At 40.5% G+C, this 52,444-nt stretch carries 51 protein-coding genes, 1 tRNA gene, 1 other RNA gene and 2 pseudogenes; 5 read left to right on the plus strand and 50 right to left on the minus strand.

The genetic code is table 11. From position 1 onward, the window contains the following. The 7 genes and pseudogenes from HMPREF2987_RS05550 to HMPREF2987_RS05580 all read right to left on the minus strand — a co-directional run. Positions 1 to 343 (minus strand): annotated as a pseudogene (locus HMPREF2987_RS05550) (tagatose-bisphosphate aldolase); the annotation flags it as partial. Between the two features lie 13 nt (positions 344 to 356). After that, the gene (locus HMPREF2987_RS05555; protein WP_075229686.1) at positions 357 to 1,520 is read right to left on the minus strand and encodes an SIS domain-containing protein; all 1,164 of its coding nucleotides are present in this window, start codon (positions 1,518 to 1,520) and stop codon (positions 357 to 359) included. A 118-nt stretch (positions 1,521 to 1,638) separates the two neighbouring features. Next, positions 1,639 to 2,043: a PTS sugar transporter subunit IIA gene (locus HMPREF2987_RS05560; RefSeq protein WP_075229687.1), complete on the minus strand. Its 405-nt coding sequence runs from the start codon at positions 2,041 to 2,043 to the stop codon at positions 1,639 to 1,641. Positions 2,044 to 2,046: 3 nt separating this feature from the next. Continuing rightward, on the minus strand, positions 2,047 to 2,868 hold the full coding sequence (locus HMPREF2987_RS05565; RefSeq protein ID WP_075229688.1) for a PTS system mannose/fructose/sorbose family transporter subunit IID: 822 nt from the start codon (positions 2,866 to 2,868) through the stop codon (positions 2,047 to 2,049). Continuing rightward, on the minus strand, positions 2,855 to 3,760 hold the full coding sequence (locus HMPREF2987_RS05570) for a PTS mannose/fructose/sorbose/N-acetylgalactosamine transporter subunit IIC (protein WP_075229689.1): 906 nt from the start codon (positions 3,758 to 3,760) through the stop codon (positions 2,855 to 2,857). The genes HMPREF2987_RS05565 and HMPREF2987_RS05570 overlap by 14 nt, the downstream gene beginning before the upstream one ends. A gap of 26 nt (positions 3,761 to 3,786) precedes the next feature. Then, complete coding sequence (locus HMPREF2987_RS05575) at positions 3,787 to 4,263, minus strand: PTS sugar transporter subunit IIB (protein WP_075229690.1); 477 nt, start codon at positions 4,261 to 4,263, stop codon at positions 3,787 to 3,789. Beyond that, positions 4,260 to 6,047: a glycoside hydrolase family 35 protein gene (locus tag HMPREF2987_RS05580; protein ID WP_075229691.1), complete on the minus strand. Its 1,788-nt coding sequence runs from the start codon at positions 6,045 to 6,047 to the stop codon at positions 4,260 to 4,262. The genes HMPREF2987_RS05575 and HMPREF2987_RS05580 overlap by 4 nt, the downstream gene beginning before the upstream one ends. Positions 6,048 to 6,373: 326 nt before the next feature. On the opposite strand from HMPREF2987_RS05580, the gene HMPREF2987_RS05585 reads away from it, so the two are divergent. Together HMPREF2987_RS05585 and HMPREF2987_RS05590 are read left to right on the plus strand one after the other, a co-directional pair. Beyond that, the gene (locus tag HMPREF2987_RS05585; protein ID WP_075229692.1) at positions 6,374 to 7,090 is read left to right on the plus strand and encodes a GntR family transcriptional regulator; all 717 of its coding nucleotides are present in this window, start codon (positions 6,374 to 6,376) and stop codon (positions 7,088 to 7,090) included. 272 nt (positions 7,091 to 7,362) lie between these two features. After that, positions 7,363 to 11,715, plus strand: coding sequence for a G5 domain-containing protein (locus tag HMPREF2987_RS05590; protein ID WP_083312418.1), 4,353 nt, complete (start codon positions 7,363 to 7,365; stop codon positions 11,713 to 11,715). A 98-nt stretch (positions 11,716 to 11,813) separates the two neighbouring features. Here the strand turns inward: HMPREF2987_RS05590 and purB are convergent, their stop codons facing one another. The 28 genes and pseudogenes from purB to HMPREF2987_RS05715 all read right to left on the minus strand — a co-directional run bounded on the left by purB (position 11,814) and on the right by HMPREF2987_RS05715 (position 38,633). After that, positions 11,814 to 13,112: an adenylosuccinate lyase gene (purB, locus tag HMPREF2987_RS05595; protein ID WP_075229693.1), complete on the minus strand. Its 1,299-nt coding sequence runs from the start codon at positions 13,110 to 13,112 to the stop codon at positions 11,814 to 11,816. An 18-nt stretch (positions 13,113 to 13,130) separates the two neighbouring features. Further along, positions 13,131 to 14,306, minus strand: coding sequence for a hypothetical protein (locus HMPREF2987_RS05600; RefSeq protein ID WP_075229694.1), 1,176 nt, complete (start codon positions 14,304 to 14,306; stop codon positions 13,131 to 13,133). A gap of 11 nt (positions 14,307 to 14,317) precedes the next feature. Further along, entirely contained in the window at positions 14,318 to 14,545 is a 228-nt protein-coding gene (locus HMPREF2987_RS05605; protein ID WP_075229695.1) for a phosphoribosylaminoimidazole carboxylase, read from the minus strand. An 8-nt stretch (positions 14,546 to 14,553) separates the two neighbouring features. Beyond that, a complete protein-coding gene (locus tag HMPREF2987_RS05610; protein ID WP_075229696.1) occupies positions 14,554 to 15,504 on the minus strand; it encodes a ketopantoate reductase family protein in 951 nt (316 codons plus the stop codon). Further along, positions 15,505 to 16,596, minus strand: a complete 1,092-nt coding sequence (purK, locus tag HMPREF2987_RS05615) for a 5-(carboxyamino)imidazole ribonucleotide synthase (protein ID WP_075229697.1) — start codon at positions 16,594 to 16,596, stop codon at positions 15,505 to 15,507. It lies immediately after the preceding gene. Next, positions 16,583 to 17,071: a 5-(carboxyamino)imidazole ribonucleotide mutase gene (gene purE / locus HMPREF2987_RS05620; protein WP_075229698.1), complete on the minus strand. Its 489-nt coding sequence runs from the start codon at positions 17,069 to 17,071 to the stop codon at positions 16,583 to 16,585. The genes purK and purE overlap by 14 nt, the downstream gene beginning before the upstream one ends. A 221-nt stretch (positions 17,072 to 17,292) precedes the next feature. Further along, positions 17,293 to 18,555: a phosphoribosylamine--glycine ligase gene (gene purD / locus HMPREF2987_RS05625; RefSeq protein WP_075229699.1), complete on the minus strand. Its 1,263-nt coding sequence runs from the start codon at positions 18,553 to 18,555 to the stop codon at positions 17,293 to 17,295. 121 nt (positions 18,556 to 18,676) lie between these two features. After that, positions 18,677 to 20,224, minus strand: a complete 1,548-nt coding sequence (purH, locus tag HMPREF2987_RS05630; protein WP_075229700.1) for a bifunctional phosphoribosylaminoimidazolecarboxamide formyltransferase/IMP cyclohydrolase — start codon at positions 20,222 to 20,224, stop codon at positions 18,677 to 18,679. 10 nt (positions 20,225 to 20,234) lie between these two features. Beyond that, entirely contained in the window at positions 20,235 to 21,335 is a 1,101-nt protein-coding gene (locus HMPREF2987_RS11420; protein WP_373878858.1) for a PD-(D/E)XK nuclease family protein, read from the minus strand. Next, a pseudogene (purN, locus tag HMPREF2987_RS11260) lies at positions 21,333 to 21,875 on the minus strand (phosphoribosylglycinamide formyltransferase); the annotation flags it as partial. The gene HMPREF2987_RS11420 and the pseudogene purN, both read right to left, overlap by 3 nt. Continuing rightward, positions 21,875 to 22,897: a phosphoribosylformylglycinamidine cyclo-ligase gene (gene purM / locus HMPREF2987_RS05640; protein ID WP_075229701.1), complete on the minus strand. Its 1,023-nt coding sequence runs from the start codon at positions 22,895 to 22,897 to the stop codon at positions 21,875 to 21,877. The gene purM and the pseudogene purN, both read right to left, overlap by 1 nt. Before the next feature lie 213 nt (positions 22,898 to 23,110). Further along, positions 23,111 to 24,553, minus strand: a complete 1,443-nt coding sequence (gene purF / locus HMPREF2987_RS05645) for an amidophosphoribosyltransferase (RefSeq protein WP_075229702.1) — start codon at positions 24,551 to 24,553, stop codon at positions 23,111 to 23,113. 168 nt (positions 24,554 to 24,721) lie between these two features. Continuing rightward, positions 24,722 to 28,447 carry a phosphoribosylformylglycinamidine synthase gene (locus HMPREF2987_RS05650; protein WP_075229703.1) on the minus strand — a complete coding sequence of 1,242 codons (3,726 nt, stop codon included), beginning with the start codon at positions 28,445 to 28,447 and terminating at the stop codon, positions 24,722 to 24,724. Between the two features lie 54 nt (positions 28,448 to 28,501). After that, a complete protein-coding gene (purC, locus tag HMPREF2987_RS05655) occupies positions 28,502 to 29,209 on the minus strand; it encodes a phosphoribosylaminoimidazolesuccinocarboxamide synthase (RefSeq protein WP_075229704.1) in 708 nt (235 codons plus the stop codon). Between the two features lie 168 nt (positions 29,210 to 29,377). Further along, positions 29,378 to 30,727, minus strand: a complete 1,350-nt coding sequence (locus HMPREF2987_RS05660; RefSeq protein WP_075229705.1) for a bacteriocin secretion accessory protein — start codon at positions 30,725 to 30,727, stop codon at positions 29,378 to 29,380. Between the two features lie 12 nt (positions 30,728 to 30,739). After that, complete coding sequence (gene comA / locus HMPREF2987_RS05665; protein ID WP_075229706.1) at positions 30,740 to 32,893, minus strand: peptide cleavage/export ABC transporter ComA; 2,154 nt, start codon at positions 32,891 to 32,893, stop codon at positions 30,740 to 30,742. Positions 32,894 to 33,060: 167 nt separating this feature from the next. After that, positions 33,061 to 33,255, minus strand: a complete 195-nt coding sequence (locus HMPREF2987_RS11265; protein WP_075229707.1) for a hypothetical protein — start codon at positions 33,253 to 33,255, stop codon at positions 33,061 to 33,063. Beyond that, positions 33,248 to 33,451: a hypothetical protein gene (locus HMPREF2987_RS05675; protein WP_075229708.1), complete on the minus strand. Its 204-nt coding sequence runs from the start codon at positions 33,449 to 33,451 to the stop codon at positions 33,248 to 33,250. Before HMPREF2987_RS05675 ends, HMPREF2987_RS11265 begins: the two co-directional genes overlap by 8 nt. 340 nt (positions 33,452 to 33,791) lie before the next feature. Next, on the minus strand, positions 33,792 to 33,980 hold the full coding sequence (locus HMPREF2987_RS05680) for a hypothetical protein (protein WP_075229709.1): 189 nt from the start codon (positions 33,978 to 33,980) through the stop codon (positions 33,792 to 33,794). Between the two features lie 80 nt (positions 33,981 to 34,060). Further along, on the minus strand, positions 34,061 to 34,273 hold the full coding sequence (locus HMPREF2987_RS11270) for a bacteriocin immunity protein (RefSeq protein WP_075229710.1): 213 nt from the start codon (positions 34,271 to 34,273) through the stop codon (positions 34,061 to 34,063). 38 nt (positions 34,274 to 34,311) lie between these two features. Continuing rightward, a complete protein-coding gene (locus HMPREF2987_RS11005) occupies positions 34,312 to 34,467 on the minus strand; it encodes a hypothetical protein (protein ID WP_162837517.1) in 156 nt (51 codons plus the stop codon). Between the two features lie 210 nt (positions 34,468 to 34,677). Next, a complete protein-coding gene (locus HMPREF2987_RS11010; RefSeq protein WP_180364504.1) occupies positions 34,678 to 34,854 on the minus strand; it encodes a hypothetical protein in 177 nt (58 codons plus the stop codon). Positions 34,855 to 34,866: 12 nt separating this feature from the next. Continuing rightward, on the minus strand, positions 34,867 to 35,016 hold the full coding sequence (locus tag HMPREF2987_RS05690; protein ID WP_075229711.1) for a class IIb bacteriocin, lactobin A/cerein 7B family: 150 nt from the start codon (positions 35,014 to 35,016) through the stop codon (positions 34,867 to 34,869). Positions 35,017 to 35,033: 17 nt separating this feature from the next. Further along, complete coding sequence (locus HMPREF2987_RS05695) at positions 35,034 to 35,177, minus strand: class IIb bacteriocin, lactobin A/cerein 7B family (protein WP_075229712.1); 144 nt, start codon at positions 35,175 to 35,177, stop codon at positions 35,034 to 35,036. 288 nt (positions 35,178 to 35,465) lie between these two features. Then, positions 35,466 to 35,702 carry an acyl carrier protein gene (locus tag HMPREF2987_RS05700; protein ID WP_075229713.1) on the minus strand — a complete coding sequence of 79 codons (237 nt, stop codon included), beginning with the start codon at positions 35,700 to 35,702 and terminating at the stop codon, positions 35,466 to 35,468. A 5-nt stretch (positions 35,703 to 35,707) separates the two neighbouring features. After that, positions 35,708 to 36,700: a phosphate acyltransferase PlsX gene (plsX, locus tag HMPREF2987_RS05705; protein ID WP_075229714.1), complete on the minus strand. Its 993-nt coding sequence runs from the start codon at positions 36,698 to 36,700 to the stop codon at positions 35,708 to 35,710. Then, positions 36,697 to 37,467: a DNA repair protein RecO gene (gene recO, locus HMPREF2987_RS05710; RefSeq protein ID WP_075229715.1), complete on the minus strand. Its 771-nt coding sequence runs from the start codon at positions 37,465 to 37,467 to the stop codon at positions 36,697 to 36,699. The genes plsX and recO overlap by 4 nt, the downstream gene beginning before the upstream one ends. Beyond that, the gene (locus HMPREF2987_RS05715) at positions 37,464 to 38,633 is read right to left on the minus strand and encodes a pyridoxal phosphate-dependent aminotransferase (protein WP_075229716.1); all 1,170 of its coding nucleotides are present in this window, start codon (positions 38,631 to 38,633) and stop codon (positions 37,464 to 37,466) included. Before HMPREF2987_RS05715 ends, recO begins: the two co-directional genes overlap by 4 nt. A gap of 154 nt (positions 38,634 to 38,787) precedes the next feature. Between HMPREF2987_RS05715 and HMPREF2987_RS05720 the strand changes: the two genes are divergently transcribed. After that, positions 38,788 to 39,798: a YeiH family protein gene (locus HMPREF2987_RS05720; RefSeq protein WP_075229717.1), complete on the plus strand. Its 1,011-nt coding sequence runs from the start codon at positions 38,788 to 38,790 to the stop codon at positions 39,796 to 39,798. A gap of 150 nt (positions 39,799 to 39,948) precedes the next feature. Here the strand turns inward: HMPREF2987_RS05720 and HMPREF2987_RS05725 are convergent, their stop codons facing one another. The 10 genes from HMPREF2987_RS05725 to HMPREF2987_RS05770 form a co-directional block, all read right to left on the minus strand. Further along, on the minus strand, positions 39,949 to 40,419 hold the full coding sequence (locus HMPREF2987_RS05725; protein WP_075229718.1) for a CoA-binding protein: 471 nt from the start codon (positions 40,417 to 40,419) through the stop codon (positions 39,949 to 39,951). A 131-nt stretch (positions 40,420 to 40,550) separates the two neighbouring features. Then, positions 40,551 to 41,519: a ribose-phosphate diphosphokinase gene (locus HMPREF2987_RS05730; RefSeq protein WP_075229719.1), complete on the minus strand. Its 969-nt coding sequence runs from the start codon at positions 41,517 to 41,519 to the stop codon at positions 40,551 to 40,553. A gap of 132 nt (positions 41,520 to 41,651) precedes the next feature. Next, on the minus strand, positions 41,652 to 42,479 hold the full coding sequence (locus HMPREF2987_RS05735; protein WP_075229720.1) for a PrsW family intramembrane metalloprotease: 828 nt from the start codon (positions 42,477 to 42,479) through the stop codon (positions 41,652 to 41,654). 24 nt (positions 42,480 to 42,503) lie between these two features. Beyond that, positions 42,504 to 43,001 carry a beta-class carbonic anhydrase gene (locus HMPREF2987_RS05740; protein ID WP_075229721.1) on the minus strand — a complete coding sequence of 166 codons (498 nt, stop codon included), beginning with the start codon at positions 42,999 to 43,001 and terminating at the stop codon, positions 42,504 to 42,506. Positions 43,002 to 43,160: 159 nt separating this feature from the next. Beyond that, positions 43,161 to 43,856 (minus strand): TIGR00266 family protein, encoded by a 696-nt coding sequence (locus HMPREF2987_RS05745; protein ID WP_075229722.1) that lies wholly within the window; start codon positions 43,854 to 43,856, stop codon positions 43,161 to 43,163. A 70-nt stretch (positions 43,857 to 43,926) separates the two neighbouring features. Beyond that, the gene (radA, locus tag HMPREF2987_RS05750; RefSeq protein WP_083312419.1) at positions 43,927 to 45,288 is read right to left on the minus strand and encodes a DNA repair protein RadA; all 1,362 of its coding nucleotides are present in this window, start codon (positions 45,286 to 45,288) and stop codon (positions 43,927 to 43,929) included. 13 nt (positions 45,289 to 45,301) lie between these two features. Beyond that, positions 45,302 to 45,868, minus strand: coding sequence for a histidine phosphatase family protein (locus HMPREF2987_RS05755; RefSeq protein ID WP_075229724.1), 567 nt, complete (start codon positions 45,866 to 45,868; stop codon positions 45,302 to 45,304). After that, positions 45,819 to 46,262 carry a dUTP diphosphatase gene (locus HMPREF2987_RS05760; RefSeq protein ID WP_000701981.1) on the minus strand — a complete coding sequence of 148 codons (444 nt, stop codon included), beginning with the start codon at positions 46,260 to 46,262 and terminating at the stop codon, positions 45,819 to 45,821. The genes HMPREF2987_RS05755 and HMPREF2987_RS05760 overlap by 50 nt, the downstream gene beginning before the upstream one ends. A 175-nt stretch (positions 46,263 to 46,437) precedes the next feature. Continuing rightward, on the minus strand, positions 46,438 to 46,893 hold the full coding sequence (locus HMPREF2987_RS05765) for a KGG domain-containing protein (protein WP_075229725.1): 456 nt from the start codon (positions 46,891 to 46,893) through the stop codon (positions 46,438 to 46,440). A gap of 182 nt (positions 46,894 to 47,075) precedes the next feature. Beyond that, a complete protein-coding gene (locus tag HMPREF2987_RS05770) occupies positions 47,076 to 47,486 on the minus strand; it encodes a hypothetical protein (RefSeq protein WP_075229726.1) in 411 nt (136 codons plus the stop codon). Between the two features lie 113 nt (positions 47,487 to 47,599). On the opposite strand from HMPREF2987_RS05770, the gene HMPREF2987_RS05775 reads away from it, so the two are divergent. Further along, a complete protein-coding gene (locus HMPREF2987_RS05775) occupies positions 47,600 to 48,205 on the plus strand; it encodes a tyrosine-type recombinase/integrase (protein ID WP_257375142.1) in 606 nt (201 codons plus the stop codon). 79 nt (positions 48,206 to 48,284) lie between these two features. On the opposite strand, the gene ffs is transcribed toward HMPREF2987_RS05775, so the two are convergent. Then, an RNA gene (ffs, locus tag HMPREF2987_RS05780) (signal recognition particle sRNA small type) lies at positions 48,285 to 48,383 on the minus strand. 32 nt (positions 48,384 to 48,415) lie between these two features. After that, positions 48,416 to 48,883 (minus strand): tRNA adenosine(34) deaminase TadA, encoded by a 468-nt coding sequence (tadA, locus tag HMPREF2987_RS05785; protein WP_060954984.1) that lies wholly within the window; start codon positions 48,881 to 48,883, stop codon positions 48,416 to 48,418. 303 nt (positions 48,884 to 49,186) lie between these two features. Between tadA and HMPREF2987_RS05790 the strand changes: the two genes are divergently transcribed. Beyond that, on the plus strand, positions 49,187 to 49,729 hold the full coding sequence (locus HMPREF2987_RS05790) for a hypothetical protein (RefSeq protein WP_075229727.1): 543 nt from the start codon (positions 49,187 to 49,189) through the stop codon (positions 49,727 to 49,729). A gap of 473 nt (positions 49,730 to 50,202) precedes the next feature. Here the strand turns inward: HMPREF2987_RS05790 and HMPREF2987_RS05795 are convergent, their stop codons facing one another. From HMPREF2987_RS05795 to HMPREF2987_RS05805, 3 genes are all read right to left on the minus strand, one after another. After that, complete coding sequence (locus HMPREF2987_RS05795; RefSeq protein ID WP_075229731.1) at positions 50,203 to 51,489, minus strand: adenylosuccinate synthase; 1,287 nt, start codon at positions 51,487 to 51,489, stop codon at positions 50,203 to 50,205. Positions 51,490 to 51,721: 232 nt separating this feature from the next. Continuing rightward, positions 51,722 to 51,973 carry a sigma(X)-activator ComW gene (gene comW / locus HMPREF2987_RS11125; protein WP_306806752.1) on the minus strand — a complete coding sequence of 84 codons (252 nt, stop codon included), beginning with the start codon at positions 51,971 to 51,973 and terminating at the stop codon, positions 51,722 to 51,724. Positions 51,974 to 52,369: 396 nt separating this feature from the next. Continuing rightward, positions 52,370 to 52,443, minus strand: a tRNA-Asn gene (locus HMPREF2987_RS05805). Between the last annotated feature and the right edge of the window lies 1 nt (position 52,444).

Genomic DNA, 52,444 nt, shown 5'->3' on the forward strand with positions numbered 1-52,444 from the left:
ACCAAACATCCAAGCAGTCTGGCAAACGTTTTGTGCTTGTTGTATCGTATCCAGTTTTTTCATAAGCAAGGAGAAGACCTGCATTTGGATCAAGAGCTTTAGTCGCTGGAAGTCCGTACTCAGGATCAAGAAGCATTGATGAAGCGTATTTTGTCAATTCATCTGCTACCAAGACTTTAAGTTCTTCCATTTGAGCTACTGTTGGCTCTTCTGTTTGGTATTGAGCCATAAGGCGTTTCAAAGCACCACGTTGGTCAAAAGCAAGAGCTGAGATGATACCATTTTCATCAGAGAGTTTTTGCATACAAGCAAGTTTATTTGGGCTTAATTTTAATTTACTCATAACTTTATCCTCTTTATTTAAACTCATGGATGATAACACCTTGAACTACACGGTTTACAGTACCAGTAGGAGATGGTGTATCTGGTCTATTACCAACTTTAAGCGAAGTTAAGAGCGAGAACAGTTGACCATAAATGATGTAAGGGAAGACACGGTATACATCATTCAAGACACCGCCACATCCAAGAGCTACTTCCTTAACATTTTCAAGGCCGAAGGTCTGATCACTCAAAAGCACTACGCGACGAGCAATTTGGTCGCCTGCAACTTCACGAACCAAGTCCAAATCATACTTGCGAGTGTAGTCTGTGGTTGAACCAAATACCAAAACAACTGTATCTTCATTGATCAAAGATTTTGGACCATGACGGAAGCCAACTGGGCTTTCATACATAGTCGCTACTTGACCAGCAGTCAATTCCAAAATTTTAAGCTGTGCTTCATGAGACAGACCAAAGAATGGGCCCGCACCTAGATAAATCACTCGGTTAAAGTCTAGGTCAACCAACTCTTTGACATCTGCCACATTGTCAAGAACTTTGCGAGCTAAACTAGATAGCACGTCGAAACGTTCAGCTTTAACAGCAAAGTCTGTCGGATCAAATACCAAGAGCGCTGTCAACATCATTGAAGTGAAGCTCGATGTCATAGCAAAGCCAGCATCGTTGGAAGCAGCTGGTTGCAAGAGCAAAAGGTTGCGGTCATCACCATGCGCTTGGAGAGCCAATTTCCCTTCAGCTGCACATGTGATGGTAACTTGATAAAGCTCATCAACCAAAGCCTTGGCCAAGTCAACTGTTGCCACACTCTCAGGTGAGTTCCCGCTACGCGCGAATGATACTAAAACAGTTGCCACATCTTTTTTCAAATAAGTTTGTGGGTTTGCTACGATATCAGTTGTCGCGATAGCATTGAAATTCCATTTACGTTCATCATAAACTTCCTTGAAGTAAGGAACTAGAGTATCACCTACATAAGCAGAAGTTCCAGCACCAGTTAGGATTACTTTGATATAGTCATGCTTATCTGCAATTCCTTGCAAGAAGGCTGCAATTTCATCACGTCGTGCTTGATAAGCTTCAAAAGCTTCTTTCCAAACGTCTGGTTGTTGGTAGATTTCGCGAGTTGTGATTTCTGCCCCCAACTCAAGCAATTCTTCTTTTGTATAATCTAGCATTGAGTTCCTCTAATCTATTATTATATTGTTTTTTATCTAAAATATGGGAATGGGAGTAAGCCCCATTCCCATTTATATTCTATGAAATGTGTTCTAACAGTATTTCAGTTATTACACCTTATTCATCTTCATCGTCATCGAAGCCAGCCAATAAATCATTAACTTTGACAATGCTTTCTGAAGCACGATTTTTATAATCTGCATCAGCGCCAGTAAGGCTTGCATTGATAAATTCAATAACCATTGGAAGATTCATTCCTGCATAAAGTTCGATGTCACGACCTTCCATAATCAGACGGCTCACCACATTACATGGTGTTCCACCAAGGAGGTCAGCAAAGACTAGGAAATCATCCAAACCTTCGACAGCAGCTTCAAATTTCGCAGTGAAATCTTCTGGTCCATCTTCTGGAAGAAGAGCTACTGCATGAATGTTGTCTTGTGGACCCATAATCATTTCTGTGCTACCTTTAAGTTCTTCACAGAAACGTCCATGGCTTACTAAAATCAATGATTTACTCATAAATTATGCGCCCATTCCAAGTACAAATTTACCGATGAATGAAAGTCCAACTGCAAGAGCAATGATGATACCGATTGCTTTAGTTGAGTTCATACCTTTCTTACCAAGCAACCAGAAGATGAATGCTGTGAAGATTGCTGGAAGCAAGCGTGGGAAGATTGAGTTCAAGATATCTTGGAAGTCAATCATTTTCTCACCGATTGGCAATTTGTATGAAATTTCAAAGTTGATCATTGTTGCTACAAGAGCACCCATCATGAACACACCAAGTACAGATGCAGCTTCAATCAAAGCTGTCAAAGTGCTTTGCATGTTGTTGATAAGGTTAACCCCTTCTTTGTATGCAAATTCCAATTGTTTCCAACGGAAGATGTCATACGCTACTGCAACTGCGATCCAAAGGAAGATACCCCAAGGTTGACCAGCGATAGCCATTGTTGCAGCGATAGATCCCATGATAGCAGGTACAAGTGAACCAAAGATTGTATCTCCAAGAGGAGCGAATGGTCCCATCAAACCTGTTTTGATACCGTTAACCGCATCTTTTGAGACAACGCCATCCTTTTCTTCCATGGCAAGGTCAAAACCAGCGATGATTGTGTGGAAGAATGGTGAAGTGTTGAAGAATTGAGTATGAACTTTCATCATTTCTTTCAACTCAGGAGTTCCATCTCCATACATTTTACGCAATTGTGGCAAGATCATGTAAAGGTAACCTGATGCTTGCATACGTTCGTAGTTCCATCCCAATTGGAAAGTGAACAAGCTACGTTTGTTAATTTGATTAAAATCTTCTTTTGTTAATTTGTAATTAGAATTCGTCATCTTCAATTTCCCCACTTTCTGACGGTGTAGAAGGTGCTGCTACAGCAACTTTCTGGCTGTTCTTGAAGTGAACAACTGCAAGGAAGATACCTACGATAGAGATACCGATCATAGACAATCCTTTGAAGTTGTTAGCGAAACCGATAGTTTCTGCAACTTCAGCAGGAAGAGTGCCAATGATACCAGCAACTGCTCCACCAAGACCTGTTACGTATGAGTAAAGAACAGTCAACATAGCTGTCAAACCGAATCCCATAGCAAGGTAGTGAAGGTTACGTTTAACTGGAAGGTAACGAAGCAAGATAGCGAATCCAAGACCTGGAAGCATACGACCTGCAAGAGTCAAACCGTCTGCAACCCATTGGAATTCTTTAACAAGGTTTACAACTGCTTGTACGAATTCTCCACCAAAAGCAAGGGCGAAGAATACTGGAAGGGCACGAGAAGCAGCCCATGGAAGCGCACCAAGAAGGTAGTTACGTTCGATTGCTTTATAGTCAAAGCGTTCGATCGCAGCATCAATACGGTGTGCGAAGAATGTAGTAGTCATACGACCAAGTACGTCGAAGTAAGTCAAAAGTGCCGCTACTGGTACAGCGATTGTAGTGATCGCAAGATCTGTTTCGATACCTTGTGAAACTGAGAAAGCTGTCGCAAGAACCGCACCAGAAGTTGCGTCGATACGAGAAGCACCACCGAAGGTACCTACCCCAAGGACAAACAACTGCAAGCTACCACCGATAAACAAACCAGTTGTCAAATCTCCCATGATCAAACCAGTAATGAAACCAGCGAATACAGGGGAACCTGCAGAAGAAACGATCGTCAACTCATCACAGATTTGATAAGCTGAGTACAGAGTGAGAAGTAAAATTTGCCACCATTGTATCATAACAATGACCTCCTAAAAATTTTTTCCTATTTTAATAAGCTCAAAAAGTCTGAAACTGGATCATTTGGAACCATTTGAGCAGTAAGTTTAACACCTTTTTCCGCCAATTTGTGGAAATCTTCTACGTCTTTATCTACAACGTTGATTGAACGTGTGATAGAACGAGTTTCTGGTGTTTGAGACATGTTGCCGACATTGACTGTTTCAAGCGGTACGCCTGCTTCAACCAAACCAAGGAAACGGTCAGGTTTGCGTGCTACAATCAAGAGACGTTGGCTGTCATATTTGCCAGCAAGGATATTCGTTGCCGCTTTATCAACCGGCAAGATACTAAGTTTTACACCTGGTGGTGTTGCAAGTTTCAATCCGCTCTTCTCAACGTCATTGTTCACAACCTCATTGTCAACGACCATGATACGTGAAACATTGAGTTTAGCAGACCAAAGATTGGCTACTTGTCCGTGGATCAAACGTCCATCGATACGGCATCCTACAATTGTCATAAGTTTTCCCCCTTTATGTGTTTTAGTGTAGGTTTACGAGTTAAATGTATGTGCTCTTTATGATCCCCTTCAGTTTCAAAGATAATGATGCGGTTAGCACCTTCTTTGAGATAGCTGTGTGGAATATAAAGCGATAAGGTTGGACCAACATTCCAGAAACGGCCTAGATTACGGCCATTGACATAGGCAATCCCTTTGCCAAACTCAGATAGTTCTAAGTAGGTGTCCTTGGGCTCCTTGACTTCAAAGTCAAAGGCGTAAAAGGCAGGTTGTCCTTCTGTCCATCCTTTTGAAAAATCAATCTTTTCAGGATTATCAAGTGGAAGCGGATAATGTTCCCAGTTAAGCATAAAGTGTAGGTCTTTGCAGATACCAGTACGAATTCCTTTTCGTTGTGTATCTGCTAGGAACTTATGCCCGTAATTGACACGTCCCATGTTTTCAATAAGGATGTCAAATCTAGAGAGCGCTTTCTTTTCTCCTTGATAGAAGATATCTTCTCCAATTTCAGTTTGGTACTGAGTTGAGACCCATTTCCCATCTACGAATAGCTGAGCTCTATCGCGTCCATCAATGATGCGGATGCGTTCTTCCTCTGCGTCCCAGCTAGCTTCTGTACGATAGAGAAGGTAGCCGTAACTTTGTCCCAACTCTTCCATTTTCTTAGGATAGAGACTTTCAGTTGGACTTGTTAAACTATCTAAGGTTTCAAATAGAGAAACTTTCTCAACCAGTGGAATATTTTCAACTTCCATGCTTTCTTTGTAAAGCGGTTCTAATTGTGGATACTCAGGATAATAAGTAGCCATCATTTCTTTAACTGCCATGTATTTAGCAGTTGGATTTCCAGCTTCATCAAGAAGAGCATCATAATCATAAGATGTTACTTGTGGTAAATCGATGGTTCCTCGAGCTGAACAACCATTCATAAAACCAAAGTTGGTTCCACCGTGGAACATGTAAAGATTGATAGAGCCTTGCTCTAGAACCTCGTGAACAGCTTCTGCCAACTCTTCTGAATCACGTGTGATGACTGGCTCTTTCCAACGATTAAACCACCCATCCCAGAATTCCATACACATGAGTGGCCATTTCTTACCATACTCATCAAAGAACTCTTGCATTTGCGAGAAGTTGAAGTTAGCTTTCGAGCCAAAGTTCCCTGTTACAAAGAGATCATCTTCGATCAAGGTTCCAGCTTTCAAAGTAGCTCTCCATGGTCCATCAGATGTAAAGAGCGGACAAGTAACTGAACGTTCTTCCATCAATCGGCGAATCTCACGCAAGTATGTCTTGTCTTCACCATAGGAACCGTACTCATTTTCAACCTGCATCATGAGGATGTTACCACCATTATCCAACAATCTTGAAACAAGACGTGGAAGTAAATGATCGTAGTAGCGTCCTACCATTTCTACATAGGCTGGATCAGAGGAACGGATTCGCATGTCTTTATTTAAAAGCCATGCTGGTAAACCACCGAACTCCCACTCTGCACAGATGAAAGGAGATGGTCGTACAATAGCATACAAGCCTAAATCCTGAGCTGTCTGAAGAAATTTGTCAATATTAAGATTGCCTTCAAAATTGAAGTTTCCTTCAGTTGGCTCATGCAAATTCCAAGCAACGTATGTTTCAACAGTGTTGAAACCTAAAGCCTTGAGATTGTATAATGAATGATACCAGTCATCTTCAGGAATTCTAAAATAATGAATGGCACCAGATAAAATTTTGAATGGTTTCCCATCTAGGTAAAAATCATCCTCAATTTTAAATCTTGTCATTTCACCACCCCATACTTTTCCGTTTGCGCTTTCATTTGTTGTTATATTAAATAATAAACCAATGAAGCCATCTTGTCAATAGATTTTTAAAAAATTATTTAAAATTTTTCTTTTTTTTACTGAATTGTTTTCTAAAATTCTTCAAAAAAAGTTTTTTATATTAAATTTTTTCCGCCTAAATGACTTGATTTCATGAATTTTTAATGGTAAAAAATATATAAGTCAATCACTTAGTCTATTATTTTATATTTTTATACTATAATACTATCATTTTCAAACTAATTATGGTAGAATCAAAATGGAGAAGGAAAAAATGAGGTGAAAATATGGCAATTCCAAAGTATCAATATATCAAAGATGAATTGAAAAACAAAATCATTTCAGGTCAATTCGCTAGTGGAGATAAGTTCTACACTGAAGCAGAATTGATTGCAATGTATGATGTAAGTTCAATCACTGTTGTTCGTGCCTTAAATGACCTTGCTAAAGACGGCTATATTGTCCGCCAACAAGGAAAGGGAACCTTTGTGGCTCGCGCACGCAAGCACAAACTTGTAGAATTTTCTGATGTAGAAATCTTCGAAACGAAAGATGATAAAGTCACTGTTCTTTCTATTGAACGTGGCAACAATCTTAACTACTTAGAAAAATTAGGGTTGCGTGGCGATCAATTTTATTACAAAATTGAACGTATCCGTGAATCAAACGGTGTTACTTACATTTACCACACATCTTATATCCCTGAACAATACATCAATGCAAACTATCCAGATCTAGAATATTATAGTTCTATCTATAATCGTTTCAAATTAGACTACCACATTCATATGAATGACGAGCATTTTGAAGAAATCAATGAAATTGTATTTCCAACTCCAGAACATGCTGCTTCTATCCTAGGAATCGACTCTCAGTTCCCAACTGTTCTCCAAACCAAGACAACTAAGCTTGAGTCAACTGGTCAAGTGTTGGAATACATTGAGACCTATAAACGTTCTGATTTCTATAAGATTAAGTTTATTTCATGTGATCGTGATCACTAAACATTAAAAAGTAAGTCTGAGACATTTGGTCTCGGACTTTTCTGTTTTTATGCTAGCTGAGATTTCTCACGAAAAATTACCCAACAAGTTTAAACTATAATTTGGAGTAATTTTACTAAAAAGAGAGTTAAAAACTAAAACGACTCTAATTTAAGTACTTCTTATATTTTTTATAGTTATTTCCCTAAAAAGCTTGACTTTACTAGATTCAGATAATACAATGGATTTAGTTTTGTGAAAACGCTACCAAAAAATAACAGGGAGGTTACTTAATGAAACCAGAAAACAAACAGCGTTTCTCTATTCGTAAATACGCAATCGGAGCAGCTTCTGTATTGATCGGCTTTGCCTTTCATGCTCAGGCAGTTGCTGCTGATGGAGTCGTTCCAACAACAGAGAATCAACCTACTCTTCAAGCCGCAGGAGAGGCGTCTCCACAGGCAAGTGAGGAAAAACTTGCGGAAGATCCTTCAACAGAAAATGCTACTCCAGTTGCTCCTGCAACAACTACTGAAGCTCCAAAAGTTGAAGTTGCTCCTGCACCTGCCGTAGCAGAACCAGTCACAGCAGAAGAAACTCCAGCTAAGCCAGAAGTTACTGAAGAAGCTAAGGAAGAAGACAAAAAAGTTTCTAAGGTTGAAGCTCCTGTAGTCGCTACAGAGCGAGCAGCTCAAGTCAATGAAAAACTGGCTAAAAAGAAAATCGTTTCTATTGATGCCGGGCGTAAATACTTCTCTCCAGATCAACTGAAAGAAATCATCGACAAGGCAAAACACTATGGCTATACTGATCTTCACCTTTTGGTTGGAAATGATGGCTTGCGCTTTATGCTTGACGATATGTCTCTAACTGTTGGTGACAAGACTTATGCCAGCGATGATGTCAAACGTGCTGTCGAAAACGGAACTAATGCCTACTACAACGATCCAAATGGTAATCACCTAACTGAAAGCCAAATGACCGACTTGATTAACTATGCTAAAGATAAAGGTATCGGCCTTATCCCAACAGTTAACAGTCCTGGTCACATGGATGCTATCCTCAATGCCATGAAAGAACTTGGTATTGAAAAACCTAACTTCAACTACTTTGGCAAAGAATCAGAACGTACTGTTGACCTTGACAACGAAAAGGCTGTGGCCTTTACAAAGGCCTTGATTGATAAATACGCAGCTTACTTTGCTGGTAAGTCTGAAATCTTCAACATCGGTTTGGATGAGTACGCTAATGATGCTACTAATGCCAAAGGATGGAGCGTTCTTCAAGCCTATAAATGGTATCCAGAAGATGGATTTCCAGACAAGGGTTATGACAAATTCATCGCCTACGCTAACGACCTAGCTCGTATCGTTAAATCTCACGGTCTTAAACCAATGGCCTTCAACGACGGTATCTACTATAATAGTGATACAAGTTTTGGTACCTTTGATAAAGATATCATCGTGTCTATGTGGACTGGTGGCTGGGGTGGTTACGATGTCGCTTCTTCTAAGTTACTAGCTGAAAAAGGACATGAAATCCTCAATACTAACGATGCTTGGTACTATGTTCTCGGCCGTAATGCTGATGGACAAGGTTGGTACAACCTTGATCAAGGTTTGAATGGTATTAAGAGTACACCAATTACTTCCGTTCCAAAAACTGAAGGAGCTGATGTCCCTATCATCGGTGGTATGGTAGCTGCTTGGGCTGATACTCCATCTGCTCGCTACTCTCCATCTCGTCTCTTCAAGCTCATGCGTCAATTCGCAAACTCAAATGCTGAATATTTCGCTGCTGACTACGAGTCTGCTGAACAAGCTCTTAAAGAAGTGCCAACTGACCTTAGTCGCTATACAGCAGAAAGTGTTGCTGCAGTTAAAGATGCTGAAAAAGCCATCCGTTCTCTTGATAGCAACCTTAGCCGTGCTGAACAAGATAGCATTGATCAAGCTATCGCAAAACTCCAAGAAGCTGTTGCTAACTTGACCTTTACTCCAGAAGCTCAAAAAGAAGAAGATGCCAAACGTGAAGTTGAAAAACTTAAGAAAAACAAGGTTATCTCAATCGATGCTGGACGTAAATACTTCACTCTAGACCAACTCAAACGTATCGTAGATAAAGCCAGCGAACTTGGTTACTCTGACCTTCATCTCCTCCTTGGAAATGATGGACTTCGCTTCCTACTTGACGACATGACCATCACTGCAAACGGTAAGACCTATGCAAGTGACGATGTGAAAAATGCCATCATTGAAGGAACAAAATCTTACTACGATGATCCTAATGGAACTACTTTGAACCAAGCCGAAATCACTGAGCTTATCCAGTATGCTAAAAGCAAAGGTATTGGACTAATCCCAGCTATCAATAGCCCAGGTCACATGGATGCTATGCTTGTTGCTATGGAAAAATTAGGCATCGCAAACCCTCAAGCTAATTTTGACAAGGTTTCAAAAACAACTATGGACCTTGAAAACGAAGAAGCAATGAACTTTACAAAAGCTCTTATCGGCAAGTACATGGACTTCTTTGCAGGTAAAACTAAGATCTTTAACTATGGTACAGATGAGTATGCCAATGACGCTACCAATGCTCAAGGTTGGTACTACCTCAAGTGGTATGGCCTCTACGGTAAATTTGCTGAGTACGCTAATAGCCTAGCTGCCATGGCTAAAGAAAAAGGCTTGCAACCAATGGCCTTTAACGATGGCTTCTACTACGAAGATAAGGATGATGTTGAGTTTGATAAAGACGTTATCATCTCTTACTGGTCTAAAGGATGGTGGGGTTACAACCTTGCGTCTCCTCAATATCTAGCAAGCAAAGGTTATAAATTCCTTAACACGAATGGAGATTGGTACTACATTCTCGGTCAAAAACCAGAAGATGGTGGCGGCTTCCTCAAGAAAGCTATTGAAAATACTGAAAAAACTCCATTTAACCAGCTAGCTTCAACTAAATACCCTGAAGTTGACCTACCTACTATTGGTAGTATGCTAGCTATCTGGGCTGATAGACCAAGCGCTGAATACAAGGAAGAAGAAATCTTTGAACTTATGACTGCTTTTGCAGATCACAACAAAGACTACTTCCGTGCTGACTACAAAGCACTACGCGAAGAACTTGCTCAAATCCCTGAAAACTTAGAAGGATATAGCACAGAAAGCCTAGACGCTCTCAAAGCTGCTAAAGAAGCTCTTAACTACAATCTTAACCGTAATAAACAAGCTGAGTTGGATGCCCTCGTAGCTAATCTTAAAGCAGCTAGACTAGGTCTTAAATCAGCCGCAACTCACTCAGGAAGTCTTGATGAAAGCGAAACTCCTGCTGCTGTTGAAAACCGACCAGAACTTCTCGTTAAGACAGAAGAAATTCCTTTTGAAATCGTTAAGAAAGACAATCCTAACCTCCCAGCAGGACAAGAAAAAGTCATCACTGTCGGTGTCAAAGGAGAACGTACTAAGTATCTTTCAGTTGTGACTGAAAATGGCAAGCAGACAGAAACTGTTCTTGAAAATCAAGTAACGAAAGAAGCTGTCAATCAAGTGGTTGAAGTTGGAACTCCAGTCACTCACGTAGGAGATGAAGAAGGAGTTGCTCCTGTTGCAGATGCAAAACCACGTGTTGTCATCGAGGACGAAGAAATTCCATTTACAACCATCACTCGCGAGACTCCTTCGCTACCTAAGGGACAAACTCGTCTAGTAACTGCAGGTGTGAACGGTCGTCGTAGCCATTTCTACTCTGTGACTACTGCTGCTGATGGATCTGAAGTTAAAACATTGGTTACTAGTGTTGTCGCTCAAGAACCAGTCGCTCAAGTGATCGAAGTTGGTAACCCTATCACTCATCTTGGTGATGAACATGGTCAAGCAGCTATCGCTGAAAACAAACCAAGAGTTGACATCCAAAATGAAGAAATTCCATTTACAACCATCACTCGTGAAACTGATGCATTGCCTAAGGGACAATCTCGTATCGTGACTGAAGGTGTAAACGGTCGTCTAAGTCATTTCTATTCTGTAACTACGGCTGCAGACGGAACTGAAGTTAGAACATTGGTTACAAGTGTCGTAGCGCAAGAACCTGTTGCTCAAGTGATTGAAGTGGGGAACCCTGTCACTCACCTTGGAGATGAAAAAGGACAAGCTACTATTGCTGAAAACAAACCAAGAGTTGACATCCAAAATGAAGAAATTCCATTTACAACCATCACTCGTGAAACTAATCAATTACCTAAAGGACAATCTCGTATCGTGACTGAAGGTGTAAACGGTCGTCGTAGCCACTTCTACTCTGTGACTACTGCTGCTGACGGAACTGAAGTTAAAACATTGGTTACAAGTGTCGTAGCGCAAGAACCTGTTGCTCAAGTGATTGAAGTGGGGAACCCTGTCACTCATGTTGGTGATGAACATGGGCAAGCTGCTATCGCCGAAGAAAAACCAACACTAGAAATCCCAAGCGAGCCAGCTCCAGCAACTGTTCCTGCTGAGGAAAACAAAACTCTTCCTCAAGGTCCAGCTCCTGTGGCAAAAGAGAAAAAACTACCTGAAACAGGAACTCAAGGCTCAGAATGGTTAATTGCTACTGGCCTTATGTCAGCTCTCACAGCTTACGGACTTAGCAAGAAAAAAGATTAAACTCAAATCTTTTGATATAAGATAAAAAGCGGGACTTAGGTCTCGCTTTTTTGTATTGAATATAAGTACTGTTTTACTTGTGAATCTATCACAGCATATTAGTCACCAAGTCCGAGGCGGTCAAAAATATCGTCCACTCGTTTGGTATAGTAAAGAGGGTTGAAGATCTCATCGATTTCTTCTTGAGTGAGGCGTGAAGTCACTTCTGGATCTGCTTCTAGAAGTGGTTTAAAGTCTACTTGATTGTCCCATGATTGGGCTGTCTTAGGTTGAACAAGGTCGTAAGCTTGTTCACGCGTCATACCTTTTTCAATCAAGGTAAGCATAGCACGTTGGCTGAAAATCAAACCAAATGTAGAGTTCATGTTGCGAATCATGTTTTCTGGGAAGACTGTCAAGTTCTTGACGATATTTCCAAAACGGTTGAGCATGTAGTCGATCAGAATAGTCGTATCTGGTGTGATGATGCGCTCAGCTGATGAGTGAGAGATATCACGTTCGTGCCAGAGAGCAACATTCTCATAGGCCGTAATCATGTGCCCACGGATAACACGCGCAAGACCTGTCATGTTTTCAGAACCGATAGGGTTGCGTTTGTGAGGCATTGCTGATGAACCTTTTTGCCCCTTAGCAAAGAACTCTTCCACTTCACGCTGTTCAGATTTTTGCAGACCACGAATTTCAGTCGCCATACGCTCGATGGAAGTCGCGATGCTGGCAAGAACTGCAAAGTACTCAGCGTGAAGGTCACGAGGAAGCACCTGTGTAGAGATTTCTTGAGCACGGATACCCAATTTGTCGCAGACGTATTTTTCAACGAACGGTGGGATGTTGGCAAAGTTACCAACCGCACCAGAAATCTTACCAGCCTCCACACCAGCAGCCGCATGCTCAAAACGCTCAATGTTGCGTTTCATTTCGCTGTACCAAGTAGCCAATTTAAGACCAAAAGTTGTTGGTTCAGCGTGCACACCGTGGGTACGCCCCATCATGATGGTGAACTTGTGTTCCTTAGCCTTGTCAGCGATGATGTTGGTGAAGTTTTCAAGATCACGACGGATGATGTCGTTGGCTTGCTTGTAAAGGTAACCATAGGCCGTATCCACCACGTCGGTAGAAGTCAAACCATAGTGGACCCACTTGCGCTCCTCACCAAGCGTCTCAGAAACCGCACGTGTGAAGGCAACCACATCGTGGCGAGTCTCCTGCTCAATCTCCAAAATACGATCGATGTTAAAGTCCGCTTTTTCACGAATCAAAGCCACATCTTCCTTAGGGATTTCTCCCAACTCAGCCCATGCCTCATCAGCCAAGATTTCCACCTCAAGCCAAGCACGGTATTTATTTTCTTCACTCCAAATATTCGCCATCTCAGGGCGAGAGTAACGTTCGATCATGTTGTTTCTCCTTTAAAATTAAATTAATTTCTTCAATATTGTGCCAATAAATTCAACGAATTTAGAAGGATATTTTATCCACCACGTTTGTTCAACATATTTCTCTAACTGTTGTTCCTCAGATATAATTATGGCTTCAAAATCACTATTTGCCATTATCTTGTCCTCATATTCGTCACCACCATAAAAAATACAGTCTCTGAGAGAATCATATTGCACATTGCCTGATGACTTAATGTGTGAATAAATATCTTCAGCTTTTGATTTACCTAACTTTATTTTAAGAGTAATAATGATTGTTCCAATAGAATAGGAAGTGAGCAATAAAAATCTCAAAGTTGATAAATCAGATGTTAAAGAATTCAAATCATATGCTATAGACATCTCTCGAAATCTATTCATCAAATCAATAATATATGAATTTTCCTTAATGAACGAAAGAATCTCTGGAGTCAAACCTTGTTTATTCAATAAATCTAACGTTATAGGATTACTATAAAACTCTTTCTGAATAGCTTCCACCATATAGTACTTAAAGAAATACTCCAAAAATAAAGGCACTATTAGTGTGGTTAACACTCCAAATAACCAAGTACTACTAGTTATCTTTCGTAATGAATGTAAAGGTAATAAAAGTGTCAAAAAAATATATGAAATTAATACCGAGACTATGAAGATTATAATCGATTTTATGCTTGAATATGAATCAACATAATCAACAGTAAAAAGAACAACTAACCACGGCAAAATATAATAATACATTCCGGTTACATAATTTCGAACTGATAATATTATACCAATAAAAGCAATAATCATTGCTCCTCTTATAATAATAGCAAATAAACCTGTTGCTAGTGGATAGTTAATCAAAGAGGTTACAACTGAAAAGATCATAATCAGCACTATAAAACCAATATTAGAGAAGGCATAAATAGCACTACCTAATTCACGACGTTTCTTTAAATCAGTTTTATAACCCTTTTCGGTAATATAAAAATACTTTCTTTTTCGAATATCTTTTAAAAGATCATATTTTTTTTTTAACCAAGCAACTAAGTTTGATTTCCAAAAAAATATTAATCCCCCAAAAATACACACTGCTATAAGTTTACAGAAAATTTTTTCATCTACAAACAATATGGTTGCTAAATAGCCCAAAAAAATAGAAATTAATTTCTTTATTTCATCTTTCAATATAAGGTCTCCTACTCAAATTCCTCTTTCCCAATCCACACTGATGGATAGTGAGCGAGTGTATTCAAATCCGTATCCAGCGGGACATCATAGATGGCTAAATAGTTTTCAGGATATTGAGACGTTAGCTCTTCATACTTAACTTTCACCTTTTCATGATCGCTACTAGCATACAAGACTTCGACGACTGCTCCGGTCTTCTCTTTTTCAACAAATGCGTTGACAATGAGTTGAATCATAAAACCTCCTAAATCGAAAGACCCTTCATATTTGCTTCCAGAATAGGCATCTTCACACCTAACTCCTGACCGGTCTTATAGACACTTTGACAACAGTAGAAAATATCCTGTTTATCATTGTGTAAGGTCATGATTTTTCGTGTCAGCTCATTTTTCGCAAACATGATTTTCATGGCTTTTCCTGCAATCCAAGCGGGAATTTTGTAAGGTAAGAGTTCAGCTTTATAAAGCTTCAAATTCACTCCACGCGCTTCTACGACTTTCAAGGCCTCTCGAATGGCCTTGATGGCCAATGATAATTCCGAAGAACTATTCATCAAGTTCAGAGCCAGCTGTTCTGGATTTTCCAAATTCCCCGAACGCGCAGCTGTCGAAGTGACACCTGCATTAATCGCCATGTGAATCCAAATCCACTCGACCATATCATGAGGCACTTCCCACTTCAAATCTGCAGAAGTCAGTAAAGTCGTCAGATCACCATAGTTAGAAATGTGTGCTTTTTGCTCACCTTCTAGCATTAAATGATCAAACAAGACACCATCCAAATGGTCCTCTTGCATGTGACCGCCCGCTGTCGGAAAGGCCAGAATATAGTCGTAATCCCCTGCCCACTCTTGGACCCCTTTTTGAGTATCCCAGAAATTGCAGAAGAAAACGAGAGTGCCTTTGATATTATTTTTTCGCAAGGTCTCCACAGCTTCTTTGACAAACCCATGGCGCACACTGAGAAAAATAAAATCATATTCCGAATCAACTTCTGCCACACGAACCTCATAGGTGTCGTGTTTGTTTTCACCTTTGGAATGATAGCGACCATCTAGCAGATCAACCGACAACTCCTTGGGAGCATTGTTTTTCTTACTGTCTCTCAGTACGTGTTCCACTTGATGGCCTGCTTTTTGAAAGGCGTAGGCATAGGTGGTCCCGATGACTCCAAGTCCTAGAATCGCTATTTTCACTTAAAAATCAATCCCTTTCCCGAACTCAACCACACTATCCGGCACATCACTAAACAAAGTCACATGCCCCATCTTGCGATTGTGCTTCGCTTCTATTTTACCATACATGTGGAGGTGGGCGCTTGGATTTTCTGTGACATATTTTTCAGCGGCCTCGACATGTTGGCCGAGAACATTGAGCATAACAGCAGGTGCATGTAGCTGAATGGCTGGTAATGGTGCTCCCAAAACCCCCAAAATATGGGTGTCAAACTGGGAGAAGTTGCAAGCTTCAATCGAGTAGTGGCCTGAGTTGTGTGGACGTGGGGCAATCTCATTGACGATGATGTCATCAGCCGTCGCAAACATTTCCACGCAGAGAGTTCCAGACAAGTTAAGCTGTTCAGCGATTCGCACAGCCATGGCTTTAGCTTTCTCAGCTAGATCATCAGAAATACGAGCTGGCACAATGGTCTTTGAAAGAATGTTGTTGCGGTGGATATTTTCCTGAACTGGGAAAACCGTCACGTCCTTGCCATTCCCAGATACGATGACAGAAATCTCCAAGTCGAAATTGACAAATTCTTCCAAGACACAGTCTGCTGAGTCTGCTAGTGCACGGGCTTCTGCCAAATCTGCTTCTGAGCGAATGACCTTTTGTCCATGCCCATCGTAGCCACCTGTCGCAGTCTTGAGGACATAACTTTTAGACAGGTCAATATCTGCCAAGTCTTGGCTAGAAGTCACGACCTTATAAGGTGCCACGGTGACTTGGACCTTATTTGAGAGAAAGTCCTTTTCAAAAATGCGATTTTGGGAAATGCGAAGTAGGTCTGTCCCTTGTGGAAGTTGCCCATCCTTGACAACCGCATCCAAACCGTCAGCATCGACATTTTCAAACTCATAAGTAAGAACATCACAGCGGTCCACCAACTGACGAAGGGCGTCCACATCATTATAAGAAGCCACGATGATTTCCGCCACACGAGAGGCTGGGCAATCAGCTGCTGGGTCCAAGGCGATAACCTTGTGTCCCATGTAGATAGCAGAAATGGCCATCATCTGACCGAGCTGGCCACCACCGATGATACCAATAGTTTTAGTTGAGCTCATTTGTAGACTCCTCTGCGATTTTTCCTTGTTCTTCGGCAAAGTTAGCAAGTGCGTCCGCAATGGCCTTGTCTTCTACTGAAAGAAGACGGAGAGCAAAGAGGGCCGCATTAGTCGCACCAGCTTCACCGATCGCCATAGTTGCGACTGGTACTCCACCTGGCATCTGAACAATCGAATAGAGCGAATCCACACCGCTAAGAGCACGTGATTTGACTGGTACACCAATAACAGGCAGAGTGGTTTTAGCTGCTACCATGCCTGGCAAATGGGCTGCGCCACCCGCACCTGCGATGATAACCTTGATGCCACGGCTACGGGCTTCCTCGGCATGTTTGAACATGAGGTCTGGTGTACGGTGAGCGGAAACAACTTTCTTTTCGTAGACTACACCGAAGCGGTCTAGGACTTCTGCTGTTTTTTGCATGGTTGCCCAGTCGGATTTTGAGCCCATGATGATGGAAATTACTGGTTTCATTTCTTCTCCTTTTTTTGATAATCGTCTAATGTAGTGCGGACGTAAGCGACCGCCTTGGGCGTTCCATTACTAAAACTGGAGCCTGAGTCTCCAGTTTTCCGCTCCTAGTAGCTTTGCTACTAGGAGTTCCACTACTGTGACGATTATCCTATACTAGCTCGCTAACGCTCGCAAGTTATGCGACCATTATCAGGTTTGGCGACTCAGTCGCTTTTGAAATTTTATTTGTTCGCCTTGCTTCCTATATCTGTTCGATAGAAGAGGCCTTCTGTTTTTTGTTTGTCAAGTTCCTTGTATATGGTGTCTTGGGCTTCTTTGACAGTATCAGCTGTGGTGACCAACATGTAAATACGTCCTCCGTTTGAGAGGAGGTCTTGATCGTTTTCAGCGAATTTAGCACCAGCATAGTAAGTGATGATGTCGCCTTCTGTCTTGACTGGAAGCTTGACACCCTTCTCATAAGCGAGTGGGTATCCGTTTGAAGCTACAACCACGCCTAGTGTCACACCCTTGTCCGTCCAAGTGATGGCTGGCTCTTTACCTTCCAAAATGTCAGTGATATTTTGTGAAAAGTCAGATGTCAAACGAGGCAAAATAATTTGCGTTTCTGGATCTCCGAAACGAGCGTTAAACTCGATGACTTTGGGCCCAGCAGCTGTCAAGATAAGACCTGCGTAAAGGATGCCCAGATAGGGGCGCCCTTCCTGGATCATGCCCTCAAGGACTGGCTTGACAATAGTGTCAACCGCCGTTTCAACCACGCTCTGTGGCAAGTGTGGAACTGGCGCATAGGCACCCATCCCACCAGTGTTAGGCCCCTTGTCGCCATCATAGGCACGTTTGTGGTCCTGAGCTGTTGGCATGATGTAGAACTTATCACCATTGACAAAGGCAAAGAGAGAGAATTCCTCACCTTCAAGAAACTCCTCGATAACCACACGCGCACCTGAGTCACCAAATTTATTGTCCAAGAGCATCTCGTGAGCAGCTTCAACTGCTTGCTCAACCGTCTCAGCAACGACGACACCTTTCCCAAGCGCCAAACCGTCTGCCTTGACTACGATTGGAGCGCCTTTCTCTTCGATATAGGCCTTGGCTTCCTCGAAATCTGAGAAGGTGCCATAGGTTGCTGTCGGAACATCGTATTTGACCATGATTTCCTTAGCAAAATCCTTGGACCACTCCAACTCCGCTGCCAATCTTGTCGGACCAAAGGCTTTGAGACCAGCTGCATTGAAATCATCCACGATTCCAGCAGCAAGGGCATCATCTGGACCAATGAAGGACCAAGCAATATCGTTGGATTTTGCAAACTCAATCAATTTAGAATGTTCGGAAATAGAGATATCCACCAATTCCAGACCATCCAGAGTCATACCGTCATTTCCAGGAGCTACAAAGACTTTTTCAACGTCTTTAGACTCTAATAACTTCTTAGCAATCGCATGCTCACGACCACCTGAGCCAACAACCAACAGTTTCATTTCTCAACCTCTTTTGCGAATTATTTACTAATATTATACCATAAACGTTCGTTTTAATCTTGTTTCGTTTCGCTTTTAAAGCAAAAAAAGGAAAGAAACTGTTTTCTTCCCTTTTGTTTTCTTAATGTCTAAAATGTCTCACGCCTGTGAATACCATAGTCAAGCTGTATTTATCAGCAGCTTCGATAGACTCTTGGTCTCGTACTGACCCACCTGGTTGAATGATGGCCTTGATACCAGCTTTGGCGATTTCTTCCACGTTATCCGCAAATGGGAAGAAGGCATCTGAAGCAAGGACAGCGCCGTCAAGACGGTCTTTAGCTTGGTCAATAGCAATACGGACAGAAGCCACACGGTTGGTTTGACCAGGACCAACACCAAGTGTCATGTGGTCATTGGTTACGATAATCCCGTTTGATTTGACGTATTTAATAGCTTTCCATGCGAACTCAAGGGCTGTCGCTTCTGTCTCAGTTGGTTGGCGTTTGGTTACCACTTGCCAGTCAGCTGGGCTTTCTTTAATCACGTCCTGATTTTGAACGAGGAGTCCACCGACAACACCTGTGTATTCTGCTTCCACTTCACTAGCATCTTGTGCGTCAAATGGCAAAGCTAGGATGCGCAAGTTTTTCTTCTTAGTTGTCAAGATTTCAAGCGCTTCGTCAGAATAGCTTGGCGCAATGATGATTTCAAGGAAAACACCGTGCATTTTTTGAGCTGTCGCAGCGTCCACTTCACGGTTGAGAACGACAATACCACCGAAGATAGAAACTGGGTCAGATTCATAAGCGTAGTCCCAAGCAGTTTCGATATCATCAGCTTGACCAATCCCACACGGGTTCATATGTTTGAGAGCCACAACGGTTGGACGTTCTTTAAAATCACGAATGATACGGATGGCAGCATCAGCGTCACGGATATTGTTGAAAGACAATTCCTTACCGTTGAGCTGTTTAGCAGATGCAATAGAGTAGTCTGTTGGCAAGGCTTTTTGGTAGAAGTCTGCGTCTTGTTGAGGGTTCTCACCGTAACGCATTGGTTGCTTAAGGTCATAAGTCAAAATGAGTTTTTCAGGCTTGCTTTCACCCACTTGAGCTGTGAAGTATTCTGCAATCAAGGCGTCATAAGCCGCTGTGTGACGAAATACTTTGGCTGCTAAACGTTGACGAGTTTCATAAGAGGTTTCTCCGTTTGCTGCCAATTCGTCCAAAACCACAGCGTAGTCAGCAGGATCTACCACAACTGTAACACTGGCATGATTTTTCGCTGCTGAACGAAGCATAGATGGCCCACCAATATCGATGTTTTCAACTGCATCAGCATAAGTCATATCTGGTTTGAGGATGGTTTCCTTAAATGGGTAAAGGTTAACTACAACAAGATCGATAAGATCAATCTGATTGTCCTTAGCCGCTTCTAAATGGCTATCTAAGTCGCGACGAGCAAGGAGCCCACCGTGGATATTTGGATGGAGAGTCTTCACACGGCCGTCCATCATTTCTGGAAAACCAGTCACATCATCGATAGCAATGGTGTCCACCCCAGCATTGTCAAGGGCAACCTTAGTACCACCAGTTGAGATGATGTCCCAACCTAATTTTTTGAGTTCTTGGGCAAATTCAACAATGCCCGCTTTGTCTGAGACGCTGATTAAGGCGCGTTTAGTCATTATTTCTCCTTTATCTAAAATCTAAACCATTATCAATTAGTTTCTTTGCTTTTACTAGTTCTAGCATAATATTTTCAAATAAAAATTGATAAGATGTATCCTCTATATTCCAATATTGATATATGTGAATCCCGTATTTACAAAACTTTTTTGTCATAGATGTTGTTTTCTGTCTAATCTGTTTATTAGTAAATGTTTCTAAATATTTCAATTTAAGCATTTCTTTAAAAAGATATTCATTATTACTAAATTTTGAACTATTTATATTTGGTCCACAATGCAATCGAAATTGTTTCCCTTCAAGTTGAATACCGATAAATCCAATATCTACTCCTTTTTCTTTTTGATTATAAGATATACTTATAGTAGATTTTTTATTATGAAATGAAATTCCAACTTTAGGCAATCCCCATTTTGAAATTAATAAATTAGTATTTTCCCTCAAAAAATCTTCCAACTTATTTTTAAACTTATTAGCATGATATTTCAAAACTACATCATTAAATTTAATCTCTTCCAAATATGGTTTACACAAGAAGTAATATTCTTGACAATTATCTTCTATCTCTCTAATCAATAAGTCACTCAAACATGAAATGTCATTAATATATAATGTAATAATGTCTCGACTTACTTCATTTAAAGTATCAATTCCCTCGAGAATATATTTTATACGACTAGAAATATCACTATAAGATAAAAACTTCCAAGTATTTGTTTCTTCAATAACTTTTTGTATACCAGTAATTGTACCTGCATCAAATATAAATTTTTTACTACTAAAATTATTTTCGTATTTCTCCAGTTGCTCTATACTTGGTAAAGATTTTAATTTATTTTCAACAATATGACATCTACCCACGTTATTACTATCATAGTAATAAATAGATATATCTCTGTTACCTTGTTCACGGATACAAGAATCATAAACAAACCCCCTAGCATAAAAATTAGATATGAATACTTCAACAAAAGGATGTTTATTTTCTATTTCTAAGTTAATCAACCACGCCCAAAAATTAGAATGAGATAACTCCTTCCCACCTAAAGATATAGCAAATAAAGGAGAAGATTTTAACTTTTCTACGTTAATACGAGAGTTATCCATCATTCCTAACTCTCTCAACACTTCCGGATACAACTTGTACTCCGCTTCATGAATGCGAACTTCAAAGCTTTCGATGGTATCACCTTCAAGGCGTGGCACACGGACTTGTTTGATAACCTTACCAGTATCCACACCAGAATCCACCCAGTGAATAGTCACGCCAGACTGGTCCACACCTGCATTCCAAGCATCCTCAATACCATGAGCGCCTGGAAATTCAGGGAGAAAAGCTGGGTGAATATTGATGATACGGCCTTCATAAGCTGCTAGTAAAGTTGGGCCAACGATTTTCATATAGCCTGCGAGACAAACCAAGTCAATCTGGTGCTCATCTAAGAGTTCGACAATGGCTCCTTCGTAGTCTGCTTTGCTCTCAAACTCCTTGAGTTCGAAGGCATAGGATAAAACTCCAAGATTTTCTGCACGCTCAAGTACATAGGCATCCCGGTGATCTGAAAAGACAAATTCTACTGGAAATTGTTCCGCAATTACCTGAAAGTTTGAACCATTTCCAGAAGCAAAAATAGCAATTTTTTTAGCCATTATTTTATCACCACACTTGCATCTGTCTTCTTGACAATCCGACCGATTCCATAAACAGGTTCGTCGAGAAGTTCTGTGACACGTTCCACATGTTCTGGTTTTACCGCAAGCATGAGACCAATCCCCATGTTGAAGATTTCAAACATTTCTTCATGTTTGATTTGGCCATATTTTTCAAGGGCTTTGAAAATTGGAAGAACAGGGACTTTGCTTTCGTCAATTTCAGCAGCCAAGTCATCCGCGAACATACGTGGTACATTTTCGATGAAACCACCACCTGTGATGTGGGCAATCCCATTCACCAATTCCTCTTTAATGAGTGGCAAAACAGCCTTGACATAGATGCGAGTTGGCTCCAAAAGAACGTCTTTGAGTTTCTTGCCTTCCAACTCAGGCAATACTTCTTCACCTGTGTAATCTGCAAAGACACGACGCACAAGTGAGTAACCATTTGAGTGGATTCCGCTTGAAGCAAGTCCGAGAAGTACGTCTCCCTCTGCTACTTTTGAACCGTCGATGATTTGAGATTTTTCTGCCACACCGACTGCGAAACCAGCCAAGTCATAGTCGTCTTCACCATACATACCAGGCATTTCAGCAGTTTCCCCACCGATGAGGGCCGCACCTGCTTGTACACAACCTTCAGCCACACCAGCAACGACTTGTTCTAGTTTAGCTGGTTCATTTTTACCAGTTGCTACGTAGTCAAGGAAGTAAAGGGGCTCCGCACCTGCAGCGATGATATCGTTGACACACATAGCCACACAGTCTTGACCTATAGTATCGTGTTTGTCGTACTTGATAGCTAGCATGAGCTTGGTTCCAACACCGTCCGTCCCTGAGATCAAAACAGGCTCTTTGACACCTGTTTTTGAAAGGTCAAACATGCCACCAAAACCACCTAGAGCGCCCATCACACCTGCACGCTCTGTACGTCCCACGTGTTTTTTGATCCGTTCAACAACTTCATAACCCGCTTCAACATCCACACCAGACTGCGCATAAGCATTTTTATTCGTCATTTTATTCATTCCTTTTCTTTTTTTGAGAAAGACTGCGACGTATTTTTAGATAAACAATTATTTTATCTAAAAATACTAGTCAGGTCTCTAGCTTTGGTCCCATAGGAGAAAGCATCTACTGACAAATGCTTTAGCTTTTAGTCAGTAGTGAGACGTGGCGCATAAGCATTTTTATTCGTCATTTGTTTATTCCTTTTCCTTCAATGGGATTTTCTATTCGTAAAAACTCGTTTTTTCTTCCAAACTTCTACGATATTCTTCTTCATAGTCATAGAGAGGAGTTGGATATTTCCCATCAAAGTAAGCCACACAGAGACCGCCGTTCGGCGCATCTGTTTCGATGCCGATAGAATCAATCAAGCCATCAATCGAAAGATAGGTCAGGCTATCCGCACCAATGATTTGGCGAGTCTCTTCGACCGTATGATTGGCCGCAATTAGCTCCTGACGTGTCTGGATATCAATCCCGTAAAAACATGGATAGGCAAGAGCAGGACTCCCGATGGCAACGTGTACTTCTGATGCCCCCGCTTCTTTCAGAAGTTGGACAATACGACGAGATGTCGTGCCTCGTACAATGGAATCATCAATCATGACCACACGTTTTCCTTTAACGACACCAGAGACGGCAGACAACTTCATCCGAACCCCTTGCTCGCGTAATTCTTGAGTCGGCTGGATGAAGGTTCGTTGGGTATACTGGTTCTTGATGAGCCCCATTTCATTTGGCAGACCTGATTCTTCCGCAAAGCCCATCGCTGCGCTGAGTGAGGAGTTTGGCACCCCGACTACGATATCAGCTTCATACTTGAACTCACGTGCCAGTTGAGCTCCCATTCTCTTACGAGCCGTATGGACATTGACTCCGTGGATATTGGAGTCAGGACGTGCAAAGTAGATATACTCCATGGAACAGATAGCCAGTTGAGTATCGTTTGTATAGCTGTCATACTGGATACCACTATCATCAATAATGACAATCTCGCCTGGTTTCACATCGCGAATCCACTCAGCACCGATTACTTCAAAGGCACAGGTTTCAGATGAAACCACTACTGCTCCATTCGTCATTTTCCCGATTGACAGAGGACGGAACCCATTTGGGTCAAGCGCTGCAATTAACTTATCTTCAAACATCAAGAGATAAGCAAAACCACCTTTGACAAGACTGAGCGCTTCCTTAATTTTACCCATCAGGTTTGGATTGTGGCTACGGCGAATAAGGTGAGCCAAGATTTCAGAGTCAGAGGTTGAGCTGAAAATAGCTCCTCTTTGTTCCAATTCTTGCTTGAGCGATTCTGCATTGGTCAGATTCCCATTATGAGCCAAACCAAACTGCATATCGTGAAAGCGAAAGAGGAAAGGTTGGATATTGTCTACAGAAGCTTCTCCCGCAGTCGCATACCGCACGTGCCCAATCGCTCCAGTTCCTGTCAATTTATCCAAATTCGCAGGATTTTTGAAGACTTCTGATAAAAGCCCCATATCACGATGACGCTTCAATTTCCCTTGGTCATTGGAGAGGATTCCTGCCCCCTCCTGACCACGGTGCTGAAGACTATGGAGTCCAAAATAGGTCAATTTGGCAGCGTCTGGGTGACCCCAGATACCAAAAACACCACATTCTTCATTAAGAGATTTTACTTCGTATGTCATTTTATATACCTAATTTTTATTTGTGTATCATTCCTTAACGATACTAGAGCGGAATGATACGGCAGAAGCTCGTTTCACTCGCAACAATAAATCATTTGCAATTGTCGTAAGTTAGATCTACTTGATTTTACATTTACTGATGGTTATCTATTAGAAAATCTGCAAAGCCTATTTTCCAGTAAAGTATTTAACCGCTGATGCAAAGAGATATTGGTCTTTATTCCCTGGAATATTTTGGAAGAGACCGTCTTCGAAACGTTCTGAATGACCCATCTTCCCAATGATTTGACCGTTCTTACTTGTGATACCTTCAATCGCATTGACAGAACCGTTAGGATTGTATTTAGAATCCATGCTTGGTTTGCCTTCGAAGTTAACATATTGGCTAAAGATTTGACCATTGTCACGAAGTTCTGCAAATTCCTCAGCTGTCACGACAAATTTACCTTCACCGTGTGATACTGGGATAGCATGGATGTCACCAACTTCCACTCCAGCAAGCCATGGTGAGTTGGTGTTGGCAATCCGTGTTTCAACCATCTTAGCCACGTGTTGGTTGGCATCATTGTAGAAGAGAGTTGGACTAGTACTGTTTGCATCTTCAAAGTTACCATATGGAAGGAGACCTGATTTGACAAGAGCTTGGAATCCATTACAGATACCGATAATCAAACCACCACCTTCGATGAAGCTATCAATGGCTGCACGCACTTTTTCGTTAAGCAAGATATTAACGATAAATTTAGCTGATCCATCAGGTTCGTCGGCGGCTGAGAAGCCACCTGCAAAGAAGATAATGTTAGCTTTTTCAATATTGTCAACCATTGTGTCAACAGACTTGACAATTGCCTCTTCATACAATGTGACAAATGGTACTAAGTTGACTTTCGCACCTTCTTTTTCAAAGGCTTTAGCTGAATCGTACTCAGAGTTAGTACCTGGGAACACTGGGATGTAAACCACTGGTGTCTCAACTGTTTCTTTAGCTTTGATGACAGCATCTGATGCCACCGCAGGTACTTCTTCCAACTCAGTTGCTTGTGCAAATTCCGTTGGGTAAACTGCTTCTAACTTACCTTGGAAAGCACTGTCAAGTTTGTGTCCATCAAGCCTTACACCGTTGACAACCACTGTAAAGTCAGCTGTTGTTTGTCCAATCTTCTCAACCCCTGCAATATCTTCCGGAGATGTGAAGACGAATCCGCCCAATTGAGCTGTCAAGGAAGTCTCAAGATTTTCAAGGGTTACAGTGGCACCAATATGGTTACCAAATGTGGCAAGGGCAAGGGCTTCAAGGACACCACCATATTTGACAGCTGATGCTGCTGTCGCTTTGTGATCAGCTTGGATAGCTTCAAACTTAGCAAAGTTAGACTTGATAAGATCGAAGTCAATTTCTTGTGCCAAAGCTTGACCAGGAATATAGTAAATATTTTCACCAGCAGCTTTAAATTCTGGAGAAAGAACCTTACGGCTATCTGCAGTTGTCACACCAAAAGCAACCAAGGTTGGTGGTACGGTTAATTCTTCAAAGGTACCAGACATAGAGTCCTTACCACCGATAGATGGCAAACCAAGTTGAATCTGAGCTTCGATTGATCCAAGGAGAGCTGCTACTGGTTGACCAAAACGCTCTGCTTGTTTATCCATACGCTCGAAGTATTCTTGATAAGAGAAACGAGCCTTAGACCAGTTTGCGCCAGCAGCAACCAAACGAGCGGTTGCTTCGATGACCGCATAAACCGCACCATGATATGGAGACCATTCTGCTACATAAGGGTTGAACCCTTGCGCCATAACAGAAGCAGTTGTTGTCACGCCATGTTGGACTGGCAATTTCTGTACAGAGGCTTCCGTTGGTGTGATTTGGTAGCGACCACCGAGTGGGTGATTAACAGTTGAACGACCAACTGAGCTATCAAAGATGGTTTGTAAACCTTTTTGACTGGCATGGTTCAGGTCAGCCAAGACTTCAAGAATATCCGCTTCAAGGGTTTCGGCAGATGTTTGGCGTTCTTCTGGAAGCTTGACATCCTTGTCAACCACCTTAGCATCTACAACTACACGTACACCGTTTGTATCAAGGAAGCGACGTTCCAAATCAACGATGGTTTCCCCATTCCAGTGCATGACAAGATTTGGTTTCTCCGTTACTGTTGCAACGACAACCGCATCAATATTTTCTTTGTTACATGCTGCAATGAAGGCATCTACGTCTTCTGGACGAACCACCACAGCCATCCGTTCTTGAGATTCAGAGATGGCAATTTCGGTACCGTTCAAACCTTGGTATTTCAATGGCACTTTGTCTAGATCAATTTCAAGACCATCTGCCAATTCACCGATAGCTACACAGACACCGCCAGCACCAAAGTCATTTGATTTCTTGATCAGACGGGTCACTTCCCCATTACGGAAAAGACGTTGAATCTTACGTTCTTCAATGGCATTCCCTTTTTGAACCTCAGCACCAGCTGTTTCAACAGATTCAACCGTTTGAACTTTAGAAGAACCTGTCGCACCACCGACACCGTCACGTCCAGTCTTACCACCGAGCAAGATAATCACATCACCTGCTTCAGGTTTTTCACGGACAACATTTTCCTTAGGAGCCGCACCGACAACGGCACCTAGCTCCATGCGCTTAGCAACAAAACCTGGGTGGAAGTATTCACGTACATAGGTTGTTGCAAGACCAATTTGGTTCCCATATGAAGAATAACCGTGAGCTGCTGTTTTAGAAATCACTTGTTGTGGCAATTTGCCAGCGCGAGTTTCTGAAATCGGAGCTGTAATGTCACCCGCACCTGAGATCCGCATAGCTTGGTAGACGTATGAACGACCTGACAATGGGTCACGAATGGCTCCACCGATACAGGTAGCAGCCCCACCAAATGGCTCAATTTCTGTTGGGTGGTTGTGGGTTTCATTTTTGAACATGAGGAGCCATGGCTCTTTCACTCCATTCACATCCACTTCAATTTCAACAGAGCAAGCATTGATTTCATCAGACACTTCCATGTCATCCAAACGACCATTGGCACGCTCATAACGACCAAAAATAGTCGCCATATCCATCAAGGTTTGAGGTTTTTCGCTACGTCCCAACTCATCACGCATGACAATGTACTTGTCATAAGTCGCCTGCAATTGTTTTTGGAATTTAGAAGCTGAGAAGTCGATGTTTTTCAACTCAGTTTCGAAAGTTGTGTGACGGCAGTGGTCAGACCAGTAAGTATCCAAGACCTTAAGCTCCGTCTCAGTTGGCACACGACCAATAGACTTGAAATAGTCTTGAATGAAGAGGAGGTCATCCACTTCCATTGCCAATCCTTGCTCTGCCTTATACTGTGCAAAATCTTCTGCTGTATAAGTTTCAAAGAAATCCAAACTTGGAATGGTCTTGTCAGACTCAGAGAAATCCTGCTTAGCAATACCAACAGTGATGTCTTTGAAACGAGAGTCCACTGGGTTCAAGAGATAGTTTTTAACAGCTTCCAACTCATTAGCATCAATATCTTTGTTAACCAAGTACAATTGCGCTGTGTTCACCGTTACATCATTTGAACTACCAAGCAAAAGCAAAGCTTCCTGTGAAGATGCCGCACGTTGGTCAAATTGACCAGGCAAACTTTCGATAGCAAAGAAAGCAACCTTCTCAAGATCAGCCTTAACCTCAGCTTCATCCAAAACAGTATCGGTCACTTGCTCAGAGAAGATGTGTTTTTCCGCACGCGCAAACAAGTCCTCTGCCAAACCAAAAACATCGTAAACCTGAACGATACGAAGATCATTCAAGGTTTTCAACTGAAGATTATGCTGTAATTCTTTTACTAAAGAGTCAGATTTGACACGAAAATCAGCTTTTTTCTCAACGAAAATACGTTTATCCATTTTATTTCCTTTATTATTTCTACTTAAAAATTGTAGCGACGACCAAGTAAAACTTTACTTCAAGCCCTGCAACTTCTCCAGCACAACCTTATATACATCCGTTAGACTGCCCAAATCTCTACGGAAAACATCCTTATCCATGTGGTGCCCTTCAGCATCCCAAAGGCGACAGTTGTCTGGTGAGAATTCATCTGCCAAGATGATCTTGCCATCCTTATCAAAACCGAATTCCAATTTAAAGTCAATCAAACGAAGACCAATTTGTGCAAACCAATCTTTCAGCAATCCATTGATGCGACGCGTTTCTTCCTTGATATAAGCAATTTGCTCATCATTGGCAATATCCAAGAACTTCACATGCTCATCATTGATGAATGGATCATCCAAATCATCGTTCTTGTAGTAAAATTCAACGATTGGAGTTTCTAAGTCCAAACCTTCTTCAACACCAAAACGTTTTGAGAAAGAACCTGCAGTCACGTTACGAAGAACAACCTCCAAAGGAATGATGGTCACCTTCTTATTGAGTTGTTCTGTGTCAGAAATACGTTCAATAAAGTGTGTCGCCACACCAGCCGCATTCAATTTTTCGAAAATAAGAGACGAAATCTGATTATTCAGCACACCTTTCCCCTCTATGGTCTCTTTGCGAGCTCCATTCAGCATAGTGGCCTGGTCCTTGTAGACCGACTTAATCACATGTTCGTCTTCTGTAGTATAGATATCTTTAGCTTTTCCCGTATAAATAAGTTTACTGGACATTTTCTTGTTCGCCTTTCGCATTACTTTACATCATTCTAACACAACATACACTAAAAATCAAATACTTCACGAACTATATTTGATATCATGTCTGAAAAAGTACAGAAAAATCGCAAACGATTTTTCATTTGCGATTTTCTAAGATTGATTTGAGTTAGAATGCGAACCTTATTCTTGTTTCAAAAAACGATCAAGATAGTATCGTAAAAAACTCTTCCTACCTCTAATCATAGTCAAACGACCTTCAAGTCCATAACGAAGTTTTTCTGCTTGTTCAGCATTCAAATCCGTCTCTGCCTCTAATTTAAAGAAATTGCCCTTTTCTGTCTGAGTCGCACTGGTATCGATATTGGTAATCTTGGATGTCAACACTAGTTGCTTATTCGCATCTGTTACTGTTGTAAATCGTACTTCATTTCCATGTTTGAGGCCAGCCACTTCCTTAGAACCGATATAAGCTGTCAGTTTTGCCTTCCTCTCTCTAGCCAACTGCGGAAACAGGTGAGCAATGATCGTTCCTTCTGGAATGATGGTAGATCGACTATGCTCAGGATTCAGGTGTAAAACACCATCTTCTATTGCTGTAATTTTCCCCTTATCTAAAAGATTTCCTTGAATTTTTTTACCTGACTCCGCTTCAAGAATTTTCTGATCCAAGAGCGTTAATTCCTGGCCTACCTTGGCTAGTTGCTGAGATTTTAATGACTCCAACTGACTTCCTAATCCAGATGCATAAGCTTGCTGGGCTCCTGAACCCGCATACTGTACTCGATAACCTGCAAGAGTTGACTCCAACTGAGCGATGTGAGCATCTAGCTGAGATAAGGCCTGCTGTTTGGCTTCCGATCCCTGCTCTTTTGTTGACTGATAAGACTGATAAATGGCATAAGCTGGATGATCACTCTCTAAGACTCCATCAGCTTGAATAGCAGACTTGGCTTGCTGATATTCTTTAATTTTGGACTGGGTTTCACCGATGAGATTGCCTAACTCTGCCTGACTACCACTGGCTGCTGCATTTTGAGATGATATACTAGCATTTTGTTGCTCAACCTGACTCAGCAGACTAGCAGCTTGATTTATATAATCTAAAAAACTATGCTGATAGCCAAATTTATCTGCTTCAGGAAATTGATCACTTCCTGCTTGAAGGCTTGCTTTTAAATACTCCAGTTGAAGCTTCTGATCCTTGAGCATTTCCAACTGACTAGCATAATTTTCTGCCTGAACCGCTTCTACCCCCTCTTGGTATTGAACCAAAAGTTCCCCCTTCTTGACCAACTTATTTTCTTCCAAATGATTGGCAATAATGCGATTGTTGCTAGTTGACTGGATATTGGCAAGGATACGACTAGGTTCGATAGTAGCTCTAGTAGACAAACTCATCTCCTTCTCTGCAACAGTTGCAAAGCCAAGTAAAAACACGAGCAGAAGAGACATGGGTACAATCACCCGACTGGAACAATTATGGTAACGACGATTGTAAAACTCTGCACTTTCTAAAAATTCTGATTGCATCTTTTTTCCTCTCTAACTATTCACTAGATGGGCGTAAAAGCCACCCTGAGCCACCAAATCTGCATGTGTGCCTTCTTCGACAATCTTGCCCTGATCTAAGACAACAACCTTCTCTGTCCGCTCAGCGATGGTCAAGCGGTGAGCAATGAAAATCAAGGTCTTGTCCAAAGCCATGAGATTATCGACAATTCGCTTCTCGGTCAAAATATCTAAACTGCTGGTCGCCTCATCCAAGATCAAGATAGGCGCATCGGTCAAGAGAGCACGCGCCAGAGCAATTCTCTGACGTTGACCACCTGAAATGCCCGCTCCATCCGAAGTCAATTCTGTCTGGTAATTCAGTGGCATCCGCTCGATATCCTCCCGAATCTCAGCCAACTCTACTGCTCTCAAAATATCCTCCTGGGTCGTCCCCTCCTTAGCTCCAAGGAGAAGATTCTCCAAAATCGTCCCATTGAAAACATAGGGTTGCTGAGGCAGGTAGTTGATATACTGGCGCAGAGCCTTTTTATCAATTTGATTAAGATTGACGCCACCCAGATTAATCTCCCCCTGACTAGGATCATAAAAATTAACCATCATCTTAGCCAAGGTCGTCTTACCTGAGCCTGAAATTCCCACAAAAGCCACTTTAGAGCCTTGCGGAATGGTTAGATTGATGTCCGACAAGACATCTCGACCATAGCCATATTTGTAGTGAACCTGCTTGAAATCCATATCTCCTTCTAGCAAGCTCAAATCTGAGACTGTTTTCTTTTCCTCAAACTCAGATGCAACCAGATAAATTTCATTGAGACGGTTATTGGCAACCTGCGCTGTCTGAAGTTTGGTTTGCAGGTTGATGATATTTTCCAATGGATTTGTAAAGTAAATAAGCAAGGTATTATAGGTAATCAACTGGCCCAAACTCATCTTATTATCCATGACTAGGAGAGCCCCCATCCAGAGAATACCAACATTGAGTAAGAGCTGGGCAACTTTTTTCAGAGCCTTTTGCTGGCTCTCTGCCCGACTGTAGGTAAAAGATTTTTTCAGATAATCTACAAATTCCTTGTCAATCTTTTGGTAGCGTGAACTTTCACTAGTTAAGGACTTGATAGTCTCAATGCCATTGATGTCCTCAATGATAGAAGAAGACAGAACCGCATTGGCTTCCATGGTATCCCGATTCATCTTTTCAAAGGGCTTCATAAAAGCAAAGATAATCACTGTATAGATAGGAAGGGCTAGCAAACTCATGAAAAAGAGATTGCTATTCTGCGAAAATAGAACTACTGAAATAATCAAGACAGTAGATACATCCAAAAAGATTGACAGAATAGTCGAAGCCAGTGCATCGATGATACTGTTAGCATCTGTAAAACGAGACACGATTTCCCCTGTCCTGCGTGTCGCAAAGAAGGACATAGGCAGGTGAAAAACATGCTTGATATAGGACAAAATCACATCAATCGATAAGCGTTGTCCCAAAACAAGTAAGAGATACTCCTGAGCATAAGACAAAATCTGCTGGAGAATATAGACGATAACCAGCCCAATAGAAATAATCCCAAGCGTCGAACGCATCTGATCTGGCACATAGGTATCAATGATAGACTGCAGATAATAAGAACCCACAATGTTAATCAAGGTTACCAAGAGTGTTGCCAAAACGATATTAGCAATCAAGCCACGCTGCTTCACTAATATAGGGATAAAAGAGAGCAGACCATTCTTTTGATCCTTATGAGGCTTATAGTCTGGACTCGGTGCCATAAAAAGAGTGATTCCTGTCCACTCCTTGGCAAAGCGCTCACGAGAAATCTTGGTCAGCTTAACACTAGGATCTGGATCAGCAATATGAATGTTGTTCTTGTCCTGCCCAGTCACCACATAATAATGGAGCAATTTCCCTTCCTTAAGCACATGAGCCACAAAAGGAAAAGTTACATCCGGCAAATCAAACAAGGTCATGTCCGCCTTTATTGCTCGCGTCTCAAAACCTATCTCCTCAGCAACCTTGACTAAACCTAAAGCCGTAGTCCCATCCATGGTCGTCTTGGCCAACTCTCGCAAGTGAGCCAGAGAATAATAACTACCATAATAACCAAAGACCATGGCTAATGAAGCCACACCGCAGTCCATCTGGTCTACCTGAGGACGATAATGCCGTTTACTAAATTTCATATCCTACTCCTTTTCCTAACCATCTCCAAAGAAAACTTTGTAAGATTATTTTATCCAAATAAAAAAGTAAAAAGAACATTATCTCTAAAAAAACAATAACTGCACCTGAACAGCACTTTTTCCTACATAAAAATAGGTAGAACAAACGTCCTACCTAAAATATATATTTATAAAAATTTCTTTTTCTTCCTAATTCTTTTGTCAATCATGTATAAAACGATAATCGAAAATAGAGGTGGTACAAGATAACTCTTTTCACTCATTGTCAGCTGAAACCCTAGAGTTGCTAGTATCTTGATAATAAAAATATTCATCAGGAATAAGAAAAAGAATATTAGAAAAAATTTTAAAGTTTTATTCATTTACATCCTGATTATCTTTTTTACCTCTTATGTTCTGAATAGCCTGATATTTTACTGTTATGTAAATGATTAAAAGAAGTACGGGATAAGAGAATAAATCTGAAAGTTCCATGAAATTTATACTACACTTTCCTAGCCAAAGTACAATACGTACTAGTAGAATCAAACCCAATAATATCACTTCTTTTTTAAACATGCGAATATCCTTCTAACTAAAATTAAACTACAGTTCATCAGCTTAACACCCCAACATTCCTCAAGATTGCCCTTATACTGGAGCCACAAAGTTCAGATCCATTTAATCAACCTTTATCATATTTTTCTTCACTTCTATAAAGTAAAATAAATACTATCAAGAATAGTGAAATTGTAGGTATGTCAAAATTTTCAAACCATGTAGGTAGATTTATTTTGTTTACATCAGCCACTATTCTAACAATGATATAAACCATCGAACTGTAGCATATAGTAAATTCTGGTCAAGCTTTTTGTAACACTTGAACGACTTTCATTTCAAACTCCAATATGATGTTCCGTCAATTCCCAATCTTATTTTCTTTTGTTTTGTACTTGTATCCTACATAAAACAGACCAAGCAGAATTGGATAGTTTTCTGGATAAAACAAGGTATTGATCGGTTTTTTCAAAATCAAATACGTTGCGATATAGATAATGACTGACACGATAAAATAACCTTCAGCAAATCCCAATAAGATTTTTTTCATTGTAAGCTACTATTTTCCTGATAAGAAAGGCGGAAAAACTCCGCCATTCACACGCACAAAATCCTTTTAATTCAGATTCATCATTTATAGTTTTGATTATTTCTTGACAAATCTTTGCAAAAAATACCAAAATAGCCCGAAGCAAGCAAACCCACTAAAGTCCATTTCCAATCAAAGGATACTAATGAACCTGTACGAATCACATGAAGTACAAGATTAAGAGCTATAGCCAACAAAGGAATTATAGTGGCTAGTTTAGGTAACAATGTATTGAGATCAGTGTTGCGATTCATAATTGATTCCCTTTTATGATTTGCCACAAATTTTTAAATTAACGTCTACTTCCCAAATGACGCCCATACATATAGGTAACGACTCCTAAAACACCCCAAGCTACTGCTGTAGAAGTAGTAACAATGAAACCTCCCTTAGTTACAGCCAAGTCTTCCTCTGTCATAATAGCAAATTTTTCATCCAGTTTTTTCATATTCCACCTACTCCTTTTTTACATTATACTAGCTAATCCAATAGCTACCCCAACCAAAAATCCTACAATTCCTGAAGCTGATATGACAATCGCTACAAATTCTTCTGAAACATTCATTTTTTCTCCATTCTTTTTTAGTTCTTATTCCATTAACAACAACTAAAATATGATTATTCAATAGCATTTGTCACATACTAATAATAGTTCTCTTTAAATCCTGTCTTTACCTGAATCCAAATAACTCATCATCAAAATTAGCATCGGAACAAATAATTCTGTTTGGAAATATTTTTCAACATTAAAGGTGATTACATTTAAATCCCCCAACACGCAAAATACTCCAAAAATAATTAAAATTGCTCCCATTATATTTTTTAGATTTTTCATACAAGTCCACTTTTATCCAAATTTACGTTTTAAATCTTGACCAATTAATCGACCACCAAGGAAAATTGCCACTCCTGCACCAACCGTGGCTAAGGTAATTGATCCACCTTCTGTATTCATCAATTCTTCTTCTGTCAATTCTGTCCATTTATTTAAATTCATTTTTTCTCTCCTTATTATTACATAAAATAGCCCCAAGCAATACCACCAATTAGTAAGACACCTCCTACAACTACAGCGGTAACTGACCCCCCATCCACTTCCATTAGCTCTTCTTCCGTAAGAGCTACAAAGTTCTGTTCCATTTTGTCAAAGTTTGTCATTTGTTTTCTCCTTTATTTTTATATTTGTGATTTCTAACCTTTAAACCATTTATATAGCCAGATTGGATAAATAACTGAAATAATCATCCCTGTTCTCCTTTCCTTTTCTTCTTACTTATCTATTCGATAAAATAATTTTAAAATAAACAACTAAGTCAAATTTATTTTAAAAACCACTTGATCAACCACGGATAAAGACCTGTCACATACATCAGTAATCCTCCTTTTTTGTTCTCATCTCTTTTTTCGAGAAACAAAAAAACAACATGACTTGCATGTTGCTTGATGTTAGATTTTATCTTTAATGGCTTTTAATACATCTGCTACACTTTGCAGTTGATCAATCTCCTCATCACTGATTTCGATTCCGAATTCATCCTCAATGGTTAGTACAAATTCCATCAAATCTACCGAATCAGCATCCAAATCATCCTTCAAGCTCAAGGCCTCTGTGACTACAAAGTCTTCTCCTTGACGTTCTTGGATAATGGTCACGACACGGTCAAAAATTTCTTTATCTGTCATATATATTATTCTCCTGAAAATTCACGCGCAGTTTGAGCAACTACGTCTGTCTCGAGCATGGTACGAATCTGACGAATCGTACTATACACAGCCTTGGCATCACTTGAGCCATGAGTCTTGACAACAGGCGCCTTAACACCAAACAAGACTGCACCCCCAACATCTGAATAGTTGAGTTGCTTTTTCAAACCTCTAAGACTATCCTTAAGAAGAAGAGCACCAAGTTTTGCTCGAAGTCCACCACCTGTAATAGCATTTTTAAGCAAGCCCATGATCCCCATGGCTGTTCCTTCGATGGATTTGAGCACAGCGTTTCCCGTGAAACCGTCTGCCACGACAACATCTGCAACGCCATCCATCAAGTCACGCGCTTCCACATTACCAATAAAATTCAAACTTTCATCAGCTACTAGCAAGTCATAAGTTTCCTTGCGGAGTGGATCTCCCTTACTGCTCTCTGTCCCGTTATTAAGCAAACCAACTCGTGGTTTTGCAATTCCACGAACATTTTTAGCATAGAAAGAACCTAAGATGGCATATTGATGAAGGTGATGGGCTGTGTTTTCTGCATTGGCACCGAGGTCTAGCATGTCAAAACCTTTCCCATCAACTGTTGGTAAGGTTGACATAAGCCCTGGACGATCGATATTTTTGATGCGACCAACGATGAAAAATCCTGCCGCAAGCAAAGCACCTGTATTCCCTGCTGATAGCACGGCATCAGCCTCACCATCTTTGACAGCCTTAGCAGCCAATACCATACTGGCATTTTTCTTCTTACGAATGGCTTTTGTCGGTTCATCATCCGAATCAATTTTTTCATCTGTATGGATAATGCTGACGCGTTCTGTAGCTGTTAGATATTGCTTGATTTTGCTTTCGTCTCCGTAAAGTTGAATCTCAATATCTGAAAAGTCAGTAAGGGCTTGATTGACACCCTCAACGATGGCTTGAGGTGCGTAATCGCCACCCATTGCGTCTACTGCAATTTTTTTCATTTGTCTTCCTCTTTTAATAATTGTCCCCAATCGGATAGGGAATCAATAAATTTCTTTGATTTTAGGTGAATCCCGACGTACTCTTCGTAAATCTGGTCCATAAACTTGCGCAAGTCTTGCTTAATTTCTGACTTGAGCGAAATAGTCTCCAGAGTATCAAAATCAATGGCTTGAAACTGATTAAGCAGATAAGGGATATTGGGATTCAGATGACATCGTTTCTCATCCTCATGATAATGCTCTGGGCAAAGACAGGCTCCATATCTGAAAGAAAAGTCAAAAGCCTGGCCAACCCGATGGCAAAAGACACACTCATTAAAATTAAGACCAATCCCAAACCGTGTCAAAATCTGAATTTCAAAAATATTAGTCAAGACCTGATAATCTAAGCCCTCTTCCATCAGCTCTAATGTCTTCTGCAAAAAAGCAAATAAGGGAGCGTCCTGCTGATTATCCTGCAAACTCGCATCAGCCAAGGCTGCCACATAGGTCGCATAAGCCATGGTAAAGAGATCACTATTGATCCTTGGAAAGGTCATTACCTCATGATAATCTTCTATATAACTGAGTCCATCATCATTGATGCGCAAGAGAAAATGGGCTAAGACTAAAGGTTGAATGACAGGAGCTAGTTTGGATTGGTCGGCGTGTTTGACAAAAAACATGCGCTTCCCTGCCTGTTCTGTAAAGATTTTAACAAGCTTATCATCTTCTCGAAAATTTCGATTGTAAAGCACTAAACCCTGACTCGTAATCGATTGAATCATTCTTCTCTCATGTACTCCTCAAGTCGTTTCATAGCTTCTCTGATGGTTCCCATGCTAGCTGCATAAGATAGGCGAACATAGCCCTCTCCATACTGTCCAAAGGCAGCACCAGGGATAAAGGCAACAGCCTTCTTCTGGGCAAAATCTTTCAGAAAAGCAAAGGAATCTTGATTATAGCCTGCCGGAATCTTAGCAAAGATATAAAAAGCACCGTCCGGCTTGATGATTTCAAAGCCAAGGTCAGTCATCTTGTCGATAATGTAGTCCCGACGCTGGATATATTCCTTCTTCATCGGTTCTGCATCATCTTTACCAGCTGTTAAAGCTTCCACAGCAGCATGTTGCGCCATGGTGTTTGCGGCAGTGACCAAGTACTGGTGACTCTTGATGAGTTGAGCCGTAAAGTTTGCTGGTGCAAAGATAAAACCTAAACGCCAACCTGTCATGGCATGGGATTTGGATAAACCATTAATAATAATAGCCTGGTCTCTCAGCATAGTGCCTAGCGATACATGATTTTCCCCTGTGTAGGTCAATTCTGAGTAAACCTCATCACAGACAACGAAAATCTCATACTTTCGTAAAACATCTGCTAAAGCTTCTAATTGTTCACGACTATAGGTAATGCCTGTAGGGTTGGCTGGATAATTAAGAATGACTGCTTTGAGCTTGTCACCCTGCTCCAAAATTGCCTTCTCTAGCATTTCAGGAGTTAAGACAAAACCATTCTCAGTCGTGTCAATCTCAACAATCTCTGCGCCAACTAGATTGACAATAGGCTCATAGCCTGGATAGGCAGGAGCTGGCAAGAGAACCTTGTCTCCTTCCTCCAAAATGGCTGTCAAAGTAGCTGATAAAGCTTCTGTCGCACCAATTGTAACCAAGATTTCATTTTCAGGATTGTAGTCCAACTGATACTTTTCTTTTACAAAATCACTGGCTGCTTGGCGTAAGGTCAACAAACCACTCATCCCTGTATAGTAGGATTGATCTTGGTCGATGGCTCGCTTTGCAGCCTCCTTGACATGATCTGGCGTTGTAAAGTCAGGTTCTCCCAAGGTCAACCGCAGGACTCCAGGAATCTCTGAAATAGCCTGGTCAAACTGACGAATCAAGGAAACTTGAATCTTATCTAATTGTCTGTTAAAGCGTTTGGTTAAGTCCATATATATCCTCCTTGATCAAAGAACATATGTCTATTATACTACAAAAGCTCTCTGACCGCAAAATTCCGTTAATTTACAACCTTATTCCTACTTTCTACTTTACTTTTCTGACAGATAAGATTATAATGAGAAGTATTTATTTTCGGAGGTTTTTATGTCATTTCTATCAAAAAATTGGGCAGGACTGTTAGTCTGTCTGATCATTTCTATCATCTCTTGGGTTTTAGGAGGCTTTCTGCCTGTTGTGGGAGCACCTGTTTTCGCCATTTTTATCGGAATGATTCTCTACCCCTTTCTCACTCCCTATAAACAACTGGATGCTGGTTTGACTTATAGCTCCAAAAAATTGCTTCAGTATGCTGTTATCTTGCTTGGGTTTGGACTCAATATCTCACAAGTTTTCGCAGTTGGAAAATCTTCCCTTCCTGTCATCCTCTCAACTATTTCAATTGCTTTGATTATAGCTTTCTTTTTCCAACGATTTTTTAACCTTGATACAAAGCTAGCTACCTTGGTTGGGGTAGGCTCTTCTATCTGTGGTGGTTCTGCCATTGCAGCGACTGCTCCTGTTATTCACGCCAAGGAAAAAGAAGTAGCCCAAGCCATTTCTGTTATCTTTTTCTTCAATGTCTTGGCAGCTCTTATCTTTCCAACTCTAGGTTCTTGGCTCCATCTCTCCAACGAAGGTTTTGCTCTCTTTGCGGGTACTGCGGTCAACGATACTTCCTCTGTAACAGCCACAGCTAGCGCCTGGGATAGTCTGTATCATACCAATACTCTAGAATCTGCAACCATTGTCAAACTGACTCGTACCTTAGCTATTATCCCTATTACTCTCTTCCTCTCCTATTGGCAAAGCCGTCAACAAGACAACAACCAAGGAGTAAAGCTTAAAAAAATCTTCCCCGTTTTCATCCTTTACTTTATCCTAGCTTCTCTGCTAACGACCATCCTTACTTCTTTTGGTGTTAGCAATAGCTTCTTTGCACCTCTCAAACAACTCTCCAAATTCCTCATCATCATGGCTATGAGTGCTATTGGTCTCAAAACCAACCTCATTGCTATGATCAAATCCAGTGGAAAATCCATTCTTCTTGGAGCCCTCTGCTGGATTGCCATCATTCTAACCAGCCTTGGTATGCAAATGCTCATCGGTATTTTATAAGACAAAGAGGCTGGGACAAAAGTCCTAGCCTCTCAATTGTCTTTGGATTGCCGAGCAAGACGCAGTGGTTGAGTGGGCTCTTCTACGCTGATTTCATCAGCTTTTACAGCCCTACTCAACTGTGCGGAGGTGGGACGACGAAATCGAATTCTAACGAATTACCGATTTCTGTCCCACTCTCTTTAATTGTTCAAGAATTAAACGCGTATGTTCTCTCTTTATGCAACGATTCATCACGATATCATCGCATCCTCCATCACGCAAGATTTCTTCCGCTTCTGGATTTTCAAGCCCTAGTTGCGCCCAAAAAATCTTGGCATCTGCCCTGAGGAAATCACGCGCCACATCAGGCAAAAATTCACTACGACGGTATACGTTGACAATATCTACAGGAAAAGGAATCTCAGCTAGGCTGGCATAAGCCTTTTCTCCCAAGATTTCACCACCTGCAGCCTTGGGATTAACAGGAATAATCTTATAGCCACGAGCCTGCATTTCCTTAGTCACTCGATTGCTAGTTGTTTCCTCACGATCAGATAAACCCACTACGGCTAGAGTTTTACTGGTTTCTAGATAGTGACGGAGCACTCCATCACTTGGATTGATAAATTCTTGAGTCATAGAAATCCTCCTTTTTTCATTTAGTATAGCATATTTTGAAAAGGCTTGCATATTTTTGCTACCAAAAAACTCCTAACAAAGCAACTTTGAACTGCACCTGGTTAGGAGTTTTGTTTTATTTAACGAATGAATTAGATTTTTTTCTCAATACTAAACAAGGGAGAAAGTGGACGTTTTTCGTGGATACGGACGATAGCATCCGCAAGAAGGTGAGCAATAGAGATTTGCTCAATCTTATCAATCAAACGCTCTTCTGGTAAGTAGATGGTATCCAAAACAACCAATTTTTTAATCGCTGATTTCTGGATATTATCCATAGCAGGCCCTGAAAGTACTGGGTGCGTACAGCTTGCATATACCTCAACTGCTCCTGCTTCAGCCAAAGCATCAGCAGCATGACAGATTGTACCAGCTGTGTCAATCATGTCATCAATCAAAATACAAGTTTTTCCTTCTACCTTACCGATGATGTTCATAACCTCACTGGTATTCATCTTATCTACGCTACGACGTTTATCGATAATCGCAATAGATGTTTTCAAAAACTCGGCTAATTTACGGGCACGTGTTACTCCTCCGTGGTCTGGACTGACAACCACGTAGTCTGAACCGACCATACCGCGACGCTCAAAGTAGTCCGCAATCAAAGGAGCACCCATCAAGTGATCCACTGGAATATCAAAGAAACCTTGAATCTGTGCAGCGTGCAAATCAATCGTCAACAAACGATCTACCCCAGCAACTTCTAGCATGTTTGCAACGAGTTTTGCAGTGATTGGCTCACGCGCGCGCGCTTTTCTATCCTGACGTGCATAACCGTAGTAAGGCATAACAACGTTGACAGATTCTGCACTGGCACGCTTCAAAGCATCGACCATAATCAAGATTTCAAGCAAGTTGTCATTAACAGGTGAGCTTGTTGATTGCAGGATAAATACGTGTCTCCCACGGATAGACTCCTCGATATTAACTTGAATTTCCCCATCTGAAAATTGGCGAACGCTTGATTTCCCCAATTCAATCCCAATCTCTTGCGCCACACGCTCTGCCAATTCTCTATTTGAAGAAAGAGCAAAGAGCTTTAAATCAGAAAAAGACATGATTCCCTCCGGTATTTATGTATCACTTGTGTTTTTTCACAATATTTTCCAACTACCATTGTAGCGCTTTTTTCTCTATTTTTCAATCAAAAATAAAACAAGAGCAAACATTTATACTCTTGTTATAATCTTTTAAGAAATCTCTTTTATCATCGCGTCCTTGTACTTCTCAACAAACTGGAAAGCCTGATAAAAGCTATAAAGAGTAATAGCTGTTACAAGAGGAAAAGCAAGGGGCAACTCTGTCTCCAACTCTACAATAGGTGAGTTGAATAAAAAGTGTGTTCCAAAAGCCAAACCAAGATAGATCAAACCAGACTTCAGTTCTGCCTTCTGACCTTTATAAGCCCTGTAAAGCAAGTAAAGACCTAGTATGGCAAGTCCTGAAAAAGTCCAATGCGAGGCAAGAGCAGACGTTATTCGCTCTAAAATCCGAGAAATTGTATAAGCTAAGCCCTCTGGTAAATCCGAGCGAATATAGCTGATATCCTCAATCATTTGAAACCCTAAACCTGAAGCAATCCCTAGTAAAAAGATTGATTTCAATTTTTTAATTGGAATCAAATACAAAACAAAGGCCAGAGGTAGTAATTTTAAAGGTTCCTCTACAATCGGAGCTACAATGGCATTTTCCAAAGCATTCAAAAACCTACTATCTGGGAAAAGATTCGTCAGAAAATCATGTATGTAGGTATTGGCAAAACTAGATAACCAACCCGAAATAAATATCCCACCCAATAAGGACAAAGTTATAGCCTTTCTTGGTGTTTCCCATTTATGTCCAATGCGGTATAGGAGATAAACAGCTGGAATCATATAAAAGAGTGCTAGAAAGATGGAAAGTCCCATCACTCCATATTCCGTTCCAGACATCGATCCATCTGTAAAATACATGGTCTCATACTGTAAACCAATACACACTAATACAATAAAAACAAATAAAATAATATTTTTCTTCATACACTATCTTTCTACATTTAATCCTTACAGTTTTACGACTGTCATCCTTCCTGTATCCACATCGTAAACCGCACCTGAAATAACAACATCATCTGGGATTAGAGGAGATTCCTGTAGCAATCTCATATCCTCACGAACACTTTCATCAATGTCTTGAAAAGGCAAAAAGTCCTTGTCAGAAACATCCACTCCTAGTTCTTTTTTCAAATACTCCTGAAAAGGACCATTTTCAAATGTCTGTGCACCACAGTCTGTATGATGGAGCACCACAATTTCCCTTGTCCCCATTTGTTGCTGGGAAATCACAAGCGAGCGAATCATATCCTCCGTCACTCGACCACCCGCATTCCGCAAAATATGAGCATCTCCCAGAGCCAACCCAAGAGCTGGCGCAACGTGTAAACGCGAGTCCATACAAGTTACGATTGCAACCTTGGTCTTTGGTTTGATTGATAAATGAAGATCTCCATGCAGTTCTACATAGGCTTGATTGGCTTTTAAAAAATTTTCAAAATAGGACATGACAACTCACTTTCTAGTCTACCAGATAATTTGAACACCAAATTATTTATCTCCTATCTTACCATCTTTTTTTTGTCTTGTCAGCTGTCAACCTCTCTATTAAAAAACCAAGACAGAGACATCCAGCTTCTAGCTTGGGCTTCTGTCCTAGTTTTATTTTTATGAACCTTTTTGGATATACTTATTGAGCGATCCTGCAAAGCTCTGAAGATTGAGACTTTGTACGTAGACCTCACCAGTTCCTCGGAAGGTATTCACCACTCCTTCACCCGTACCAATAGACTGCCAGAAGCCATTTTCTAAGTGAATATGATAGTCCAAAGATTGACTCCAAGCCACCACATGGGCATTGTCAATAGTTATTTCTTGGTTTTGAAGCTCAATTTTCTTGATAGAGCCAAAAGCATTGGCCAAGAGAGTTCCCTGACCTTGGGTAGTCATCACAAAGAGACCGCCTTGCCCTCCGAACAGAGCTTTCCCAATAGACTGACTCTCCATAGTATAGGAAGCTGTACCATCAAGAGCTAGAAAGGCCCCATCATTCAGTCGATATTGTTTTTCACCTAGTTCAAGAGCAATTACTTGCCCAGGAGTATCTGGTGCTAGAGCAAGGTTCCCGTTATCAGACTCTGCTACAGCTTGAGTAATGAAGGTGCTTTCACCAGAAACCATTGAACGTCCTACAGCTTTAACAAAACGTCCCAAACCTGAACCGCTAGCATTGAGCTGGGTATTGAGGCTTACGTTAGGCGTATGGTAAACCATACTACCTCGCTGGATATAGACGGTTTCTCCTTGATTGAGTGACAACTCTACCAAAGGAAATTGCATATGACTGTCCATAGAAAATTTCATCAGAAATTCCTCCTTGTTTTAATAAAAGTTAGCAATAAAATAATTAGTAATCTATACCTGGATACAACTATTAGGAGAAAACCTTCTTCAAAACTTCACCGATAGTCGTCACCCCAATGACCTGAATTTCCTTGGGTGGAGTGATTCCTGTCAAGGAATTTTTCGGTACATAGATTTTTGTAAATCCAAGTTTCGCTGCTTCATTGATGCGTTGCTCAATCCTATTGACTCGACGAATCTCTCCTGTCAAACCCAACTCTCCCACAAAACATTCTTGAGGATTGGTTGGTTTATCCTTGTAGCTTGAAGCTATAGCAACCGCAACTGCCAAGTCAATAGCAGGCTCATCTAATTTAACACCTCCAGCTGATTTAAGATAAGCATCCTGATTTTGAAGCAAGAGACCTGCCCGTTTTTCCAAAACAGCCATAATCAAGCTAGCACGATTGAAGTCAAGACCTGTTGTAGTCCGCTTGGCATTTCCAAACATAGTCGGCGTCACCAAGGCCTGCACTTCAGCAAGAATTGGACGGGTTCCTTCCATGGTCACTACGATGGACGAACCAGTCGCACCGTCTAAACGCTCTTCTAAGAAAACTTGACTAGGATTAAGAACCTCAACCAGTCCACCCGACTGCATCTCAAAGATTCCAATCTCATTAGTGGAACCAAAACGATTTTTGACTGCTCTCAAGATACGGAAGGTATGGTGGCGCTCCCCTTCAAAGTAAAGTACTGTATCCACCATATGCTCCAACATACGAGGCCCAGCCAGAGTGCCCTCCTTGGTCACATGTCCAACTATAAAGATAGCAATGTTATTGGTTTTGGCCAGCTGCATGAGTTCAGCTGTTACCTCACGTACCTGAGACACAGAGCCTTGAACCCCTGAAATCTCAGGAGACATAATGGTTTGGATGGAGTCGATGATGAGAAAATCTGGCTGAATTCTCTCTACTTCTGCACGAACACTTTGCATATTGGTCTCGGCATAGAGATAAAACTCACTATCGATATCCCCCAAGCGCTCCGCTCGTAACTTGATTTGCTGGGCAGACTCCTCACCACTGACATAGAGAACTGTTCCCACTTGAGACAGCTGGGTTGAGACTTGTAAGAGAAGAGTTGATTTCCCAATACCTGGATCCCCTCCAATGAGGACAAGACTTCCTGGTACCACGCCACCACCGAGTACACGGTTGAATTCCTCCATCTCAGTCTTAGTACGATGGACATTGATAGAGGTCACTTCAGCCAGTTTCATGGGCTTGGCTTTCTCACCTGTCAAGGAAACACGCGCATTCTTAACCTCTGCAACCTCAACTTCCTCAACAAAAGAAGACCAAGACCCACAGTTTGGACAACGCCCTAAATACTTTGGGGAATTATATTCACAATTTTGACACACAAATGTCGCTTTTTTCTTTGCGATAATAAACCTCTTTCTATATTTCTATCTCACACTCAATCACTTGGCAAAAATCAATCTTCTCATTTGCCACAAACTGCCGAATCAGCATACGATGGGCTACAACTACCACAGTTTGATGGTCCCGATACTTAGCCATGCATTCTAGAAAACGAGTCTTCATCTCTACAGCTGTCTCATATTGAATAGGACTATTAGGAAGTAACTCCCCCTTATTTTCTAGAAACATAGTACGAGCTTTTTCAAAATTATCTGTGCCACTTTCATAGACCTGCCATTCATGTAATAAAGGCTCTACTCTTAAAGGAAGTCCAGTAGCACAAGCCACATAGCAAGCAGTCTCTAAAGCTCTTGTGACTGCAGAAGAAACTAGTAGATCAGCTGAGTGTAGCAAAGAATTTTTGCAAAGTTCCTGAGCTTGTTGTCTTCCTTTCACCGATAAAGGGGCCAAGTCTATCCCAAATCCCGTATAAGAACGCTCCTCTAACTCACGGTAATTTGGCTCTCCATGACGCACAAAAATAATCTTCATCTTAGTGCCCAGTCGATCCAAATCCACCAGTCCGCACTCCGTCTGCCTCATCTCCATCTGCGATTAAAAATGGTGCAAAAACAGCCTGAACTACACGTTCCCCAACTTCAAGAACAACTTCTTGATCTGTGATGTTTTTCATCTGCGCAAAAATATGCCCTTCATTTCCAGGATTTCCATAATAATCCCCATCAATAACCCCAACTGAGTTAATTAAAACCAAGCCCTTCTTACGAGGGTTTGAAGAACGATCATAGAGATAAAGCACTTCTGTCGGTTGCATATAAGCCTTGACCCCAGTTGGAACGAGGACGATTTCTCCTGGTGCAATAACTGTGCGCTCCGCAACCTTTAAGTCGTACCCAGCTGCATGCGCTGTCTCACGCTTGGGCAACAAATTTTCATCTGTAAAACTAGAAACCAATTCAAAACCACGAATTTTCATATTATTCTCTTTTCTATTGTCTTTTATTCTAGGCTATTTTATCTTATTTATTCGAAAAAAGCACGAAAAAAGAGCATATAACAACTCAAAAGAATAACGCCCGCCTTTTAGCACGTTATAAGGCAAGCTGGATACCCAGACTGATTTAAAATGAGGGTTAATATTCTCTTGTACTCTAAAGATCGTCTGTTGCCCCCCTTACTTCATCTAGCCACTCATCGACAATATGGATTGTTTCAGTTGATCCTTTCTCAGCCTCCTCACGCTCTCTATTATCATGTTTGAGCGCTCTTATATGCTCTTTCTGCTCTTGTATATCGTACCTATCTTTGGTATTGGTTAGCTTGATTATGTTCTCAGTTGCTTTCTTATTACCTTTTACAGCTTGCTGGAACGTAGCAAAAGCTAGCAAAGCCTCATTATTGCCAGCCATGCCCATTTCTTCAAGTTGTTTCTTGATTTTACTATCCGTCACATCCAAAGATAAGAGGGTTTCAAATGCTTTTTTTAGATCGGCTTTCTTTCTTCTTGCTACTCCGGATGCTTTACCTCCTTTTGAGCTGATAGCTCTTGCTTCATCTTTGGTTCGTTCGGTCACTGGTTTTAAATTTTTAGTTCCATCTCTAGGCAATTTTCACCCTCCTTTCAAACAAAAAATCACAAGCATTTTATACTTATGATTTCGTTGTATCTGCTAAAAAAGGGATGTTTTAAGACGGGAAAATAAAAAAGCCCCAATTTAGGGGCTAAGATGTAACGTAGTAGCCCGGATTCGAACCGGAATCTCCTCCATCAAGGCGTAATCCCTATATACTACTCCCTACGTTTCTTAGTGTGATTATACCACTCTTTTTCTACTTTTTCAACAAGTTTATGCTCTTTTGGTGTCAAATTGGATGCACCCTTTTTACTTCTCTCATATTCTGCATGATTATAGCCATGATGAGTATGTGGTTTCATGCCTTTGTGCACATGATCTAAGTCAATTTGCTTATTACGCTTATTTTTTTCATCAAAATAAACAATACTCTTGGGTGCGTTTTTGTTCTTGTCGATGAGCACATAAACTCTACCTTTTGTCATCGTTTCCATTGGAGACTTTTGTGACCCTTGCTCATTTTGAGTAACAAATTTTATATTGCCTACTTTATGTACTGTCTCATACTCTGTGCCATATATCTTCTTTTTGTCGCTTATTCTAGAGCTCGCTCCACGACCTCCCATTTTTTAAACTTCTTTCTTTTATTCGTATGAATAAGTATAACCATATTTTTTAGCGTTTTTCTTCAGCCACAAATCAGAGCCTTTTGTAATTCGATAAGCTTTTGAGTTGTTAGTTGCAACTAAAGTATTCATGTTTTTTACTGACGCAAATGAGTGTAGGTCAGTGCTTGAGAAATTCCCACCGCTCGGATGGTTATGGATTGCTGTACATCCTCCAAAATAGGCAGAATATTGTAGGGCTTGCTGCCTTGAGTTACAAAGAGGATATAGACTTTTCAAAAAAGACAATTCACATAAGGCATACATACGATTTTAGACTTAAAAAGAGAATTGCACAAAAGACGGCAAAATCAGATAGAATTATAACCGCTCCTAAAAAAGTGTTAGACATCATCAAAGAGCAAATTGTAGAGAATACCAAAAACGGATTTGATAATGATTCTATTTTTATCAACACTCTAGGAGAGCCAATAACAAGTGCCATGGTTATTATACCTTTAAAAAATCATGGTAAAAAGCTAGGTATTGACAAAAACATCACTACTCACATGTTCAAACATTCTCATATCTCTTTACTTGCTGAACTAGGCATCCCGCTAACTGCTATTATGGACAGAGTAGGGCATAGTGACTCAAAGACCACACTAGAGATTTATTCTCATGTCACTCAAAAAATGGTATTAGATATATCTAGCAAACTAGATAAAGTAAAACTCTAAAATTTTGCCCCTTATCTGCCCCTTTTTATCACTCACAACAAACAAAAACCCCTTAAAGTGTTGATACTAAAGGGCTTTTTGATTGCACGAAAAAAGAGCACACAATTCACACTCGCTTAGGGCTGCTGGATTCCTCCCCTGACCCGCTTCACGCAGAACTGTTGCTCCATTAGTTATTATATCACATTTCCCAAGATTTTAAAAGAGAAATTATTTTTTCCGTCGATTTCTGAAAAATTCCTGCATAATGCCTGCACATTCACTCTCTAAAATCCCTGTTTCAACCTCTACACGATGATTGAGGCGCTCATCTGTCAAGATATCATACAGACTTCCAGCTGCACCAAATTTCTGATTTTTAGCCCCATAAACTACCTTAGGGATACGAGCAAGTCCAATCGCCCCACTACACATAACGCAGGGCTCTATAGTCACAAAAAGTGTGCAGTCGAGCAAGCGCCAGCTCTCTTCCCTCAGATTCGCATTCTCGATGGCCATAATTTCCGCATGCATGACCGCACGTTGCAACTCCTCACGTGCATTGTGCCCCCGACCAATGATTTCTCCGTCCTTGACAATCACACAACCAATTGGGATTTCATCATGCTCTAAAGCAATCTCCGCCTCCTTTAGGGCCTCTCTCATAAAAACTTCTTTTTCTTCAATTGTATAATCCATAACTTCTCTCTTTTCTCGCCTATCAATTCTATCATTATAGCATGTTTTCCTAGACAAAAAAAGACCTCTATAATATTTGCAGAAACCAACTTTAGATAGTATTCAATCTCTGGTTTGTAGAAATAATATTATAAAAAGAGTATAATAGTAGCAAAATTGAGAGAAACATTAGAAATCATGAACTAGAAGTAATGGAGACAACTGATACAAAATATCCAAATCTGTCGGAAGATTTTTAACTATAAGTCTCCAAGAGATGATTATCCTGAGATTTAAATAATAAACAAGATGAAAGGGTAAATAATGAAATTAGAATTTTTACAGGATGAACCAAAACTTACCTTGATGTCTCCATATAAAGATACATTTAATAGAGTAGGGGGCCCATCCATGATATCTATATCTGTTATGATTCTCTGGATTCTGAAGCGTCTGATGACTTACAATACTGTTTTTGCAGACAAGATTGTTATGGCGGTAGCGCTGATTTATGCTCCCATTCTTATATGGTTTTTGGGCTATTCTCTCTTCATAAATGGGGTAAAATTAGAAATTTTTAAAAACAATACTGTTCAGTATTATACCTATAGCAGTAGAGGCCACAGCCTATTACATTATCAATTTAGCCTTCAAGATATCGAACAAATAACTATTAAAAAGCGTCCCTTTAACTGCGCAAAGTTAACCATAAAAATTAGAAATCCTATTTTTTTAGACGGACATGAGAAAAAACTAAATAAGCTAATCACTGTCAGTATCATCACAGATAAACTAAAGGCAGATGCTTTCATGTACGAAATACAGCAATTTCAAAGTGATAAATCAGATAATCAAGTTATCAACTAAGCTGATTCATATAAAATTCAAGTTTGTCTAACTTACAAATTCTCAAGAAACTAGTTCACTGATGAGGCTGGGATCAGAAATCCCAACCTCATTTTTGCTTAGTTCTGATCCTTTGCTGTGTTATCCAATTGAAGGATTTGTTGCTATTTTAGAATTCAAAAAGCTCCTTTTACCGAAACTTCTTTTCTCCAACTAATCTACCAAAATGTTGAAAACTCGTAGATCTGGGGCTACCAAATCGAGACTTAATCTAGAAACTTAATACCCAATGTTTTTTCTTCATATCCTACTTTCAAGAAGACACCCAGATAGGACTTAAAAAATGACAAAAAAAGCCACCGAATGCGGTGACTTTATAGGGAGATTATTATGAAAAAGAAAAGTTTAGGATATTTGTTACAACAAGTTAGGAGGTCTTCTTGTAACTGTCTATAGTATAGCTGAACTATCTTAAACAAATCTTAAAAAATCTCTTATGACCAAACACTTTCTAAAATATTGGTTTGTTCACGACCAGGCCCTACTGAGAAAGTAGAGATGCGAACGCCGACTAATTCGCTAACACGACGAACATAGTTACGTGCATTTTCAGGAAGATCTTCCAAATTGCGAACACCAGTGATATCTTCTGACCAACCTGGCAATTCTTCGTAGATAGGTTTGCAACGTTTCAATTGCTCAAGACTAGCTGGATAGTAGTCAATACGTTGACCATCCAGATCATAGGCTACACAGATTTTCACTGTATCCAAACCACTCAAAACATCGATAGAGTTCAGTGAAAGGTTAGTGATACCAGAAACTCGACGACTGTGACGCATCACAACTGAGTCAAACCAACCCACACGACGTGGACGACCAGTAGTTGTACCATACTCATGACCTACTTCACGAATGCGTTCTCCCACTTCATCAAACAACTCAGTTGGGAAAGGACCATCACCAACGCGACTTGTGTAAGCTTTACATACACCTACAACCTTGTCAATCTTGCTTGGACCAACACCTGAACCGATCGTCACACCACCCGCAACAGGGTTTGATGACGTAACAAATGGATAAGTACCTTGGTCAATATCTAGCATGACACCTTGGGCACCTTCAAATAGGACACGTTTGCCATTATCGAGCGCATCATTTAAAATAACCGAAGTATCTGTGACATATTGCTTGATTTGTTGACCATATTCATAATATTCTTCAAAAATATCATCAATTGAAATAGGGTTGCTTTCGTACAATTTTTCAAACAAACGATTCTTCTCAGCAAGGTTACGTCCTAAACGCTCACGGAAAATCTCCTTATCCAAAAGATCTGCGATACGAATTCCCACTCGAGCAGCCTTATCCATATAAGCTGGACCGATACCCTTGATAGTAGTACCAATCTTATTTTCACCCTTAGCTTCTTCTTGCAGACGGTCTAACTCGATGTGGTACGGCAAAATAACATGCGCACGATCAGAAATACGTAGATTATCTGTTGTAACACCTTCCTCATGAAGATAGCTCAACTCTTTCACAAGTGACTTAGGATTTACAACCATCCCATTCCCAATGACAGAAATTTTTTCAGGGAAGAAAATCCCAGATGGAATCAAGTGCAACTTAAATTTCTTACCATCAATCACGATCGTGTGACCTGCATTATCACCACCTTGGTAACGCGCAATCACTTCTGCATTCGCTGAAAGGAAGTCAGTAATCTTCCCTTTACCTTCATCACCCCACTGGGTACCCACTACAACAACTGAAGTCATAATCTTGTCTGAGCCCTTAGGCTCTTCCTTTCTCACATACATGGCAGGAATCTCACCTGCAATTATATCTTACAATTTATTATAATAAAGATTCTCTATTTTTTCAAGACCAAATACCTGAAACATTAGGAATTTAGAGAAAATCGAAAAAATCATATTGAAAAAATATTGCAAATTTTTATTATGATAAGATAAAATAATAAAATTGTTCGGAAATAACGATAAATAAAAATTAAATTAGAACATAATCCTTTGAAATTAACAACTGTTCAATGTACAAACGGTAGCAAGCTCTATAGTGGTAAGAAAATAAAGGATGCATAATATCAAACTTGTACCGAACTAAATAATAGAGTAAAAATCGAAGATGAAAAACTTCCCACTCCAATTCGTTATCAATTAATTGACTATACTCATTTTCAATAACTTTATAAAAATCAAGATATTCTTCATAAATCTTTCTAATCATTTTAATAAACTCCATTTCTATTGATGAAATGAGTATAACAGAAAAAATAAAGAAAATGGGAAGCTTCTTCTATCATGTATCACTATGAATAGCCAAATAAAAAATAGATAAAGAAAACTCACAGATCAGGTGCACAATACTACATTTCAAAAGAAAAAAAATGTAATTTCTGTAATGAAGGGAAATTACTGTAAGAATTATGGTAGTTTACTTGTTTGTAAAAAAACTTATAAAAACTATAATGATCACACCAAAAACTCAAATAGAGATTTACTTCTGAAATCTATTAAAGATATTACAGAATTACTTAGAATTAAATATATCAGGAATTAGTAAAGAGACAACTAAAAAAGGAGCAAGTTGACCCCTGAAAGACAAATAAAAAAAAACGTTCCTTAGAACGTTTACGTACTCCGCCAGTAGGACTCGAACCTACGACATCATGATTAACAGTCATGCGCTACTACCAACTGAGCTATGGCGGAT

It is taken from the genome of Streptococcus sp. HMSC067H01 (genome assembly GCF_001814775.1).
In the GTDB taxonomy this organism is placed as follows: domain Bacteria; phylum Bacillota; class Bacilli; order Lactobacillales; family Streptococcaceae; genus Streptococcus.

Coding starts and splice junctions, on each gene's coding strand:
- HMPREF2987_RS05760 (WP_000701981.1), bottom strand. CDS start 46,262: ATGAAAATTCGTGGTTTTGAATTGGTTTCTAGTTTTACAGATGAAAAT.
- HMPREF2987_RS05770 (WP_075229726.1), bottom strand. CDS start 47,486: ATGGGAGGTCGTGGAGCGAGCTCTAGAATAAGCGACAAAAAGAAGATA.
- purE (WP_075229698.1), bottom strand. CDS start 17,071: ATGAAACCAGTAATTTCCATCATCATGGGCTCAAAATCCGACTGGGCA.
- HMPREF2987_RS05740 (WP_075229721.1), bottom strand. CDS start 43,001: ATGTCCTATTTTGAAAATTTTTTAAAAGCCAATCAAGCCTATGTAGAA.
- HMPREF2987_RS05790 (WP_075229727.1), top strand. CDS start 49,187: ATGAAATTAGAATTTTTACAGGATGAACCAAAACTTACCTTGATGTCT.
- HMPREF2987_RS05725 (WP_075229718.1), bottom strand. CDS start 40,419: ATGACTCAAGAATTTATCAATCCAAGTGATGGAGTGCTCCGTCACTAT.
- HMPREF2987_RS11265 (WP_075229707.1), bottom strand. CDS start 33,255: ATGAATAAAACTTTAAAATTTTTTCTAATATTCTTTTTCTTATTCCTG.
- purF (WP_075229702.1), bottom strand. CDS start 24,553: ATGACATACGAAGTAAAATCTCTTAATGAAGAATGTGGTGTTTTTGGT.
- purK (WP_075229697.1), bottom strand. CDS start 16,596: ATGAGCTCAACTAAAACTATTGGTATCATCGGTGGTGGCCAGCTCGGT.
- HMPREF2987_RS05605 (WP_075229695.1), bottom strand. CDS start 14,545: ATGATTCAACTCATTGTCAACGCATTTGTTGAAAAAGAGAAGACCGGA.
- HMPREF2987_RS05570 (WP_075229689.1), bottom strand. CDS start 3,760: ATGATACAATGGTGGCAAATTTTACTTCTCACTCTGTACTCAGCTTAT.
- tadA (WP_060954984.1), bottom strand. CDS start 48,883: ATGGATTATACAATTGAAGAAAAAGAAGTTTTTATGAGAGAGGCCCTA.
- HMPREF2987_RS05575 (WP_075229690.1), bottom strand. CDS start 4,263: ATGACAATTGTAGGATGCCGTATCGATGGACGTTTGATCCACGGACAA.
- purC (WP_075229704.1), bottom strand. CDS start 29,209: ATGTCCAGTAAACTTATTTATACGGGAAAAGCTAAAGATATCTATACT.
- HMPREF2987_RS05590 (WP_083312418.1), top strand. CDS start 7,363: ATGAAACCAGAAAACAAACAGCGTTTCTCTATTCGTAAATACGCAATC.
- purB (WP_075229693.1), bottom strand. CDS start 13,112: ATGATCGAACGTTACTCTCGCCCTGAGATGGCGAATATTTGGAGTGAA.
- HMPREF2987_RS05715 (WP_075229716.1), bottom strand. CDS start 38,633: ATGGACTTAACCAAACGCTTTAACAGACAATTAGATAAGATTCAAGTT.
- purM (WP_075229701.1), bottom strand. CDS start 22,897: ATGACGAATAAAAATGCTTATGCGCAGTCTGGTGTGGATGTTGAAGCG.
- HMPREF2987_RS05565 (WP_075229688.1), bottom strand. CDS start 2,868: ATGACGAATTCTAATTACAAATTAACAAAAGAAGATTTTAATCAAATT.
- HMPREF2987_RS11420 (WP_373878858.1), bottom strand. CDS start 21,335: ATGATGGATAACTCTCGTATTAACGTAGAAAAGTTAAAATCTTCTCCT.
- HMPREF2987_RS05660 (WP_075229705.1), bottom strand. CDS start 30,727: ATGCAATCAGAATTTTTAGAAAGTGCAGAGTTTTACAATCGTCGTTAC.
- HMPREF2987_RS11010 (WP_180364504.1), bottom strand. CDS start 34,854: ATGAAAAATCTAAAAAATATAATGGGAGCAATTTTAATTATTTTTGGA.
- HMPREF2987_RS05675 (WP_075229708.1), bottom strand. CDS start 33,451: ATGTTTAAAAAAGAAGTGATATTATTGGGTTTGATTCTACTAGTACGT.
- HMPREF2987_RS11005 (WP_162837517.1), bottom strand. CDS start 34,467: ATGAAAAAACTGGATGAAAAATTTGCTATTATGACAGAGGAAGACTTG.
- comW (WP_306806752.1), bottom strand. CDS start 51,973: ATGGAGTTTATTAAAATGATTAGAAAGATTTATGAAGAATATCTTGAT.
- HMPREF2987_RS05700 (WP_075229713.1), bottom strand. CDS start 35,702: ATGACAGATAAAGAAATTTTTGACCGTGTCGTGACCATTATCCAAGAA.
- HMPREF2987_RS05560 (WP_075229687.1), bottom strand. CDS start 2,043: ATGAGTAAATCATTGATTTTAGTAAGCCATGGACGTTTCTGTGAAGAA.
- purD (WP_075229699.1), bottom strand. CDS start 18,555: ATGAAACTGTTGGTTGTTGGCTCAGGTGGTCGTGAGCATGCGATTGCT.
- HMPREF2987_RS05650 (WP_075229703.1), bottom strand. CDS start 28,447: ATGGATAAACGTATTTTCGTTGAGAAAAAAGCTGATTTTCGTGTCAAA.
- HMPREF2987_RS05690 (WP_075229711.1), bottom strand. CDS start 35,016: ATGAATTTAAATAAATGGACAGAATTGACAGAAGAAGAATTGATGAAT.
- HMPREF2987_RS05580 (WP_075229691.1), bottom strand. CDS start 6,047: ATGACAAGATTTAAAATTGAGGATGATTTTTACCTAGATGGGAAACCA.
- HMPREF2987_RS05755 (WP_075229724.1), bottom strand. CDS start 45,868: ATGAGGCAGACGGAGTGCGGACTGGTGGATTTGGATCGACTGGGCACT.
- HMPREF2987_RS05795 (WP_075229731.1), bottom strand. CDS start 51,489: ATGACTTCAGTTGTTGTAGTGGGTACCCAGTGGGGTGATGAAGGTAAA.
- recO (WP_075229715.1), bottom strand. CDS start 37,467: ATGATTCAATCGATTACGAGTCAGGGTTTAGTGCTTTACAATCGAAAT.
- HMPREF2987_RS05720 (WP_075229717.1), top strand. CDS start 38,788: ATGTCATTTCTATCAAAAAATTGGGCAGGACTGTTAGTCTGTCTGATC.
- comA (WP_075229706.1), bottom strand. CDS start 32,893: ATGAAATTTAGTAAACGGCATTATCGTCCTCAGGTAGACCAGATGGAC.
- HMPREF2987_RS05585 (WP_075229692.1), top strand. CDS start 6,374: ATGGCAATTCCAAAGTATCAATATATCAAAGATGAATTGAAAAACAAA.
- HMPREF2987_RS05555 (WP_075229686.1), bottom strand. CDS start 1,520: ATGCTAGATTATACAAAAGAAGAATTGCTTGAGTTGGGGGCAGAAATC.
- HMPREF2987_RS05745 (WP_075229722.1), bottom strand. CDS start 43,856: ATGAAATTTTCTATGGACAGTCATATGCAATTTCCTTTGGTAGAGTTG.
- HMPREF2987_RS05730 (WP_075229719.1), bottom strand. CDS start 41,519: ATGTCTTTTTCTGATTTAAAGCTCTTTGCTCTTTCTTCAAATAGAGAA.
- HMPREF2987_RS05735 (WP_075229720.1), bottom strand. CDS start 42,479: ATGAAGAAAAATATTATTTTATTTGTTTTTATTGTATTAGTGTGTATT.
- HMPREF2987_RS05680 (WP_075229709.1), bottom strand. CDS start 33,980: ATGAAAAAAATCTTATTGGGATTTGCTGAAGGTTATTTTATCGTGTCA.
- HMPREF2987_RS11270 (WP_075229710.1), bottom strand. CDS start 34,273: ATGAATCGCAACACTGATCTCAATACATTGTTACCTAAACTAGCCACT.
- purH (WP_075229700.1), bottom strand. CDS start 20,224: ATGACTAAACGCGCCTTAATCAGCGTCTCAGACAAAGCGGGCATTGTT.
- plsX (WP_075229714.1), bottom strand. CDS start 36,700: ATGAAAAAAATTGCAGTAGACGCAATGGGTGGCGATTACGCACCTCAA.
- HMPREF2987_RS05695 (WP_075229712.1), bottom strand. CDS start 35,177: ATGACAAACTTTGACAAAATGGAACAGAACTTTGTAGCTCTTACGGAA.